Consider the following 57,671-nt stretch of genomic DNA (forward strand, 5'->3'; position numbering starts at 1 on the left):
ATGCACCGGTTTCGGCGGCAGCGAACTGGCCCTGGTGGAAGGTGCGATTGCCGGCCATGCGGCGGTCGGCGAGCGCGACGCGGCCCAGCGCCTGTGGCCGGTCCGGGCACGCTGGCAGGGTTTCGCCGACACCCTGAACAAGGCCTTTGCCCTCGACCCGCGACTCAAGGCCCTGGCCGAACCCGACACCCTGGTATGCCGTTGCGAGGATGTCACTTATGCCGCCCTGCAAGGTCATCGCGACTGGCGCGAAGCGAAACTCGCCAGCCGTTGCGGCATGGGCGCCTGCCAGGGCCGGGTATGTGGCGGCGCGGTCCGGCACCTGTTCGGCTGGCAACTTCCGGCACCGCGCCCGCCGTTCAGTCCAGCGCGGATCGACACGCTGTCGTGTCTCGACGACACCCCGCCGGCATGAATAGCGGCACGGGGGTTTCGGCGACGCCGGAGGATCTCTATGATCCCGAGAGTTGCCGCCAGACGCCCGACGCCATGCATGCCTCGCTTACCCGTTTCAAGCCCTGCGACCTGCCGATCCTGCTGGACAGCCTGAGTGCCATCGCCCCCCTGCTCGATACCTTGGCGGACGTGGTGTTTTTCATCAAGGACAGCGAGGCGCGCTACGCCTTCGTCAACCAGACCCTGGCCCGGCGCTGTGGTTTCAAGCAGCCCGGCGAGCTGCTGGGACTGACCGCCGACCGGGTCTTTCCGGAACGTTTCGGTGCCTCCTATACCGAGCAGGATCGGCGAGTGCTGAGCAGCGGGCGCGAGCTGGCCGACCAGTTGGAACTGCACCTTTATTACGGCAACCAGCCGATCTGGTGCCTGACCCACAAGGTCCCCCTGCGCGACCCGCAAGGGCGGGTCGTCGGCCTGGCGGGGATTTCCCGCGACCTGCAACTGCCGCAATCGAACCACCCGTCCTTCCAGAAGGTCGCCGCGGTGGACGCGCACATCCGCGAGCACTTCGCCCAGCCCATCAGCCTCGCCGAACTGACGCAGATCGCCGGCCTGTCGGTGGCCCAGCTGGAACGTCACTGCAAGCGGATCTTCCAGCTCACCCCACGGCAGATGATCCACAAGGCCCGCCTGGAAGAAGCCGCGCAATTGCTGTTGCACACCGACCTGCCGATCACCGAGATCGCCCTGCGCTGCGGTTACACCGACCACAGCGCCTTCAGCCGCCAGTTCCGCGCCCTCACCGGCCTGTCGCCAAGCCATTACCGCGAAACCCATCGCTGATCGACGTGTTCCTGCGCCGTGTTCCTTTAGGGGGCGCGCGCGGCGAAACGTGCTCCCTTCTGTAACACCCCACACCCCGATAAAAGCGGGCATCTACGCCCTTATCAGCCGACAAACCCTCTAACCCGTGGGCCGGTGAAGAATTCATGTTCCAACGTGGAAACAGGCACAGTCATTGCTAATATAATATCGTATACGAAATTCATAATACGAAAGCCAACACCACTTACCGATAACGAGGCATCCATGAAAAATCCCGTTTTTGCCGTAGCGCTCAGTGTGGTTCTCAGTTCGTCCTTTATCGCCACGGCCCAGGCCGACAAGCTCGATGACATCATCGGCTCCGGCAAGCTGCGCTGCGCGGTGACCCTGGACTTCCCGCCGATGGGCTCGCGCGATGCCAGCAACAAGCCGGTGGGCTTCGACGTCGACTATTGCAACGACCTGGCCAAGGTCCTCGGAGTCGATGCCGAGATCGTCGAGACGCCATTCCCTGATCGTATTCCCGCGCTGGTCTCGGGCCGTGCCGACGTGATCGTCGCCTCCACTTCCGACACCCTCGAACGGGCCAAGACCGTCGGCCTGACCATTCCCTACTTCGCCTTCCAGATGGTGGTGCTGACCCGCGAAGACACCGGTATCAGCAAATACGAAGACCTCAAGGGCCGCCCTGTCGGCAACACCAGCGGCACCTATGAAGCCATCGCCCTGGAAAAAGACCAGAAGAGCTGGGGCACCGGCAGCTTCCGCGCCTACCAGTCGCAGAACGACACCATCCTGGCCGTCGCCCAGGGCCATATCGATGCCACTGTCGTCACCAACACCGTGGCCGCGGCTACGCTTAAGTCAGGCAAGTACAAGGGCCTGAAGGTCGCCGGCAACGCCCCCTACGTGATCGACTACGTCTCGCTGGGTGCCAAGCGCAACGAGTACGGCCTGATCAACTACCTCAACCTGTTCATCAACCAGCAGGTTCGTACCGGACGTTACAACGAGCTGTTCACCAAGTGGGTCGGGACCGATATCCCACCGGCCGACCTGACCGTGCCACACGTCTACTACTGAGGAAACCCGCATGCCCAGCACGCCCACTTCCCTCACCGGACGCAGCCTGGTCGAGGGAGCCGCCCAAGGTTCCCTGCTGTTCGCCGATATCGGCCTGAGTTTCTGGGGCGGTGTCGATCCGTTCAGTGGCGAAGTGATCGACCGCCATCATCCCTTGAGCGGCGAGCACCTGGCCGGCCGCGTGCTGGCGCTGCCCAGCGGCCGCGGTTCCTGTACCGGCAGCAGCGTGATGATGGAGCTGATCAGCAATGGTCATGCCCCGGCTGCGCTGGTACTGGCCGAAGCCGATGAGATCCTGACCCTGGGCGTGCTGGTGGCCCGGGTGATTTTCGAACGTTCCCTGCCGGTGCTGTGCATCGGCCGGGAGGCCTTTGCCGCCCTGCGCGGCCAGGCCTTTGCCCGGATCGAGGGCAACAGCCTGACACTCTTCGACGCAATGCCCGCCGACGCCTGGCAGGCACCGGCCACGCCGGTGCCAGTGCGGCCGGCGACCGGTAGCGTCGAACTCAGCGAACATGACCTGGCCCTGCTCGAGGGTCAGTACGGCAAGGCGGCCCAGATAGCCATGCAGATCGTCCTGCAGATGGCCGAGCTGCAAGGTGCGCCCAGCCTGCTGGACGTGACCCAGGCGCATATCGACGGCTGCATCTACACAGGGCCGGCGAGCCTGCGCTTTGCCGAACAACTGGTGCAATGGGGGGCGCGCGTGCGCGTCCCGACCACCCTCAATTCGATTTCCGTGGACCAGCGCCGCTGGCGTGAACTGGGGGTCGATCCGGCCCTCGGCGAACCCGCCAGTGCCCTGGGCACGGCCTATATGGCGATGGGCGCGCAACTCAGCTACACCTGCGCGCCCTACCTGCTCGACAGTGCGCCGAAAGCCGGCGAACAGATCGTCTGGGCCGAATCCAACGCCGTGGTCTATGCCAACAGCGTGCTCGGTGCCTGGACCCAGAAATACCCCGACTACCTGGATATCTGCATCGCCCTGACCGGCCGCGCACCGCTGACCGGCTGCCACCTGGCCGAACAGCGCAAGGCGCGCCTGGAGATCGAAGTACCGCCCATGGGCGAACTGGACGATGCCTTCTACCCGCTGCTCGGCTATCACATCGGCGCGCTGTCAGGCAGCCGTATCCCGCTGGTGCGCGGCCTGGAGCTGGCCAACCCCAGCCTCGACGACCTGAAGGCTTTCGGCGCGGCCTTCGCCACCACTTCGGCGGCACCGCTGTTCCATATCGCCGGGGTCACCCCGGAAGCCCTCGACCCGCTGCAGGTGCTGGAGCCGGGTCAGTCGCTGCCCCTGCAACGCATCAGCCCGCAAGACCTGCTGGGCAGTTGGCGCGAACTCAACAGCGCCCGCGAACCGCGAGTGGATGTGGTTTCCCTGGGCAACCCGCACTTCTCCCTCAGCGAGTTCGCCCACCTCGCGCGCCTGTGCCGTGGCCGCCACAAGCACCCGGACGTGGTGCTGGCGATTACCTGCGGCAGGGCCGTGCTGGAACAGGCCCGTGCCGCCGGTCATATCGCCGCGATCGAAGCCTTCGGCGCGACCCTGATCACCGATACCTGCTGGTGCATGGTCGGTGAGCCGGTGATTCCGCCGGCCGCCCGGACACTGATGACCAACTCCGGCAAATACGCCCACTACGCTCCCGGCCTGGTCGGACGCACGGTGCACTTCGCCAGCCTGGCCGAGTGTGTCGACAGCGCCTGCAGCGCCCAGGCCAGCGGGAATCTGCCGGCCTGGCTGCCACAGGAGGAAGCGGTGCATGTTTGACTATACGTTCCAGTGGCATTCGGCCTTCCGTGCCCTGCCCGACATGCTCAACGGCGCCTGGGTGACCTTCGAAACCGCCGCCCTGTCGATGATCTTCGGCGTGCTGATCGCCCTGACCCTGACCGTTATGCGCGAGGCGAAACAGCCGGTGCTCAGCGGTATCGCCAACGGCTGGGTGTCCATCGCCCGCAACACGCCGTCGCTGTTCCAGATCTACATCCTCTACTTCGGCCTCGGCTCCCTGGGGCTGCATGTCAGCTCCTGGCTGGCATTGCTGGCCGGGATCACCTTCAACAACGCCGGCTACCTGGCGGAAAACTTCCGTGGCGGCCTCAAGGCCGTGCCCGACACCCAGATGCGCGCAGCACGTTCGCTGGGCATGAGCGCCTTCCAGGCCTACCGGATGATCATCGTTCCGCAATTGCTGCGGGTGGTGTTCTACCCGCTGACCAACCAGATGGTCTGGGCAGTGCTGATGACCTCGCTGGGGGTGATCGTCGGCCTCAACAACGACCTGACCGGGGTGACCCAGGACTACAACGTCAAGACGTTCCGCACCTTCGAATACTTCGCCATCGCGGCGGTGCTGTATTACCTGATCGCCAAGGCGATCGTCGCGGTAGCCCGGCTCTTGTCCTGGCGGCTGTTCCGTTACTGAGGGGTCTGCTCCATGTTTTCCACCAGTCTTACCCTGAATGACCTGCTGTTCCTGCTCAGCGGGGCCTGGGTCACGCTGCAACTGACGGTCTGGTCGATCCTGCTCGGCACCATCGCCGGCCTGGTGTTCGGCCTGCTGCGCGCCCTGCTGCCACGGCTCAGCCTGCCGCTGGCCTGGGTCCTGGACGTGTTCCGCAGCGTACCGCTGCTGATCCAGTTCGTGCTGTTCAACTCGCTCAAGAGCATCGTCGGCCTGAACATCAGTGCCTTCACCGTCGGCTGCATCGTGCTCGGGATCTACGCCGCCGCGTACTTCACCGAGATCGTCCGCGGCGGCGTGCTCTCGGTGCCGCTGAGCGTGCGCCGGGCCAGCCGCTCGCTGGGCCTGAGCTACCTGCAGGACCTGCGCTGGATCGTCCTGCCGATGGCCTCGCGGGTCGCGTTCCCCGGCTGGCTGAACCTGGTGCTCAGCGTCATGAAAGACACCGCGCTGGTGATGTGGATCGGCATCGTCGAACTGCTGCGCGCCTCGCAAACCATCGTCACCCGCATCCAGGAACCGCTGCTGGTGCTGTGCATCGCGGGCCTTATCTACTACGTCATGAGCCTGGTGGTCGCACGCCTGGGCGCTCGTCTGGAAAGAAGGTGGCAAGAAAATGATTGAGATCGACAACGTACACAAATCCTTCGGCGACCTGGAAGTGGTCAAGGGCGTCAGCCTGACGGTGAACAAGGGTGAGGTGGTGTCGATCATCGGCGGCTCCGGCTCCGGCAAATCGACCCTGCTGATGTGCATCAACGGCCTGGAATCGATCCACAAGGGCAGCATCCGCGTCGACGGTATCGAAGTCCACGACAAGGCCACCGACCTCAACCGCCTGCGGCAGAAGATCGGCATCGTGTTCCAGCAGTGGAACGCCTTCCCGCACCTGACCGTGCTGGAGAACGTCATGCTGGCGCCGCGCAAGGTACTCGGCCGGAGCAAGCAGGAGGCCGAGGAACTGGCGGTGCGCCAGCTCACCCATGTGGGCCTGGGCGACAAGCTCAAGACTTTCCCCGGCAAGCTCTCGGGCGGCCAGCAACAGCGCATGGCCATCGCCCGGGCCCTGGCCATGTCGCCGGACTACATGCTCTTCGACGAAGCCACCTCGGCCCTCGATCCGCAACTGGTGGGCGAGGTGCTGGACACCATGCGCATGCTCGCCGAAGACGGCATGACCATGGTCCTGGTCACCCATGAGATCCGCTTCGCCCGGGATGTCTCCGACCGCGTGGCGTTCTTTCGCAACGGCCTGGTGCATGAGATCGGCTCGCCCGACCAGGTCATCGGCAATCCCGTGCAACCGGAAACGGCGGCGTTCCTCAAATCCGTGAAATAACCGCTCCCCCGTAGGAGCCGGCTCCTACAGAGTGAACAGACAGGAGGTGTATCAATGCGTTCATCGAAAATCGTTCATGTGGTCAGCTGCCACGCCGAAGGTGAGGTCGGCGATGTGATTGTCGGCGGCGTCGCCCCGCCGCCGGGTGCCACGGTGTGGGAACAGTCGCGCTGGATCGCCCAGGATGAAACCCTGCGCAATTTCGTGCTCAACGAACCGCGCGGCGGGGTGTTCCGTCACGTCAACCTGCTGGTCCCGGCCAAGGACCCACGGGCGCAGATGGCCTGGATCATCATGGAACCGGCCGATACCCCGCCGATGTCCGGTTCCAACTCGCTGTGCGTGTCCACCGTGCTGCTCGACAGCGGCATCCTGCCAATGACCGAACCGCAGACCCGGCTGGTGCTGGAGGCCCCGGGCGGCCTGATCGAAGCCGTGGCCGAGTGCAAGGACGGCAAGGTCCAGCGGGTGGAAATCAAGAACGTGCCATCGTTCGCCGACCGCCTCGATGCCTGGATCGAAGTCGAGGGCCTGGGTTCGATCCAGGTCGACACCGCCTATGGCGGCGACAGTTTCGCCATCGTCGACGCACAGACCCTGGGCTTCCAGATTCGCCCCGACGAGGCCAGGGACATGGTCGAGATCGGCCTGAAGATCACCCGCGCCGCCAACGAGCAACTGGGCTTTGTCCATCCGCTGAACCCCGACTGGTCGCACATTTCCTTCTGCCAGATTGCCGCACCGGTGGTCTACGAGAACGGTGTCGCCACCGGTGCCAACGCCGTGGTGATCCGTCCCGGCAAGATCGATCGCTCGCCCTGCGGTACCGGTTGCTCGGCACGCATGTCAGTGTTGCAGGCCAAGGGCGTGCTGAAAGTCGGCGACCGTTTTATCGGCCGCTCGATCATCGGTTCGGAGTTCCACTGCCGCATCGACTCCATGACCGAACTGGCCGGTCGCACGGCGATCTATCCGTGCCTGTCCGGTCGGGCCTGGATCACCGGGACCCACCAATTGCTGCTCGACCCCGCCGATCCGTGGCCACAGGGCTACCGGCTGTCGGACACCTGGCCCGGCGCCTGAACCACAACCCATTGCCTGACGGCCGATTGCAACAACGCGGTGGCGCCAGCACGGCGTCCGGCGAAAAAACACTGGCTGAATTTTTTCACTTAAAATATCGTATACGAAATACTTTTAACCACTGGAGTTAATCATGAGCAAGCGCATCAACTGGAGCGGCGTCTTCCCCGCGGTCACCACTCAATTCAACGACGACTTCTCCATCAACCTGGAAAAGACCCATCAAGTGATCTCCAACGTGATCCGTGACGGCGTCTCGGGTCTGGTGGTGTGTGGTTCGGTGGGGGAAAACACCTCGCTGACCGCCGAGGAAAAGATCGCCGTGACCGAAGTCGCGGTGGACGCCTCCAGGGGCCGCGTGCCGGTGATCTGCGGCGTTGCCGAGTTCACCAGCGTGCAGGCGGCCAAGGTTGCCAATGCGGTGCGCAAGGTCGGTGTCGATGGTGTGATGCTGATGCCGGCGCTGGTCTACGGCTCCAAGCCGTTCGAGACCGCCGAGCACTACCGCTATGTGGCCAGGCACGCCGACGTGCCGCTGATGGTCTACAACAACCCGCCGATCTACAAAAACGACGTGACCCCGGACATCCTGATTTCCCTGGCCGACTGCGACAACGTGGTGTGCTTCAAGGATTCGTCCGGCGATACCCGGCGCTTTATCGACGTGCGCAATGAAGTCGGCGACCGTTTCGTGCTCTTCGCCGGTCTCGACGACGTGGTCCTGGAAAGCATCGCCGTCGGTGCCGAGGGCTGGGTCTCGGGCATGTCCAACGTGTTCCCCAAGGAAGGCGAAACCATCTTCCGCCTGGCCAAGGCCGGCCGTTTCGCCGAAGCCATGCCGATCTACGAATGGCTGATGCCGATCCTGCACCTCGATGCCCGCGCCGACCTGGTGCAGTGCATCAAGCTGTGCGAGGCCATTGCCGGTCGCGGCAGCGCGCTGACCCGTCCACCGCGCCTGGCCTTGCCGGAAGCGGACCGGGTATTTGTCGAGCAGATCATGGCCAAGGCCATGGCCAATCGTCCGGCGTTGCCGGATGTGGGTCTCTGAATAAAAGGTTGGGAGCAGCCCGCCAGAGTGGCGGTGACTGTCCCGACGCCTTCGCGGGCAAGCCCGGCTCCTACAGAGCTTGAGTCGAATCCGGATCTTGTCGACGACACAAAACTGTAGGAGCCGGGCTTGTCCGCGAATAGGCCCTGCCCCCACAGGAAACCCAAAGAGCTCGACACGAGCCCCTGTCAATCGGAGTTCCCCATGCCCGAGATCCCCGGTCATAACTACATCGGTGGCACTCGCAGCGCCGCCGGCAGTGTCGTCCTGCACAGCCACGACGCCAGCAGCGACGAAGCCCTGCCCTACCGCTTTATCCAGGCCACCCCGCAAGAAGTGGACGCCGCCGCCCGGGCCGCCGCCAGCGCCTACCCGACTTATCGCGCCCTGCCGGCCAGTCGCCGTGCCGAATTCCTCGAAGCCATCGCCAGCCAGCTGGATGCCCTGGGCGACGACTTCATCCATCTGGTCACCCGTGAAACCGCCCTGCCCAACGCGCGCATCCTCGGCGAGCGCGGCCGTACCAGCGGACAGATGCGCCTGTTCGCCGATGTCCTGCGTCGCGGCGACTTCCACGGTGCACGCATCGACCGCGCGCAACCCCAGCGCCAGCCGCTGCCGCGCGCCGACCTGCGTCAATATCGCATCGGCCTCGGCCCGGTGGCGGTGTTCGGCGCCAGCAACTTCCCGCTGGCCTTCTCCACCGCCGGGGGCGACACCGCTGCCGCCCTCGCCGCCGGTTGCCCGGTGGTGTTCAAGGCCCACAGCGGCCATATGGCGACGGCCGAACGGGTCGCCGATGCGATCATCCGCGCCGCCGAACAGACCGGCATGCCCCCGGGGGTGTTCAACATGATCTACGGCGGCGGGGTCGGCGAAGCGCTGGTCAAGCACCCGGCGATCCAGGCCGTCGGCTTCACCGGCTCGCTCAAGGGCGGCCGGGCCTTGTGCGACATGGCAGCGGCGCGCCCGCAACCGATCCCGGTGTTTGCCGAGATGAGCAGCATCAACCCGGTACTGGTCCTGCCCGAGGCGCTGGCCCTGCGCGGCGAGACCATCGCCCGGGAACTGGCCGCTTCGGTGGTGCTCGGTTGCGGGCAGTTCTGCACCAATCCCGGACTGGTGATCGGCTTGCGCTCGCCGGCGTTCAGCGCCTTTACCGAAAGCCTGACGGCCTTGATGGGCCAGCAACCGGCGCAGAGCATGCTCAACAGCGGCACCCTCGGCAGCTATGAAAAGGGCCTCCAGGCGCTGCAGGCGCATCCGCGGATCACCCATCTGGCCGGTCTGCCGCAACAGGGCAGGCAGGCCTTGCCGCAACTGTTCAAGGCCGATGTCAGCCTGCTGCTGGACGGCGATCCGCTGTTGCAGGAAGAAGTGTTCGGCCCGACGACCGTGCTGGTCGAGGTATCCGACCGGGCCGAGTTGCAACGCGCCCTGCAAGGACTGCACGGTCAGTTGACCGCGACGTTGATTGCCGAGCCCGGCGATCTGCAGGCGCACGCCGAGGTATTGCCGCTACTGGAACAGAAGGTTGGCCGGGTGTTGTTCAACGGTTATCCGACCGGGGTCGAGGTGTGCGAGGCGATGGTTCACGGTGGGCCTTATCCGGCGACATCCGATGCCCGTGGCACCTCGGTCGGCACCCTGGCCATCGACCGTTTCCTGCGGCCGGTGTGCTACCAGAACTGCCCGGATGCGTTGCTGCCCGATGTGCTGAAGAACGCCAACCCGCTGGGGATTTCCCGGCTGGTGGACGGTCGGAGCAGCCGCGAAAGCTGGTAGTTTCCGGACGCGAGAGCTGTGGGAGCGGGCTTGCCTTGATGCCATTCAGTCAAGGCCGGCACGCTCTCTGTAGGAGCGCCTGGCTTGCCAGCGATGAGGCCCGTGAAGCCGCCAGAAGCTTCGGGGGCAAGCCCCCTCCCACATAGTCGCCTGCCACGCCGGCCCATTCCCACAGGTACAACCCTTCAAGCCCTGCCCCAGTGCGTCGAGCCCTGTCAGGCCAACAGTGCCTTGAGGTCGTTGTACAAGGCCGTGGGAATCTCCACGCCGTCCACCCGGCTACGCGCCCGCGCCTCGTAACGTCGCTGTGACGGCAACCGGGCGCCCTGCCCCTGGATGCTCTCGAACAGGCTTTCGGCACGGGCCAGGTGCTGTTCCGTGGCGTCGCCGAGAAAGCGCCGCGGGTCAAGGGCAATGATCAGTTCGCCATGGTACGGCGACGACTTGCTGCCGCCGTCGTGGGCCAGGGATTCGGCGCTGGTCAGGTCGCCGATCAGCGGTCCGGCGATCAATTCCACCATCGCCGCCAGCGCCGAGCCCTTGTGCCCGCCAAAGGTCAGCATCGCCCCCAGGTCGAGCACCACGTTCGGATCGGTGCTGGGCTGCCCCTGGGCATCCACGCCCCATCCCTCGGGAATGGCCTTGCCGGCACGCCGGTGCAGTTCGATCTCGCCCCGGGCAATGGCGCTGGTGGCGAAGTCGAAGACAAACGGATCATGACCCGCGCGCGGCCAGCCAAAGGCAATGGGGTTGGTGCCGAACACCGGCTGGTTACCGCCGGCCGGTGCGACCCAGGCATGGCTCGGCGTGCAGGCCAGCGCCACCAGGCCGGCCTCGGTCAGTTGCTCGATCTCGACCCAGAGCGCGGAGAAATGCACACAACGGTTGATGGCCATGGCGGCAATGCCATTGGCCCGGGCCTTGTCCTTGAGCAAGGGCAAGCCGGCCTGGAAGGCCAGTTGGGAAAACCCGCCGGCCGCATCGACCCGCACGATGGACGGTGCCTGGTCGACCACCTCGGGCCGGGCATCGGCCTCGACCTTGCCGGCCTTCAGCGAAGCGACGCAACCGAGCACCCGGTACAGGCCGTGGGAGGCACAACCATCGCGCTCGCCGGCCGCCACCGTATCGGCCACGGCATCGGCATGGGCAAGGCTGAAACCATTGTGCAGCAGGATCAGTTTGGCCAGGGCATGGGCCTGGTCCAGCGTCAGTCGAGTCATAGGTCACTCCAGGAAGAAGGGTTCCAGAGTTGCCCATGGGCGAGCCCGAGGCTTGATCAGTTTGACTGCCCGGCATGACGAATTCGGCACAGCATCGCGACCGGGGATGCGGATGCAAAAACGCCACTCGGGCGAGTGGCGTTTTTGTGCAGCCTGTTGCGTTGACGCGGGTATTGCTTACAGCGCCATGTCAGCCTTCGGATTGTCCTCGGCCTTCGGCTTGTCGGCAGCGGCAGGAGCGGCCGGTGCCGCAGCGGTCTGGCCGATCACCGGAGGGGTGGTCAACTGCAGGACTTCAGCAGTGTAGTTCCACTCTTTCTGCACAGCCTCGGGGCTGTTGTTCAGCTTGGTGCCGTAGCTAGGCACGATCTGGTGCAGCTTTTCCTGCCAGGCAGGGGTTGCCACCTTGTCCTTGAAGACCTTCTCCAGGATGGTCAGCATGATCGGCGCGGCGGTGGAAGCACCTGGCGATGCACCCAGCAGGCCGGCGATGCTGTTGTCCTTGGCACTGACCACTTCGGTACCGAGCTTCAGGACGCCGCCCTTCTCTTCGTCACGCTTGATGATCTGCACGCGCTGACCGGCCTGCCACAGGCGCCAGTCTTCTTTCTTCGCCTGCGGGAAGTACTCCTTCAGGGCGTTGAAGCGATCGTCATCGGACATCATCAGCTGACCGCCCAGGTACTGGACCAGGTCGAACTGATCGATACCCACGCGGGTCATCGGCCAGACGTTGTGGGTGGTGGTGCTGGTCAGCAGGTCAAAGTACGAACCGTTCTTCAGGAACTTGGTGGAGAAGGTCGCGAATGGCCCGAACAGGATCACGCGCTTGCCATCCAGCACGCGGGTGTCCAGGTGCGGAACCGACATGGGTGGCGCGCCGGTCGAAGCGATACCGTAGGCCTTGGCCATGTGCTTGAGGGCGATATCCTGGTTATCGGTGACCAGGAACGAACCGCCGACCGGGAAGGCCGCGTAGTCGTTGGCCTCGGGGATACCGGACTTCTGCAGCAGGTGCAGCGCACCGCCACCGGCACCGATGAACACGAACTTGGCGTCGGTCTGGGTTTCAGTACCGTCTTTCAGGTTCTTGTAGACCACGCGCCAGCTGCCGTCTTCATTGCGCTTGATGTCCTGCACTTCGCTGGACAGCTTGAGCTTGAAGTTAGGCTGTTGTTGCAGATGCGCGACGTACTGGCGGGTGATCTCGCCGAAATTCACGTCGGTGCCGATCGGAGTCCAGGTGGCGGCGATCTTCTGCTTCGGATCACGCCCTTCCATCATCAGCGGGACCCACTTCTTGATCTGCTCCTGATCTTCGGTGTACTGCATGCCGCTGAACAGCGGGCTGGTCTGCAGGGCCGCGTAGCGATCCTTGAGGAACTTGACGTTGTCATCGCCCCACATGAAGCTCATGTGCGGTGTCGAGTTGATGAACGAGTGCGGGTTCTTCAGCACGCCCTGGCGAACCTGCCAGGACAGGAACTGACGGGTGATCTGGAACGACTCGTTGATCTCGATCGCCTTGGAGATGTCGATCTTGCCGTCTTTGCCGTACGGCGTGTAGTTCGACTCGGCCAGGGCCGAGTGACCGGTACCGGCGTTGTTCCAGCCATTGGAGCTTTCTTCGGCAACGCCATCGAGGCGCTCGACCATTTCCATCGACCAGTCAGGCTGCAGCTCGTTGAGCCAGATGCCCAGGGTCGAACTCATGATCCCGCCGCCGATCAGCAGCACATCGACCTTCTTGGCCTCGGCCGCGAACGAGGACGTGACCCCTATCGACAAGGCCAGGCCCAACAGCGCCTTGTTCACTTTTTTCAACATATAGTCATACCTACGATAGATCGCCATCCGCTCCTCCACCCTTGCTCACACAGGATTCCGGGCTGATACGACGCCGTGGATTCCCGCACTCGAAAGAACTGGAGAATGGGCACACAAGGCCGCCATCACTGGCATAGGCCTCACTTTTTATGTCGCTCCTGCGCTGACTTCTTATCGTTGTTGGCTTCAGCTGACTTGAGTGACATGAATTCTGTTGGTGCGTGGTCGCACACATTGTCGGCATCGCTGCCATCAGACTCCGACACCATGGGACGAACAGGCCACTTGGCGACCGCGGGGTCGCGAAATGCCCGGCCTTGGCTGCAATCTCGCGCGGGAAAAGCGAAGAGACTGGCCAGCATCAATGGTGGCGGAAATGCCATTGTCCACGGGACGCGCAAATCCGTCAAAAAAAGCGTCTCACTCCTACCTTATTTTGACTAAAGCCTGACATCGTTTTCTCTCAAATCATGGTAGCCGAGCCTGCTCATATCGATCGTTCCCACGCTCAAGCGTGGGAATGCCTCACTGGACGCTCCGCGTCCGCCCTGCAGGTGACGCGGAGCGTCACGGGCTGCATTCCCACGCAGAGCGTGGGAACGATCAAACGCTCTAGCGTGGGAACGATCAGCACATGCAGCCGACACCTGACATCAAACTGTCATCGCTCCTTTACCTGATCGCCATCTTCGATCCGTACTGTCGCTGGCCAATGAGATCGATCTCAAGGAAGCGACAATGACCGATTTGAAAGATGTGGCGCGCCTGGCCGGCGTCTCCCGGGCGACCGCCGCCCGCACCTTCGCCAGCCCCGAAGTGGTGCGTCCGACCACCCGCGAGCAGGTCTTCGCCGCCGCCCGCGAACTGGGTTTCCGTCCCAACCACCTGGGCCGCCAACTGCGCCTGCAGCAGACCAACCTGATCGGCGTGATGGTCCCCAACCTGCTCAACCCGGTGTTCGCCGAGCAGTTCCAGGCCATGGAGCGCGCGGCCCGCGCCTGGGGCTACAACCTGCTGCTGGCGACCACCGACTACGCCGCCGACCGCGAAAGCGCGGTGGTCGAAGAGTTGCTGCGCCAGCGGGTCGACGGCCTGATCCTGACCGTGACCGATGCCGAGGACAATCCGCTGCTGGAAAGCCTGGCCCAGGAGGAAACGCCCTTTGTACTGGCCTACCACCAGCCGGACAACACCGACTATTGCGCGGTATCGGTCGACAACCGCGCCGGCATGGCCCTGGCCACCCGCTACCTGCTGGATGCCGGGCACACGCGGATCGGCATGGTCGCCGGCCCGGCCCTGCAATCCGACCGCGCGCGCCTGCGTTACGCCGGCTACTGCGATGCCCTGCTGGAACGTGGCCTGACACCCCTGCCGGTGATTGAAATGCCTGCCCATACCAGCGCCGACTTCGCCGCACTCGCCCCGCTGCTGCGCGGCCCGCAACCGCCGAGCGCGCTGGTCTGTTCCAACGACTTGCTGGCCATCAGCCTGATCGCCGAACTGCGCCGCAATGGCTGGGGCGTGCCAGAACGCCTGTCGGTCATCGGTTTCGACGGCATCGCCATCGGCACCCAGATGCATCCGACGCTGTGCAGCGTGGTCCAGCCGATCACCGCCCTGGCGAACACCGCCATCGAACACCTGCTGGCGCGCATCAACGGCGCCAACCCCACTTCCCAATGCCTGCCCTGCCATATCCGGCCGGGCGAAAGCACCCGGCCCTACGAGGAAATGCGTCATGACCCAGCTCAGTAAGACCCTGGCGGCCCTGTTGCTCGGCGGCATCGCCAGCCTGGCCCACGCCGCCGAAACCGCCATCTGCTACAACTGCCCGCCGGAATGGGCGGACTGGGGTACGCAGCTCAAGGCGATTGCCGACAGCACCGGCGTCCAGGTGCCACTGGACAACAAGAACTCCGGCCAGGCCCTGGCCCAGCTGGTGGCCGAGCGGGCCGCACCGGTTGCCGACGTCGTCTACTACGGCGTGACCTTCGGCCTGCAGGCGCAGAAAGCCGGGGTCCTGGGCGACTACAAGCCCAAGCACTGGGACGAGATCCCGGCCGGCCTGAAAGACCCGGCGGGCCACTGGTTCGCGATCCACTCCGGCACCCTCGGCCTGATGGTCAATGTCGATGCCCTCGGCGGCCTGCCCGTGCCGCAAAGCTGGGCCGACCTGCTGAAACCCGAATACAAGGGCATGGTCGGCTACCTCGACCCGTCCAGCGCCTTTGTCGGCTATGTCTCGGCGGTGGCGATCAACCAGGCCATGGGCGGCACCCTCGACAACTTCGCCCCGGCCATCGACTACTTCCGCAAACTGGCGAAAAACGCTCCTATCGTGCCCAAGCAGACCGCCTATGCGCGGGTGCTCTCCGGTGAGCTGCCGATCCTGGTGGACTACGACTTCAACGCCTACCGCGCCCGCTACAAGGACCAGGCCAACGTGGCCTTCGTGATTCCCAGGGAGGGCAGCCTCAGCGTGCCGTACGTGATGAGCCCGGTCGGCAATGCCCCGCATCGGGCCAATGCCGAGAAGGTCCTCGACTTCGTCCTTTCCGACCAGGGTCAGGCCTTGTGGGCCAACGCCTACCTGCGTCCGGTGCGGCAGATGAAAATGCCCGCCGAGGTCGCCGCCCGCTTCCTGCCGGACAGCGATTACGCCCGTGCCGGCGTGGTCGACTACGAGCACATGGCCGCCGTCCAGGAAGCCTTTGCCGCTCGCTACCTGAACGAGGTGAAGTAAGTGGCGACATCGGTCGACAAGGCCCTGGCCGTGCCCGCCGGCAGTTGGCCGCGGCTGCGCCTGCCGCCGGCGGTGACCTGGGCACTGGCCCCAGCCATGGCGATGCTGCTGGCGTTCTGGCTGCTGCCGCTGGCCCATCTGATCCTGCTCGGCGCAGAAAGCCGTGACGCCGCCGGCAGCGGTTACTGGCAGGTGCTGGGCAGTGCGCAGTACCTGGGCAGCCTGGCGCAGACCGGCCTGCTGGCGGCGCTGACCACCCTGGTGGCGCTGCTGATCGGCGGTATCAGCGGCGTGTTCCTGGCCCGCCAGCAGTTCTTCGGCCGCTCGACGCTGGTGGCGCTGCTGACCTTTCCCCTGGCCTTTCCCGGCGTGGTGGTGGGTTTCCTGGTGATTCTCCTGGCCGGACGCCAGGGCCTGTTCGCCCAGCTCGGCCTGCAACTGGCCGGCGAGCGCTGGATCTTCGCCTACTCGTTGACCGGATTGTTCATCGGCTACCTGTATTTCTCCATTCCCCGGGTGATCCTGACGGTGATGGCGGCCTGCGAGAGCCTCGACCGCAGCCTGGAAGAAGCCGCGCACTCCCTCGGCGCCGGGCACTGGCGGGTGGTCTGCGACGTGATCGTACCGGGCCTGGCCCCGGCACTGGTGTCCTGCGGGGCGATCTGCTTCGCCACCTCGATGGGCGCGTTCGGCACCGCCTTCACCCTCGGTACCCGCCTCAATGTCACTCCGGTAGCGATCTACAACGTATTCACCAACTACGCCAACTTCGCCGTCGCCGCGGCGCTGTCCGTGGTACTGGGTGGCGTGACCTGGGCGGTGTTGCTGCTGGCGCGGCGCCTGGTCAAACAGTCGAGGACCGTCCTTTGAAACGCTCAGGCCTGTTTTTCGGGCAACTGTTGTTCAGCCTGCTGGTCTGCGCCTTCATGCTGGTGCCGGTGCTGCTGTCCCTGCTCGCCGGAGTGACCCGCAACTACTTCCAGGGACCTTCCAGCGGCCTGACCCTCGACTGGCTGCTGCAGGTCTGGCAGGCCTATTCCGGCACCGTCTGGCTGTCCCTGCAACTGGCCCTGGCCTGTGCCCTCTGCGTGTGCATCATCGGCGTACCGGCGGCCTATGCCCTGGTGCGCATGAACAACCGCTTCAGTCGTGCCTTCGAGGAGTTGATGGTGCTGCCGGTGGCCATGCCGGGCCTGGCCAGTGCCCTGGCGCTGCTGCTGACCTACGGCCAGTTCGGGACCTTTCGTGGCAGCTGGCTGTTTATCCTGGTGGGCCACGTGCTGTTCACCCTGCCCTTCCTGGTGCGGCCGGTGATGGCGGTGATGCAGCGCCAGCATCTGCCGGTACTCGAGGAGGCGGCGGCCAGCCTGGGCGCCGGTCCGTTGCGACGCTTCTTTACCGTGGTGGTGCCCAACAGCCGCGCCGGCATTCTTGCCGGGGTGTTGATGGTAGTCACCCTGTCCCTGGGTGAATTCAACCTGACCTGGATGCTGCACACCCCGATGACCAAGACCCTGCCGGTGGGCCTGGCGGACAGCTACGCCTCGGCGCGGCTGGAAGTCGCCAGTGCCTACACCCTGATTTTCCTTCTGCTGATCGTGCCACTGCTGATAGCACTGCAGGCCATCAGCGCCCGTCTGTCCCGTGGAGAACGTCGATGACCGGCACCACCATTCGCCTGCAAGGCTGCCGCAAGGCCTTTTCCGACGGCACCGTCGCCGTGCATGACCTGAACCTGACCATCGAACCGGGGGAAACCCTGGCGATCCTCGGTCCGTCCGGCTGCGGCAAGACCACCACCCTGCGCCTGATTGCCGGACTGGAGCGCCCCGACAGCGGGCAGATCTGGTTTGGCGACGAGGACGTCACCCGTGTCCCCATCGAGCGGCGTGACGTCGGCATGGTGTTCCAGAACTATGCGCTGTTTCCCAATCTCAACGTCGCCGAGAACGTGGCCTACGGGCTCAAGGTCCGTGGCATGCCCGCGGCCGAACGCCACAAGCGCTGCGCCGAGTTGCTGGAACTGGTCGGCCTGGGCGATCACGGCCGGCGGGGCATTCACGAACTGTCCGGCGGCCAGCGCCAGCGGGTCGCCCTCGCCCGCGCCCTGGCGCCACGTCCCAGGGTCCTGCTGCTGGACGAACCACTGGCGGCCCTGGACGCACAACTGCGCGAACGCCTGCGCAGCGAACTGGACCAGTTGCTGCGCAGCCTCGGCATCACCTCGGTGTTTGTCACCCACGACCAGGGCGAAGCCATGGCCCTGGGCGACCGCATCCTGGTCATGGAACAGGGCCGCATCGCGCAACTGGGCAGTCCACGGGAGATCTACCAGAAACCGGCCAATCCGTTTGTCGCCGGCTTCGTCGGCAATCTCAATGCCTTCGCGGTGCTCGAACGTACCCGCGATGGCCTGAAAGTCAGCGGCGGCGAATTGCCCTGGAGCGGCTCGCACCTGCCCGCCACGGTCTATTGCCGCCCGGAACACCTGCGGGTGATGGAAGGCGACGGTCATTTGCGCGGCCGCTTGCTGGGGCAGTTTTTCCAGGGTGCCCAGAGCCGTCTGCTGGTGGACATCGGCGGCGCGCAACCCTTGCTGGTGGACAGCGCCGACCCGCAGGTCCACGCCACCGGGGCAGCCATCGCCCTGGCCATCGAACCGCAGGCGCTGTTCACCCTGCACTCGTGATGATTTCTCCGTACCAGAGGCTTTTGTGAATTCTTCGTTTCTTATTGCCCACATCAGCGACCTGCACCTCAAGGCCGGCCAGCGCCTGACCTACGGCGTGGTCGATACCCTCGGCGCCCTGCGCCGCGCCGTTGACCAGTTGAACGCCAGCATCCCGCGGGCGGACATCGTGGTGATCAGCGGCGACCTGGTGGACTTCGGGCGACCGGATGAATACGCCGTGCTGCGCCCCGAACTCGCCCGCTTGCAGATGCCCTGCTACGTGGTACCTGGCAACCACGACGAGCGTGAACACCTGCTGGCGGGCCTGCCGGAGCACACCTACCTGCCCCGCTCGGCGCAGGGCCCGTTGGACTGGGTAGTGGACCAGCATCCGATCAGGTTGATCGGCCTCGACTCGACCACGCCAGGCGCCCATGGCGGGTGTGTGCGCGACAGCCAGCTCGAGTGGCTCGATCAGCAGTTGGCGTGCCGTCCCGATGTGCCGACGCTGGTGATCCTCCATCACCCGCCGTTTGTCACCGGCATCGGCCATATGGACCGCGAGTCATTTCAAAACGCCCCGGCGCTGGAGGCCTTGATCGCCCGGCATCCCCAGGTCGAACGACTGCTGTGCGGGCATATGCATCGGCCCATGCAGCGGCGGTTCGGAGGAAGTATCAGCTGTGTCTGCCCGGGCACATCCCATCAGATCGTGCTGGACCTGCAAGACACCGCGCCGGCGCATTTCAATCTGGAACCGGCGGGGTATCTGCTGCATGCCTGGCATCCGCAACACGGGTTGGTGACCCATAACGGCGTGTTCGGGGAGTATGCGGGGCCGTATCCGTTTTATGACGGGAACGGGTTGATCGATTGAGTCCCCTGGGCAAACGCAGAGGGAGGGTGAATCAAACGGCCGTCAACACAGGGCACGTTTCCGGTACTTTTTGGCAAGTTTGCGATGATACGAAATCGCTACAGGGTTGATGATCCAACGCCAATACCTCCCATTGTCACCATCAAGGACGAGATGGATCGGGAAGCTGTCCCGGCCCTGACTGAGGGCGGAGTACTGACGCCATCAGAAGAAGAAACGATATGCACAACGAAAATGCGGCATTGAGCTCGTTAGCAAATCACCCGACGCAACAAAGTATGCCTTTTGCCGGCCATGCTTCTGCGATATGGGAGGAACTTGAACAGATCTCACTGGCTGGGCACGTTCCTGCCCACGGTTACCAGGGACATGACGCCAACGCCAGGGCATTCACTGCATTGCGGCATTATCACGGCCGACTCATCGTTGTCTCCTCGGGGTTGATGAACATCGCCATGAGAGGAAGGAGGTTTGCCATCTCTCCCGGATCGGCCATCTGGGTTCCCCCGCTGATTCGCCATCGCGTCGACACCCGTCAGGGCACGATTTTCAACTCCATATTTATCAACTTTCACTTGATGAGATATCTGCCCGCAACCCCTTTGTTGTTCAGCAACTCATCCCTCCTTGAACACCTGAGCCACGCTATCGTGGCAATACCCGAAGACTCTGCAATAACAAAACGCAGCAAGCTCCTGGCCGCCATCCTGATCGATGAAATAGCCGGGGCAAGACCACTCGATCATTTCTGACGAGCGCTCCCGTCAACCCGAATCAACACGCAAGCACAACCCTCATCGGCGGCGTCGGTTGCAGCTGTCCGCGGATTCATCTCATCTCCTCCGGAGACAAGGTATGAAAATATCCTGATTATTGGCGGCGGCTTCGCCGGCCTGTGAAGCGCGGCCACCGCCGCATATACACTTGACCTGTTAGGGGCACTCGCGACCATCACGCTGATCAACCCCGATCCCTATCACTATATTCGTGTGCGCAATTATGAAGATGACCTCGAGGAGGCCAGGTTGACGCTCGAATCAGTACTGTCCCCTATCGGCGTCAAGATAGTTTCAGGGCGGGCCACGGGTATTGACACCACTCTCAAGTCAGTCACGGTAAGTGACTGCACAGTGGCCCGTCACCTTTCATATGACAAGTTGATCGTGGCCAGTGGTAGTCATCTCATCCGCCCCGATACCCCGGGTGTCGCCGACCACACTCAGGATATCGACACCTACGCCTCGGCCATTCGCCTGCAAGAACATAATCAAGCAGGCCTGCAAGGCGCTTGGCATTGAAGTATTACCCGGATTTTCTCTCGCGGCGGTAGACGCCGACGGCCTGACATTGACCGACGGATCCTGTATCGAAGCATCGACCATAGTCTGGTACACCAACTTCATCGACCTCGGGCCCTGGGGGGCCGTTTACAGCCAGGGTTGGGAGCGTGTGGTGGTGGCCCATGGCGAACAGGCGAAGCAGACCAAAAGCGTTATCAATCGCCAGCGGATCTACCCGCCCCGTCCCGGTGATCGGACTCGGATCCTAGATGCGGCGGCCCTGGCTTTCCCCGCGCAAGCCAGGAGCCCAGTCGTCGTTTACACCTCTATGCTTTGGCGTGATACTCCGATATCAATTGAAAATAGCGGATTTACGCCATGTCGGTTTTTGCCCAACCCACCTTTGGTGACGCGCCCGTGCAAGGCCTGGAGCGCGAGTACGCACCCGGATTCGAAGCGGAACATACCCATGAACAGCATGCCCAGGTGATGTATGCGGTGACTGGTTCGATGACGGTCTCCACCAGTGAGGGAATCTGGGTTCTGCCCCCGCAGCGAGCGTTATGGATACCCGCCGGGGTGCTCCACACCTTCAAACATTCGCGCCCGATCTCGCTGCGTGCGGTCTATGTTCGCCAGGATACGGTCGGGATTCCCCCGTGGAAAAGCTGCTCGGTCCTGAACGTCTCGACTCTGGTTCGGGAACTGATACTCGCCTGTGCGCAACTCCCCGAAAGCTATGCGCTCGAGAGCCGGGAAGCACGCCTTGGCATCGTGCTGCTGGACCACCTGGCACTGTTGCAACAGGATGCTTTCTACCTGCCGGAGCCAAACGACAAGCGTGCAGTGAAAGCCGCCAATCTGATCAAGGCGAATCCCGACGACGCCCGTGCGCTCAAAGACATCGCGCATCACGTCGGCGCCAGCCCACGTACCCTGGAACGCCTTTTTTCAGCGCAGACAGGCATGGGCTTCGGCGCCTGGCGTCAGCGTCTGCGCATGATGGTTGCCCTGGAAAACCTCGCGGCGGGTGAATCGGTGAGCAGTACCGCCGCCGCGATTGGTTATGAAAGCTCGAGCAGCTTTATCGCCGTGTTCCGCTCGGTATTCGGCTGCAGTCCAGCCAAGTACTTTGCCAAGTCCTGAGCGGCACAAGGAATGCTCGCGGACACCACCTTTCTTGCACCACCCTCCATTGGCCGGTCTACAAGAGCGGGATGCTGTAACTGAGTATCAGGCGGGTCTCATCCTTGTCAGCGCTGTCGTTACCCCGGAGCACCGCACCCCGCCAGGTCAACCCCAGCCCCTTGAACGAGCCAGAAGGCACAATGTACTCGACCCGGATATCACGCTCCCATTCAGAGCTGTCCTGCCGGGCCGTCTTGATATTGCGGCCATTGATGTACGTCACGCTTGATTTCAGACCTTCCAGCCCTATCGTGGAAAAATCGTAGGCATAGCTGGCTACCGTCGAGTCTTCCCCGGCATTGACAAACTTCAGTGATTGCGAGTTGGTAATCAGATAGACCGAGCGACCTTGCCCCTGGTTGATATGCGGAAAATCACTTTTACCGTCAGTTTGCTGGTATCCCAAACTCAGAGAGTGCCCCTTCACACTGTAGGTGAACAGAGCACTCCATAAACGGTTGTCCACCTTCCCGGCATTGACACCATTGCCATAATACCCGGAACTGACATAGCCTTCGGCACGCCCCGAATGACTGGAGTTCTTGCCATCCGAGGTGCTATAGAAATAGCGCAGATCTGTCTTGAACTGACCGACAGGTAGTTTCCAGTCATGCACCAGCCCGAAAAAATGCTGTTGGTAGAAGTCCTCGAGACTACCATAATAATATTGCAACTTTAGTTGCCGGGTAGGCGAGTAGTCGACGCCACCGTAATAGAATTGATTACTGAACTTCCCTTTTTCAGGGTCATTGGCGCCGGCAATGGACATGCCCTGGCCATTGGTTGAGTTTCGATCCAGTACCTGTTCGATTCGGCCCGTCAGGAAATTGAAATTATCCAGCTCCTTGGACTCGACCTGCCATCCCCGGAACGTTTCCGGGAGTAACCTGCCATCCTCGTAAACCAGCACCGGAATTTTTGGCAACAGCGTGCCCACTTTCAACTCTGTTTTGGAGAGGCGCATTTTCGCCGTGGCGCCTGGCTTGCTGAAATCATTGGCGGCTTTTCCATCCGACAACGGAAATACACTGCCTGGCGTATTGCTTTCGTCTGCTTTCCCGGCGCGTCCCGAGGCATCCAACCTCACGCCATACAGCATCTGCAGATCCAGACCGAAACCTACCAGCCCTTCCGTGAACCCCGATTGATAGTTCAACATGAACGCCTGTCCCCATTCTCGGTCAGACGCAGCTTGTTGATTGCGGGTATCCTGATTGAAGTAAAAGTTTCGCAGATCCAGTGTGGCTTTTCCGTCCTCGATAAAGCCAGACGCGTAAGTTTGTTGCACGAAGCCCAGCGTAAACGCCAGCGTCATGCGTGATGAGTTATTCATAGGTGCTCCGAAAGACAGGCGAAAAGATCTACGCCAGAGGAAATGCTCCAGGCCGTTCAATTTTTATTTAAATGAGGCGACCACTATTCAAGCCAAACACCAGACATAGGGACTGCAGGTCTGGTACTTGCTCGCCAAGATAGCGAACCCTGCAAATTGAACACAGTAACCGACATGTAAATGACCATGTCGGATTCAGCAACAATAGTGCTCTGGCCCCTGACACCCACAAGGCAACAGGCTCCCGATGTCTGTATGAAACTTCCCTCTTGGCATGGGGCGATGCCTCAATGACACCTTGCAAGCCGACAACACCTTCCCGCACGCCTCGAGACAGGGCGACAGCAGGGAGGATTGTCGGCTGATGGCAAAGTTTGTCTTTCTATTTACGGTGCGTGATACCTGCGCCAACGCCGCCAACAGACTCAGTTCATCAAGGCTGATGAAGGGCGATGTGGGGGCCAGGAGATCAAAATCCGGTCGATCATGGGACAGTTGCGCCATCAACTGGGCAAAGATATCGACGGACGTCCGTTCAATGCCCATTTTATCGAGAAGCGAAACGGCATGTTCCATTCCACCCGTTGGAGAGCCGAGGGCCCTGAGGGTTTTCAACAGGCACTGTTCAACAGGCGAACAATGCCTGGCGCTGCGCATCACTCGAGGCATATCCGTTCCAGCAATCTAATGGTCCTGGTAATCAAAAGCTCGAACAGAACCATTGCCGGACAACAGCGTGATCTTTTCCAGCAGCGGCACGAACAAGGCCTGAACCGCACGCACCGCTGCGACTTCATCACCATAGGTAATCGCCTCGATGACCTTGGCGTGAGCGGTCAGCCCTGGCTCGCGCAGTTCATCGTCGGCAAAAATCGACAGGTAGGGGCGATGGAAAGAGCGACTCAACCAACGATATACCGACCAGAGTTCCTCGTTGTGCGACGCGGCAGCCACGGCTTCATGCACGGCCTGGTCACGGTCGACAAAACTGACCAGGTCTTCGTCGTGGCGATACTCGCCTCTTCTGGCCAACGCGAACCACAACCCGCGGATGTCAGCCAGCGTGCGTCGACTCGCGGCCAGGCGCGCGGCCTGAATCTCCAGCGAAAAACGCACTTCAAGGTAATCCCGCAGCACTCTTCGATCGCGCGCGCGCAAACACTCGACACGCTTCTGCAGGGAGCGGACGAACCGATGCTTCCCGCCTGCCGCTTCCAACAGAGTCCATCCGACTCGAGTATCCATCTCAGGCCACCCTCCCGTACCACTGCGTCACGAACGCAAGTGGCCGGTGGGAACGGCGACTCATCAGCAGATTAAGCCGTTCGTTATTGGCCAGGTTATAGGTGAAAGCATTCATTGAATGGCTCCTGAAACTGAAGCGTTGCCCCATCGCGGATGAACGCTGAGTACGTCATGCCGCGCCAACAGTATGGAGACTCATTCTCAGGTAGACTCTTTGAAACGAGTCAGATACTAGTCCAAACCCGCCATATTCCCGTTGGCTGGTCGGGCTTGACGATCACCGTGCAGGTCAGGCCCGCCGCCAGTATCAGCCCCTGCGGCACAACGTCCAGGTGAATACGCACCGGGACGCGCTGGGCCAGTCGGACCCAGTTGAACGTCGGATTGACGTCTGCAACGAGCTCGCGACTCTGGGGGTTGTCACGATCATAGATGCCTCTGGCAATACCCTCGATATGCCCTTTCAACAACTCGCCGCTCATCAACTGCACGTCGGCCGGATCCCCTGGCTTGATCCGTGGCAGCTTGGTCTCTTCAAAGAAGCCGTAGACCCAGAACGAATTCAGATCGACCAGCGCCATCTTCGCTTCACCGACTTTCGCATAGTCGCCACGGTGCACATTGAGGTTGGTGACGTATCCCTCCACCGCGGCAAACACTTGCGTGCGACTCAGATTCAACTGCGCCGCTTCCAACTGAGCCTGGGCTCTCTGGTATTCGGCCCGGGCAACGCTGGCGATGCTGTTGGCATCGTCGCTGCTCTCGCGGGAAATCACCAGATTGTCCATGGTGTCACGTCGCCTGGCATTCAGGCTGCGCATCTCCCAGGCGGCCTTGCGCGATATCACCAGGGCTTGTGCCTGCTTGACCGCCAACTGGTAATGCTCGGGATCGATCTGCATCAGCAGGTCGCCTTTTCGCACCCGTTGGTTATCGCCTACCGGTACCTCCACGACAACACCGGACACATCGGCAGCCACACCGATGATATCGGCACGGACACGACCGTCCCGGGTCCAGGGTGTGTCCATGTAGTAGACCCAGACAATACGCGCCAGGCAAAAGGCCACGGCAACCACCAGCAGGGTTGCGGTGAAACTGAACAGTTTTTTCATGCCGGGACTCTCAACGATAAATGCCCAGCGCCAGCGCGCCGAAGATACAGGTGAAGGCACTCACGCGAACGAGCGCCGGATGCCAGAAGAGTCGGTAGACATTGCTTGTCGCGGCCAGCGCGCCTATGCCCCATGCCAGCCCGGCGGCGACAAAAAAGATAAGGGTCATGAGCGGTACGTAGACACCGCCCAGCACAAATTCACGAAACATGAGTCGCTCCTGGCAACAGGTCGGTTGGAACATAGATCGCCAGCGGTGACCCGGACGCCAGCAATGAGGTGCGAATGAAGTGCAGGTAGCTCTCGACACGGCGCAGGACCGAGGTGTCGAAATGCGCAGCAAAGGGCTCTTGAGTTTCCTGCACACATCGGATGGCCTGCTCCACCCTCGCGAGTGCGCGAGCGAGATTGCCGGCGCCAGGCTTGACGAACAGTCGGATCAACGAACGCGCCATGGCCCGTAGCGCCTGACGCCAGGGCTGTGTCGCGTGATAACAGGGATCGGCAGGCAACGCCGATTCTTCCCGGCGCAGCTCGATGATGGCGTGCCCCACATCCAGCACGACAAGCGCCCATCGCAACAATGTGCGCTGTACCTGGGGATCGCCTGCGGCCACCCCATGCGCCTGGTGCAAAAGATCGCGGGTGCCGCTCTCGAAACCCGACGCCAGTCCCTGGAGCGGCGCGTGGATCGCAAACACCACCTGGCGCCGCAGGTCGTATTCCAGCCGCCGCCACAACCAGGGACCGTTGGGAGGCAGGATAACGGCACCTGCGGCGGCACAGACCAGCATGCCGAACACCATCGCCAGATAGTCGTTGATCAACCCATAGGGGTTATAGATCGTCAGGTTCGCCGGCACGGCGTTGGTGCCGAAGAACACCAGCATTCCGAGCCCATAGCCGGCCCACTGCGGCCTGACCAGGAGATAGGACCCCAACAGGATCACGGGCGCCATGACCAGGCATAGCAAGGCAAAACCGTCGATCAGCGGATAGACGAAGAACATCTCGAAAATCCCGATCGCTGCCGCGACCATCGTGCCGCATGCGATCTGGAACGACATCCGCTTGGGGTTGGGGGAGAACGCCGACAAGCCGACCGTCAGCGCGGAAACCAGGGTCATGGCCGCACCGCTGGGCCAGTTCGTGAAGATCCAGAGCCAACAGAGCACCAATAGCACCGAGGCCGAGCGCAGGCCTGCGGCGATGGCTGCCCACCCGTTCGTCTGCGCCACGAATGGCTCATCCCATTGCTCACGCACATGGTGAGGGTCGGCCAGCGATGCATGCGTCAGTGCATACTCCTGAAGCTCCTCCACAAAGCGATAGAGCAATTCGTAGGCGGTATGGAAATCGAGCAGGTCAGCCTCGCGGGGATGACGCTGCAGCAAGGCCGAGCGCTTGACTCGCACACTAGCAGGCAGAGCCCTCTTGTAGGCCTCGAGTTGCGATGCCAGTTGCGTTGCATCCGCCTCGGTCAAGGCATGCCCTGCCAGTGGTTCGAGAAGATCGGCCAGGGCCTTCAGGTCCTGGTCGATGGCCAGGAGAAACGAGTGCTCGTCGCTGCGGCGTCTGCGTTCCAGCAACTGATGCAAGGCATTGAAACGCGTGGTGACTGCCATGAACTCACTGTTCAAGCGGTTGAGACGCCCGTTGCGGCGACGCATGTCGGGATCTTCGAACGTCGTGATGCTGCGCAGGACTTCCAGCCCAACCGCTTCAGAAATAAAACGCAGGTTGGTGCTTTCAAAATCTCTGTCATCACGGCCATCGCGCATGTTCGTCATGACGAAACCGGCAAATCGGCCGAAGCGCTGCTCCACCGAATGACGCAGGGCCGAGCTGGTGGTCAGGGGGAACAACATGGCACTGACCAATGAAGCGCAGACAATACCCAACGAGATCTCCAGCACCCGCCAGATCGCCGTCATGAATACACGGTCCGGGTGATCGACCACAGGCAACGTCACCATTACCGCGGTGTACCCGGCCAGAACAAACCCATAGGCGCGGAAATTGCGTTGGCGGGCCGCCCCCGTCGAACAGAGAAAGACCCACAAGGCCAATCCGCCAATCAGCAATTCGGGGCTCTGGGCGAACAGCGCCATCAGCATCACACTGAAGGTCGATCCGGCCAATGTGCCGATAAAGCGATAGATGCTTTTCGCGAGGACATGGCCGCTTTGCGGCTGCATCACGATAAAGACGGTGGTCATCGCGGTACCGGGCTGCGGTAATTCCAGGCGCATGGCCAACCACAGGGTCAGGCAGGAAGCGATCAGCGCCTTGAAAAGGTAGATCCAGGTCACCGCGTCAGTACGGGACCAATCGGACAATCCTCTCTTCCACGGCAACGAGCCCAGGCGCCGCAATATTTGCGCGACGCCGCTCATCGTGGGTTCACCAGGCTATCCAGTGCCTTGAAGAGTGCAGGCGGTTGTGCCGGCAGCGTTTGGTCCTCGGCGGGCACATCCGCCTGTACCGCCCCGCCGCCCAGTGCGATCATCAGCGAAGCGTGGGCATCCAGGCTCGCGGCCTGGTTGCGTCGCTCAATCCGGTACTGATCGAGCAATTGTGTTTGTGCATCCAGCACACTCAGGTAGTCGGTCAGTCCTCGTTGGTAGGCTGTAAGCGCCAGCTCGAAGGTTCGCCGGGCGGAATCGACGGACTCGACAATGAGCTGCCGCTGCCTGTCTACGGCGCTACGACGAATAAGTTGGTCACTGATCTCCCTGAGGGCAAGGATCAGGGTCTGGTTGTACCTGGCGACAGCCTCGTCATAGCCCGCCGTGGCCTGGCCCAGCGCTGAACGCAGGCGCCCGCCATCGAAAACAGGCAGCGACAGTGCCGGCCCCACGCTGTAGTTCAGCTTGTTTGCACCAAGGAAGGCCAGGACGTTGCCACCGCTGGCGGTATAGCCCAGGCTACCGGCCAGATTGACGTTGGGATAGAAGTCTGCGTGAGCAACATCGACGCCTCTTGCCTGGGCGGCGACGTTCCAGCGACTGGCGACGACATCCGGACGGTGGCCCAGGAGCTGGGCTGGCAGTGTCGATGGAAGCGCCAACGCCTGGTGCAACGCCAGGTCCGGACGACGGAGCCCCGTGCTGGCCCCCGGTCCGTTACCGGCCAAGGCGGCCAGTTGATTGCCATCCAGGGCAATGGCCTCATCCAGTAGGTCGATTCTGCGCCGAGTATCGGCGATGGGCGTCTGGGTCCGGATGGTCTCAAGGTCCGTTCCGATACCACCATCGCGACGACGCACGGCCAGTTCATGGATTTGCCTTTGTTGGCTCAACGTCGCCTGCAGCACATCTCGTTCGCCATAGTGCAGGGCCAGTTGGATATAGACATGGACAACAGCCCCCTGCAGGTCCAACTGGGCCATGCGCTGCCGCGCCGCGGTCATATGGGCCAGATCGAGGAATTGCTCGCTGACGTTCTTTTCCCGCCCCCACAGGTCGAGCGGGTAGCTGCCGCTCAGCAACAGGTTGTTGTCCCAGGTCTGCGAGCCGGACAATGCACCCGGGCCATAAAACGGATCATCAGGCCACTGGCGCCGCCTCACACCGGCATCACCGTTGACCTGCAAGGACTCGGCCGACTCGGCAATGCCTGCCAGCGCCTTTGCCTGACGCAGGCGGGCGGCGGCGATTGCCAGGCTGGGACTGGCCTGGGTGGCCATATCGATCCAACGGTCGAGTTGTTCATCACCATACACCCGCCACCACCGGGCCTGGGGCCAGGCCGCTTCTTTCGCCGCCAAGGCGATGGCTTCGCCGCGAGCCAGGTCGTCGCCGTCCAGCATGTGTCCAAGAGGATCTATCCCGCGGGCGGTACTGCATCCCTGCAGCGCAATCGATAGACACAATGCGCAATGGAGTGCGGTTTTTTGGAGGGTAAATCGCAACACAATGAAAACTCCCGGCGTCTCTTGAACTGGAGACGGGGCACTCTAGGCGGCCACTAACTTGATAGTAAGTCGTCGCGCGCGTGAATATCTGTCACGCGAAATGTGATAATAAATATCATTTACCACCATCGTAACTTTGTGTCACACTTTAAATAGACCTTGTGGAGCTTATTGATGGACATTTTGCAGTACATGCGAACTTTCAAATGCGTGGCTGAAACAGGCAGTTTTACCCGTGCCGCCATCCGACTGGATACAACCACCACCAGCATATCGCGTGCGATTTCACATCTGGAAAGCCATTTACGGGCTCGTTTGTTCAATCGAACCACTCGACATACCTCCCTCACCGATGCAGGCAAACGCTACCTGCATCGATGTGAAGAAATACTGCGATCCGTGGAGGAAGCCGAACTGGAAGTGGTCGATGCCCATACTCATCCGACCGGCCAGTTGAAAGTTCACTCAATGACCGGAATCGGCCAGCATTACATCATTGATGCCATTGCCCGATATCGCAAGAACTACCCGGACGTTTCGTTCAACTTGAGCATGACCAATCGAATACCCAATCTGGTGAATGAAGGATTTGATGTTTCCATTGTTCTGGCCATTGATCTTCCGGACTCCAGCCTTATTTCACAGAAGCTTGGCGTGACCTACAGCATCGTTTGTGCCTCTCCTTCCTATGTCAAGACATTCGGCGCCCCGCAAAAACCGGCAGATCTGCTCGATCATGCCTGTCTGCGCCTTGTCAGTTCCGTGATTCCCCTCGAGGAATGGGCTTTCGAAGGCCCCGATGGCTGTGAGGAAGTCACGGTCAAGACTTCTTCCTTCGTGGTGGATTCTGTCGACGCGATGAAGGCGGCAATCAGCAATGACATGGGAGTTGGCATATTACCGATTCATGCGGCGATCAAGGGACTACGCAACGGCAGCCTGGTTCGAGTCATGCCTCAATACCGCCTGGAAGAGTTGGGGTTGTATGCCATTTATCCTTCAAGACATTATCTCGATGCAAAAATAAGAACATGGATTGAATACCTTCGCACCTCACTGCCAGAGATACTGGCCGGTCATAAGGAAGTGCTCAAGATCCAGGAACTTGTCCGCGCCGGCTAAGACTTCACCAAGACACTACGCCAGAGGAATATCGTCATCCCAAAAATTGACTTTCCTTATGTTTAGCGCAACCCCATCAACATCTCTTGTAGTCCACCCACTCATTGGCTTTTCGGCGAGCCATTGAATCTGCTTCCAACACACCCTGCAGATCTTTTATCGCCACACCGGGCAACTGATTGAGCACACTATCGATCAGCTCGGCTATCTGGGTAAAGCCGATATGCCCGGACAAGAATGCTTGTACGGCAACTTCATTGGCGGCATTCAATATCGCCGGCGCCGAGCCGCCTTCATGTGCAACCTGCCGCGCCAACTTCAGGCATGGAAAACGCACTTCGTCGGGCGGTTCGAAATCAAGCCGGGCAAGTTTGAAAAGATCCAGCATACCCACGCCGGACTCCATCCTGTGCGGCCAGGCCAGGGCATGGCTGATCGGCACCCGCATATCCGGATTTCCCAGGTGCGCCAGCATCGACCCGTCGACGTAGTCGACCAGGGAGTGAACGATGCTCTGCGGATGGATCACCACCTCGACCTGCTGTGGAGCGGCATTGAACAACCAGCAGGCTTCGATCAACTCCAACCCCTTGTTCATCAGGGTTGCGGAGTCGACCGAGATTTTACGCCCCATGGACCAAGTCGGGTGGGCACACGCCTGCTCCGGCGTGACACCGCGTAATTGCGCCATGGGGGTTTCCCGAAACGGTCCCCCCGAGGCCGTCAGCAGGATCCGACGCACCCCGACCTCTCCCAGACCTCTGCCAGACATAGGTGGCAGGCACTGGAAGATCGCGTTATGTTCGCTGTCGATCGGCATGATGATCGCACCACTGGCCTGCACGGCCTGCATAAACAGCGCACCGGACATGACCAGGGCTTCCTTGTTGGCCAGCAGGATCTTTTTACGGGCCTGTACGGCGGCCAGGGTCGCCGCCAGACCTGCCGCCCCCACGATCGCGGCCACAACGGTATCCACGTCGGTGTGGCTGGCAATCAACCGCAGGCTATCGCGACCGCAGAGCACCTCCGTCCGGGAGCCCGCCTCGACCAGTTTCTTCTGCAGGGACGCCTGGTCCTGTGCGCTGGGCACCACGGCATAACTCGGTGCATGGACCAGGCATTGTTTCTCCAGCAGCTCGATGCGACTGAAGCCGCTGAGGGCAAAAACCTGATAACGCTCGGGATGCCGGGCGATGACATCCAGCGTGCTGGCACCCACCGATCCGGTCGCCCCGAGGATGCATATCCGCTGTCGCCTGCTGACGTGGGCATGGGCGGATCGTCCGATGTGCACTCTTTGCCGTGATGGATCGGCATTATGACTACTGGCCAGTAACTGCCGGCTCACCCGGACTTGACTATTCGACTCATTGCTCGTCGTACGCGACATGTTGCGCAACCCACCCTTGGCTGTAAGAAATAAAAAGCCACCGGGACCATCAGGTCGCGCGGACAATTCCCCTTATTAACTACGCAATAACTCCCGAGCATTATCGCAATACCGACAAAAACTGTAGCGAAAAGGCCAAGCGGACCAGGCACCGCCCCCAAAAAGCCCTGGCCAGAGCCATTTACACTCGACTGAAAGCATTCGGGCAAAAGGCCTGTTCCCGATAATCAAGCTATCAAACTGCAACTTTCACAAGTCGCAAGCCTTGCGTCCTAATGACTACATCAGGTCATTATGACCAGGACATCAGCCGGTCTTAATGACTATATAAACCTGAAACCACCTGTTTCAGGCCTGCAACTACCTGGCCTGCTTTTTGAATAGCCCACTCACCCTCGCAATTAAAACCGTGGGCGCAGCGGTACTACTTCTTGAAAGACCAGACAGGATAAAACAGTTATGACCCATGAATTCGAAGGACGCTTGGCCGTGGTCACCGGGGCCAGTTCCGGGATAGGCCTGGCCGTCGCCACACGCCTGCTGTCGCAAGGCGCTCGAGTCCTCGTGATGTCACGCCGGATGGGTGAACTGGAGGAGCTGGCTGAGCGGTTTGAACAACAGCTGACATGGATAGCTGGCGACGTCGCTCAGGCAAACGATCTTGGCCGACTGGCGGAGCAGGCTGCGGTCCTGGGTCCGGTGCACTATCTGTTGCCCAATGCCGGCATCGCGGAACTGGCAGACGGACTCGACGCTTCGGCGTTCGAGCGCCAATGGGCTGTCAACGGTGCAGGAGCGCTCAATACTCTCAGCCATCTACATCAGCACTTGGCCAAACCGGCAGCGGTCGTATTCATAGGCACGTTTCTGACCGAGATCACCTTTCCCGGGCTTGCGGCCTACATCGCGTCAAAATCAGCACTCAAGGCCCATGCGCGCACGCTGGCGGTGGAGCTGGCGCCCCAGGGAATACGGGTGAACATGGTTTCTCCCGGCCCTACGGCGACGCCGATCTGGTCCACCCTGGGTCTTGCACAGGCAGACCTGGCCACTGTCGCAAACCAGGTGAACCAACGACTGCTGGGCGGCCAATTCCTGGACCCCGGAGCGGTTGCCGACGTCATCCTGTTCCTGCTGAGCCAGGGTGCCCGAAGTGTCTATGGCCAGGACTGGGTCGTGGACAACGGCTACACCGTTCGATAACACGGGCCTTGTTACCCCGCATCGGCCGATGCGCCTTGCTGATGCGGGCATCACCAGCCTCACAACCGACAGACCCAACGCAGCGCCCAACGTAGGGATGAGGTCGCCCCAGGCCACGTCCAGTCCGGCGGATGTGCTACCCCCATCGGGTCGCCCTCAATCCCGCTGATCGTCACTGGCACAGGAACGGCCGATAGTCGATGTCCAGCGGCACGGGCTTGTCCTGCACCAGGCTGGCGATGATACGGGCGACGATGGGCCCGGCGGTGAAGCCCATCCAGGGAAAGAAGCCCATGAAGAACCCCGGGACGCCGGGGGCTTCACCGAGAATCGGGCGCCAGTCGTCGGTACCGTTGACCACGGCGGCCCATGTGCGGATGACCCGCAACGGCCCCAGCGCCGGAACGGTCTGCAGGGCCAGGGCCATGTTCTGCGCCAGCGAGTCGGGATCGGTCACCGGGTGCCCGCGACCGTGCCAGCGCGCCGGCCAGCCACCACCGATCAGCACCGAACCGATGGCGTTCTGTTTCAGCGTGAGCTTTTCCCCCGCCGAGTACACCAGATGCGGAATCAACGGTCCGGTCTGCTCGGTCACCGCGACCTGAATCGCAAAGCCCTGCACGTCCGTATGGATGCCCAGCATCGCGGCGATTCGTCCGGCATCGGCGCCCGCCGCGTTGACCACGCGCCGGGCCACCAGGTCCTCGCCGGCCAGCCGCACCCGGAAGTTCTGCTGGCCCTGCTCGATGCCGATGACTTCGCTGTGACGACGGAACTTCACCCCCAGGCGCTTCGCCGCATCGGCATACGCCAACGTTGCAATCAACGGACTGGCCTTGCCCTCGATCGGACAGAATGCACCGCCGAGGACCCGATCCGAGAGATACGGCGCCAGTTCGCGCACCGCACTCTGGTCGAGCAGGTCGACCTCCAGCCCATGCTCGCGTTCGAGCGTCGCCTTGGCCTCGATCTCACGCAATTGCTGCTCGCTGGTGGCCACCAGCAGACCGCCCTTGGTCGAGACTTCGAGATCGACACCAAGCTCCTTGGGCAATTCGTGCCACATGGCGATGGAGCGCGCCATCAACGCGATGCTCGGGGCAAACCGCCGCGCCCACTCCGGGCCCTTGTTGACGAACGGGTCGTGGGGAATCTGCGCATGCAGGCTGCCGGCATTCGAACCCGATGCCTGGGTATTGAGTTCGGTACGCTCCAGCAGCAACACATCGACGCCGTCCCTGGCCAGGTAATAGGCCGTGGCACAGCCGACCAGGCCGCCGCCGATGACAATCACATCGGCCATGGAAACAACTCCGCTTCATCACTCATGTGGCTTTCACCTGCGTGTGTACCTGACGGCGGGCGAGAAAAAAACCGTGGGATCTCGGCAACAGATCATGGGCGTCGGGGACCTGCAGTTCCAGCGCCGCGTGATAGGCGAAGCTCGGATCATCCAGCAATGCCCGACCCAATGCCACCAGGTCGGCGGCACCATCGACAATCACCTGATTGGCCTGTCGCGCCCCGGTGATCAGTCCCACCGCCATGGTCGCCACCCCGGCTTCGGCACGGATGCGCGCGGCGTACGGCACCTGGTGCCCCGGCAAGGCCACCGTGGCGGAACGTGCGACCGGGCCAAGGATCCCGCCCGCCGAACAATCCACCAGGTCAACGCCTTCGGCCGCCAGCAACGCGGCCAGGCGCACGCTGTCATCCAGGCTGATCCCGCCTTCACCGTCGTCCACGCAAGACGCCCGGTACCACACCGGCATGCTCGCCGGCACCACTGCGCGCACGGCTCGCACGACCTCCAGCGCAAGCCGTGCACGGTTGGAAAAGTCGCCGCCGTAGGCATCGTCGCGACGGTTGGCCAACGGCGAAAAGAACTCATGAATCAGATAGCCGTGCGCCCCGTGGATCTCGACAAAATCCATCCCCGCTTCAACCGCCCGGCGGGCCCCGTCGGCGAATGCCTGGACGACCTGCCGGATATCTTCGAGACTGGCCGCCTGCGGCGTCGGCCAATCAGCGGCATGGGCCAGCGCCGAAGGCGCCAGCGTCGGCCAGGCCGGGGTTGCCGAGCCTGCCGTCAGCGGACCACTGCCGAGCCACGGCACCGCCGAACTGGCCTTGCGTCCGGCATGGGCCAGTTGCACACCCAGCGGCACGTCATGCTGATGATAGAGTTCGGCGAGGCGCCGCAGGCCAGGGATCTGCTGGTCGCTCCAGATCCCCAGGCAACCGGGGCTGATGCGACCGTCGCGCGTCACCGCGGTGGCTTCGAGCAACGCACCGCCGATCCCGCCCAGGGCGAACCGGGCGTGATGGGCGTAATGCCAATCGTTGACCAGGCCTTCGACAGCCTGGTACTGACACATCGGCGACACCACCAGGCGATTGCGAAAACGTACGCCGCGGGAGTCGAAAGGCGTGAACAATGGCGGACGGCTCATCCCTGCTCCCTGATCACTTCGCCGCTTGGGCGGCAACGTAGCTATTGATGTCGTCGATGATGCTGACGATCCGCGCGCGGCGATCCAGGCCTTCCTGTCCAAGCTCGGCGAACTGCGTCAACGGTGCGCGGACATCACCGACCGGATACCCCTGCGACGCCGCCAGGGCTTTCGAATAGCACTGATGGCCGTAGGTGGGGTGACCTTCGGCAATGATGTGATCGAAGCTGCTGATCATCGCCTGGATCTTGCCCGCCTCTTGCAGCTTGCCTTCGACCAGCGCTTCCCAGAGCCGGGTCGACGCCCGCGGAATGTAGTTGGCATACGGGTTCACGTACCCCACCGCACCGAGCAGAAAGCTTTCGACCGGACGCTCGCCGGCAAACACGTTCATCACCCCCTCGGTGCCTTCGACGATGTCGTAGATACGCCCGACATCCATGCTCGCCTCCTTGATGTAGCGCACGTTGTCGAAGGCCTTGGTCATGCGCGCGACGAGCGCGGCGGACATGTCGACGTTGGTGGTCACCGGGTTGTTGTAGAGCATGATCGGCAGCGAGGTCGACTCGGAAATCGCCCGGTAGTACTTGAAGATTTCGTCTTCGGTCGGGGTGTAGTAGTACGGCGGCGCGATCATGAAACCGTCGGCGCCCAGTGCTTCGGCTTCACGGGTGTAACGCACGGCGTTGGGGGTGTAGGCGTCCATGGTGCCCACCAGCACGTCGATACGGCCGTTGACCAGTTTCACCGTGGTTTCGATGTACTGGGTGCGCTCATCGTCCGAGATGGTCAGGAACTCGCCGGTGGTACCGAGAATGATGATGCCCGGCGAACCCGAGGCGATTTGCCATTCGATAAACGCGGCCAGGGCCTTGTAATCGATCTGGCTGCCATCGGCGGTAAAAGGCGTCACTGTCACGCCATAGCTGCCGCGAAATTCTTTGCTCATGCTTGACTCCGATTTTCGTACGTTTGTGCGCGGAAAAGATCAATGTTCGCGCATTTATGTCAGTTAATGACGTTTTTACTGCAAAACTCACTCGAAAAGCCTTATTCGAAGCGACAGAATCCTGTACATCCTGAAACGAATGTTACCATGGCGAACATTAGTTCGCGTTATTCGGTTTAATTTTTTTCCAGCGAACCGGCCAATTCGGCAATGGTCACCGGTTTGACCGGCAGGCGTGGAGCGAAGCCGGACAGCTCCGAGCGTTGCGATCCATTGAGTTCACAGACTTTCTCGTCGAGAGTGGCCGCGCAGTAACGACCCTGGCAGCGGCCCATGCCAATCCGTGTATGCCGCTTGATGGCGCCGGTCGTACTGATGCCATCGTCCAGCGCCTGTTGCAGCGTGGCAAAACTGACTTCCTCGCAGCGACAAACCAGGCATCCGCCCTGCGCCGTCGCAGTCACCGCCGGCGGTTTTGCCTCGGCCTTGTACAACGTCCACAATGCCTTCTGGAATGCACGTTGCCGATTGAGTTCGGCTTCGGCTCCGCGGCTGCTTTCGTGCAGCTCGCCGGACAGTTTGAAACCACTGGAGACGGCGGCTTCCAGGCCGACCATGCGTCCTTCGGCCAATGCGGCCCGGGCACCGCCCAGCCCCGTGCAGTCGCCCAGGGCAAACACGCCGTCGATGTCGGTCTGGCCGCGGGCATCGCGGCGGGTCACCAGTTGCCGGCGCCGGGCATCGTAATCGTGACCGCAACCCAGTGCCCGCAGCAGTTCATTGGCCGGTTCGAAGCCATAGCCGAGGCACACGCAGTCGACCTCAAAAGTATCCGGCAGCGGCAGGCCGTCGATATCGCACAGGCTGACCATCAGTTGCTCACCCTGCGCCTGGATACCGGAGACCAGTGCCTGGTGAATCATCCGGCCTTTACCCCGCAGCAATGCCAGGCGATACGCCAGGCCCTCCAGCATCAATCCCGGCGCGGCGATGGCCATGCGCGCCAGGCTGGCCAATGTCGCCAGACCCGGTGCGGCGGCCGCCTCGACCACCGCCACCACCGTCGCCCCGCCCGCTCGCAGCTCGGCCGCCAGTTGCAGGTTCAACGGACCATTGCCGGCGATCAATACCCGCCGCCCCGGCAAACGTCGGGCGGTGCGCCATAACGTCTGCGCCGCGCCGGTGGTCATCACGCCCGGCAAGGTCCAGCCCGGCACTTGCCAGCCACGCTCATAGGCACCGGTGGCGACCACCGTGCTGCGCGGTTTCCAGCGCTGGGTATGACCGTTGATCACGACACCGTATTCGCCGGGTTCGAATGCCCCCCAGACCAGCGCGTCGCCGATCAATTCGACACCCGCTGCCCGTACCTCCGCGATCAACCGGGCGCCTTGTCGATGCTGGCGGTCGGGCGGCGCAATGTCCGGCCCCTCGACGCTGACCTGCTTGTAATACTGCCCCCCGGCAATGCTCCGCTCGTCCACCACGACCACGCTGGCCCCCGCCTGCCGTGCCGCCAACGCCGCCGACAGGCCGCCCGGCCCGGCACCGATCACCAGGACATCCGGCGTGCGCACCGGGATCGGCTCGATCACCACGTTTTGCGCCACATCCAGCGGCAACGGCGTGTTGGCGATGCTGCGCCTGACGTTGATCGGCGCCACGACCTTGGTCATGCACGCGCGCTGATTCGGCCGACCGTCGATGTCGACCAGACACTCCTGGCACACGCCCATCCCGCAGAAAATACCGCGACAGGCACCGCTGCGGGTTTCCCGGAAATGCCGCACACCGCCAGCGATCAGGGCCGCCGCCAACGACTCGCCGGGGCGAGCCGTGTACACGGTGCCTTCGAAAGTGATAGCAATGCCTTTCATCAAGCGTCTCCAACAGCTGTCGGTCCGCACGCCCCGCAACCGGCAGGGCGAGCAACACGGGGATGAGTCGGTTCGAGCCTCAGTGACGCAGGATCTTGCCGACGAATTCGCGAGTGCGCGCCTCGACAGGCGCCTCGAAAATCTGCTGCGGTGTGCCGATCTCGACGACCTGGCCCTTGTCCATCATCACGATGCGCGTCGAGACCTCACGCACGAAGGACATCTCGTGGGAGACCAGCAACATGGTGATCCCTTCCTTCGCCAGGGCGCGGACCGTGTCGAGCACCTCGTTGACCAGCTCCGGGTCGAGCGCCGCCGTGACTTCGTCGAGCAGCAGGATCTGCGGACGCAATGCCAGCGCCCGGGCAATCGCCACGCGCTGTTGCTGACCACCGGACAACTCGTCCGGATAGGCGTGATATTTCTCCCCGAGCCCGACCTTCTTCAGCAACGCCTTGGCCTCGAGTTCGACTTCGGCACGCGGGCGTTTCTTGATCTTGGTCGGCGCGATCGTGACATTGCGCAGCACGTCCATGTTCTGGAACAGGTTGTACTGCTGAAAGACGATGGCCATCTTGTCCCGCGCGGCACGCAGGCTGCTTTTCGACACGTAGTCGAGCGGCTCGTCATCGATCAGCACCCGTCCGGCCGTTGGCGGCAACAACCCCATCAGCACACGCAACAAGGTGCTTTTGCCCGACCCGGACGGCCCGATCAGGCTGATCACTTCACCGCGATCGACCGACAAACTCACGTTTTGCAGGACCGGAATTTGCGCGTACGCGCTGGACAGATTTACGACGTTGAGGTGAGGCAAGACGATTCTCCAGGTAAGCGCCCAATCGGCTGAGTGGGTAAGACAGGACGAAATAAGCAGCAAGTACGACGCCGTACACCAGGAACGGCGAATAACCTCGGTTCATCAGCACCTTGCCGGTGAACGTCAGCTCGACGACGCCCATCTGCGACGCCAGCGAGGTGTCCTTGATGAACATCACCATGAAGGCGAAGGCCGGCGGCAGGATGACTTTCCATGACTGCGGCAGGAGCACCATGAACAGCGTGCGGCTGAAGCCGAAGTTCATCACCTGGGCCGCTTCAAGCTGCTGCCGCGGCACCGACTCGAGCCCGGCGCGGATGATCTCCGACAGAAACGCGGTGGCAACCAGGCAGATCGAGACCGTCGCAATCGCCGACAGCGAAATGTTCGAGCCAAGCCCCTGCGAGGCGTACATCACGATGAACAGGATCACCAGGAACGGGATACGCCGGAACACCTCGACATAGACCGTCACCGCCAGCCGGAACAACATCATCCAGTTGCTGGTGGTACTGCGGATGACGGTAATGGCGAAGCCGGCCACGGCCCCGACCGAACAACCGATCACCGTCATCATCAACGTGCGGCCCATGGCTTCGAGAACGAAGACCAGCGTGTACCAGGTGAAGAATCGCGGAGCCTGGGAAATGATCAGATCAAACATCAGAACACCTTGATTTTTGCGCGGAACAGGTGACGGCCTACCAGCCCCAAGGCAATCGACGCAACAAAGGTCAATGCCACGTATATCGCTGCCACCACCGAGAAGGTTTCAATCGTTCGCAGGTTGGCGGTCGAAATGTTGATGGCCCGGCCGGTCAGTTCCTCGACACCGAAAATGGCCCCGATGGAGCTGCCCAGCACCAGCCAGACAAAGAAGTTGCACAGCGGCGCGTAAATGGTCTTGGCGATGTGCGGCAAGATCACGTAGCGCACGGTCTGCAGCCCGGACATGCCCAGGGTCACGGCGGTTTCGATCTCGGCCTTGCGCACCGACTCGACACCCGAACGCAGGATGTCGGTGAGGTAGGCACCGGAGTTGAGTGTCAGGCCGATCAGCACGGCGGTCATCGGCTCCAGCACGATGCCGACATCCGGCAAGGCGTAGAACAGGAAGAAGATCTGCACCAGCGCCGGGGTGTTGGTGAACAGCGTGATGTAGACACTGACCAGACCCCGCAACAGGCGCCCGCCATGCAACTTGGCCATGGCGCCCGCCAGACCGATGGCGGACCCGAGCCAGAACGAAACAAACGCGATTTCCAGTGTCAGCCCTGCCCCTTTCAACAGATAAGGGAGGTTCTGGATGACGTTGGAGAACTGAAAGGTGTAGTCCACGAGGCTATCCGTCCTTTTCGCCGACCCGTACCGGGGTACGGGTCGGCGCGGGGGTTAGAAGTACGGGTTTGCATCCACGGGCTTGAGCATCGGCGCGCCGTATGCCTTCTGCCAGGTGGTATTGATGAAGCCGCTGCTGTGCATCTCGAACAGCACGACGTTCAGGTAGTCGCGCAGGCCGGTGCTGTTCTTCGCCACGCCGATGCAGTCGTATCCGACGGAAATCGGGTCCTTGAGCACGCGCCACTTCACGTCAGGATAGTTCTTGGTGAAGCTCATGAAGAAGTCGATGTTCTCGACAATCGCGTCGCCCCGCCCCTGGGCCACGGCACGCACGGTATCGGCGATGGTTTCCACCAGCAGGACGTTGGACTTGGGCAGCTCTTTTTTCAGGTAGTCGACCGACCAGTTGCCGCGCATGTTGACCAGCTTGATATCCGGACTGTTGAGATCCTTCCAGTTATCGACCTTGAGCTTGTCGGTGGTCAGCACCGCCATGGACTCGGTGTGCAGCGGCACGGTGAAATCGATCAGCTTGGCGCGTTCGGAGTTGCGCGTCAGGGCGCCGAGGGAGATGTCGATCCGATCCGATTGCAGGAACGGCACACGCTGGGCACTCTCGGTTGGCACGAACTCTGCCTTGACGTTGAGGTTGCGGGCGATTTCGTTGGCCGCGTCGATGTCGAAGCCCACCAGTTCGTTCTTGTCGTTGTAGGAACTCATCGGTGGAAAGTTCGGGTTGACGCCGACCCGCAGGGTGCCGCTCTGGATGATCGAGTCGAGGCTGCGTGCTTGCACGACGCCAGACACGGCCGCGGCAACAACGGCCAGCGAGAGAATGACAGCTTTGAATTTAAGCATGTGAAACTCCTGATTGGGGTTACAGGCGACGCCAGCGCTGACTGGAATCTCAATGTCTGACTTCGCCGCATCTATGTCAATAATTTAATGCGCAATACGAACAAAAGATGTCAATGCGCACTTTTGATTGCAGTCAATCGGCTCAACGAACGTAGCTGGCACCGTTCACATCGAGCGTGGCACCACTGAGGTGACGCGAACGCCCGCTGGCCAGAAACGCCACCAGCGCCGCGATGTCGCTCGGCGGCACCCACTCACCCATTGCCAGTTGCGCGGTGACCCCCTCCTCGCCGCCCTGGGTACGGGCAAACGACTCGGACATCTGCGTGCGCACCACGCCCGGCGCAACGATGTAGGCGAGGATTCCGTCCTTGGCATAAGCCCGGGCGACGGTCTGGGTCATCGACCGTACCGCGGCTTTCGACGCGGCGTAGGCGATGGTGTCCGGATTGGTCACCCCGCGCTGCGCCGCCCAACTGGAAATGGTGATCAGGATGCCGCCGCCATTGGCGTGAAAATGCTTCACCGCGCGGCGGATCAGGCGCGCCGGAGCCAGCACATTCACGTCCAGGGTTTCAGCCCAGACGCTGTCCCAGGTTTCATCGTCCGCGGCCATTCCGCCGTGCCAGCGCATGATCGCCGCGTTGTTGACGAAGCCATCGATACGGCCCTGCCAGGCCTGCGCCTGGTCCCACAAGGTTTCCACGCAGGCCAGGTCATGCAGGTCGGCCTGCAGGAACAGCTTGTCCGCGGCCGGCACATTGGCGAGCGCCTGTTCCGCCCCCGCCCGATCACCGCCGTAATGCGCGATCACCCGTGCGCCGGCCTCGCCCAGCGCCGTCGCGATAGCCGCGCCGATGCCTTTGGATGCGCCGGTGACAAGCAATGTCTTGCCCTTCAGGTCAAACATTGGAGACTCCATGCAATGGCCCGGGCATCGACAGTTCCTATGCACGGGCAAACAGGTTGTCTGGTCGGGTTACCGACCGCCGATGTAAAGGTGAAATAACGCGCAGCCGGTGTTGGCGGACTGGCGTCGAGACAGGGCCCAGGGGGCTGGAGGAAGCGCGGGCACAAAGCCTCGCGCGGGTGTCAGGTGCATAAGAATCACTCCATCGCTTAATGTTTTTGTTGTCGATGTGAGCGTTAACTTATCGCACAATTGTGCGCATTGCAAACTAGTGTTCGCAAAATTCCCAAAGGGATTTGTAACAGCCGCGCCAGGCAAATCCCGGGCAAAAAAAACGCGCTCGATCAAGGATCAGAGCGCGCTGTCGAGCAGTGACCAGGGGCTTATCCCTGGAGGGCCTGCGTGATGTTTTTCGAAGCTTCCAGCAGTTCGGTGAGTATCCGCGTGCTCATGTCCTGCAAGGTCACGCGTTCGGTCGGACACGGCACGTTGAGGGCCGCGACCACCTTGCCATCACGGTCGCGAATCGGCACCGATATCGAGCGCAGGCTGATTTCCAGCTCCTGATCGACAATCGACCAGCCGCGCAAGCGGGTTTCGTTGACCAGCTCACGCAGCTTCACCTTGGAGGTCACCGTGTGCTCGGTGAATCTGGTCAGCGTGGTCTTGTCCAGGTATTCCTGGAACTCCGCCTCGGGCAACGCCGCCAGCAGCACCCGCCCGGTCGAAACGCTGTGCGCCGGTGAACGACTGCCGATCGATATGCTGATGTTGACCACGCGCGTCGAGTTGGCCCGTGCCACGTAGATCACCGAATCGCCATCCAGCACGGCGGCGAAACAGGATTCCTGCAAACGGTCGGACAACGCACTCATGATCGGCTGCGCCACGTCCCAGATATTCATCGAGGACAAGGCCGAAAAGCCGATCTCGAGGATCTTCGGCTTGAGGCTGAAGTACTTGCCGTCACTGTCGGCATAACCTTCGCGCACCAGGGTCAGCAGGAACCGGCGCGCGGTGGCCCGGCTCATGCCGCTGGCCTCGGCGACCTCGCTGAGGGTCCGCCGCGGCGTATGCCGGGTGAACGTCTTGATGACTTCGAGGCCACGAGCGAAAGAACCGACATAATCGCGATCACGGTTCTCAAGGTCGTCGATCGATGATTCTGATTCGAGCATTTTTGACACCATTTCCTATTAAAAGCCTGTGCGACGTGCGCACAGAAGTTTAGACCGGAATATATCAGCTCACCTGGGCAACGCATACATATTTGAGCTCGGTGAACTCCTCGATGGCGTGGTGCGAACCTTCGCGACCGATACCTGAAGACTTCACCCCGCCAAAGGGGGCGCCTTCATAGGAAGTCGCACCGGTATTGACCCCGACAATGCCGACTTCGAGCGCTTCGCTGACGCGCCAGACCCGTCCGTTGTCACGCGTGAAGAAGTACGCCGCCAGGCCGAACTCGGTGTCGTTCGCCGCCGCGATCACCTCGGCTTCGGTCTCGAAGCGGAACACCGGCGCCACCGGGCCGAAGGTCTCTTCCACGGCAATGCGCATGCTGGCGGTCACATCGGCGAGCACGGTGGGCTCGAAGAAGGTCTGTCCCAGGGCATGCCGATGACCGCCCGTGACAATCCGCGCGCCCTGCGCCAGGGCGTCATCTATATGCTCCTGAACCTTGCGGACCGCTGCCTCGTCGATCAATGGTCCCTGCTGCACGCCTTCCGCCTGCCCATCGCCAACCCGCAGCGCCGCCACGGCCTCGGCGAAACGCGCGACGAAACGATCATGGATACCGCTCTGTACATAGATGCGGTTGGCGCAGACACAGGTCTGGCCCATGTTGCGGAATTTCGAGGCGATGGCACCCGTGACGGCCACGTCGATATCGGCGTCGTCAAAGATGATCAACGGTGCGTTGCCGCCCAGTTCCAGCGCGACTTTCTTGATGGTGCCGGCCGCCTTGGCCATCAGCGAACGACCGACCTCGGTCGAACCGGTGAAGGTCACTTTGCGCACCAGGGGATGTGTCGACAGCTCGTCGCCCACTTCACCGGCAGCCCCGGTCACCACGCTGAATACGCCCTCTGGCAGCCCGGCACGACGGCCGAGCTCGGCCAGCGCCAGGGCTGAAAATGGCGTCGCGCTGGCCGGCTTGAGCACCATGCTGCAGCCGGCGGCAATCGCCGGTCCGGCCTTGCGCGGGATCATCGCCATGGGAAAGTTCCACGGCGTGATCGCCGCGCACACACCGATCGGCTGGCGCAGGACCAGCATGCGCTGGCCCTGCTGCGGCGCGGGGAGGATTTCGCCGTAGACACGCTTGGCCTCCTCGGCGAACCACTCGAAAAAGGCCGCGCCGTAGAGGATCTCGCCCCGGGCCTCGGCCAACGGCTTGCCCTGCTCGGCCGTCAGGATCAACGCCAGGTCGTCGACATGCTCGACAATCAGGTCATACCAGCGCTTGACCACCTTTGCCCGCTCGCCCGCCGGACGTGCCGCCCAGGGACGGAAGGCCCGTTCCGCCCCTTCGATGGCCTCGACTGTCTCGGCGCGCCCCGCCTTGGGCACCCGCCCGACCCGCTCACCGGTACTCGGATTGGTCACCTCAATCCAGCCGCATCCCTCGGGAACCGACCACGCGCCATTGACGAAGATCGCTTGCTTGAGCAGTGAAGGGTCTTTCAAGTTCAGCATGATTTGTTTCCTCGTTGCAGGATTAAGGTGCTACATTTATGTTCGCACAACGCCCACAACACCGCAATGCGCACAAATAATCATCCGAAAACTTGGTTAGCAACTGGAGAGATCATGGATCCACGTACCCCATCGACCGATCTGCATGACTTGGATCGGCGTTATTTCCTGCACCCTTTCACCGCACTGGCCGAGCACGAACGCAACGGCCCACTGGTGATGGTCAAGGGTGAAGGTGTCTGGCTGGAAGACACCAACGGTCGCCGTTACATCGACTCGATGGCGGGGCTCTGGTGCGTCAACGTCGGTTACGGGCGCAAGGAAATCGCCGACACCCTGCATGCCCAGGCGATGCGCCTGCCCTACTACCATTCGTTCTCGTCGATGGCCACCGATACGCCGATCCTGCTCGCCGAGAAGCTGATCCAGCTGTCGCCGGTGCCGATGTCCAAGGTGTTCTTCGGCAACTCCGGCTCCGATGCCAACGACACCCAGGTCAAGCTGGTCTGGTACTACAACAACGCTCGCGGCTTGCCGCAGAAAAAGAAGATCATCGCGCGCAATCGCGGCTATCACGGGGTGACGGTGGTCGCGGCGGGCCTGACAGGGTTGCCCGGCATGCACGCAGGCTTCGACCTGCCACTGCCGTTCATCCGGCACACCACGGCGCCGCACCGCCTGTGGCAGGCCGAGCCCGGCCAGAGCGATGCCGCCTTCGTCGCACGCCTGGCGGCCGACCTGGAGAACCTGATCCTCGCGGAAGGCCCGGACACCGTGGCAGCGATGATCATGGAGCCGGTGATGGGCGCCGGCGGCGTGATCGTCCCGCCCGCCGGCTATTACGCCGCGATGCAGGCCGTGCTCGATAAATACGATGTATTGCTGATCGCCGACGAGGTGATCTGCGGCTTCGGGCGCCTCGGCACCCAGTTCGGCAGTGAAAAAATGGGCATGCGTCCCGACCTGATGACCGTCGCCAAGGGCATCACCTCGGCCTACGTGCCGTTGTCGGCCTGCATCGTTTCCGAAAAGATCTGGCAAGGCCTGCTGCTCGGCGGCGAAAAATACGGGGCCTTCGCCCACGGCTATACCTACAGCGCCCACCCCCTGGCCGCGGCGGTCGCCCTGACCAACCTGCAGATCATCGAGGAAGAAGGCCTGGTGGCCCAGGCCGGTGCGCGAGGCGAACTGATGCATCGCCTGTTGCGCGAAACCTTTGCCGATCATCCGGCCGTGGGTGAAATACGTGGCGTGGGCCTGATGGGTGCCGTCGAGTTTGTCGCCCGTCGGGATCCGGCCACCGCCTTTGACCCGGCACTGAAGGTCGCCCCGCGCATCGCCCGCGCGGCACTGGAAGAAGGCCTGATCACCCGCGCCCTGCCCCAGGGCGACTCGATTTCGTTCTCGCCGCCGTTCGTGATCAGCGAAGACGAAGTGGTTGAAATGGTCGCCCGTGCGCGTCGTGCAGTGGACAAGGTGTTCAGCCAACTGCACGCCGAAGGTCACTGGAAAGGCTGAGACAACCTCCAGCCGCTGGCGCAGGTCGCGCCAGCGGCTATCGACCGCGCGTCACAGGTTACTGTGCGCCGGGATGCTTGCGCTGATAGGCGCGCCAGGTCGTCGCCCAGCGGGCCGGGTCTTCGAGGGGGCCGGTATCAAGGCGACCGATGGGATGATTATGCGGCGCCGTGCGCACCAGGTCCGGGTTGTCATAGGCTTCCCGACACACCTGCGCCAGCACCGCGATCCAGTAATCGATATCTTCCTTGGACCACATCTCGCCGGCCTCGGGGGTAAACGGCTGCGCAATCACCCAGGGTTCATGGGCCAGCCAGAACGCATCGACACCGTAGTCGACCATGCGGTTCTGCACGTCGTAGGCACTGATGCCGGTCTCGCGCTCCAGGGTTTCCAGACTGTAGCGCGTCATTTCCAGGCGCCACGTCTTGATATGCGGGTGCGAACAGGTCACCCCGCGGATTTCGGCGAGCCTCTTGCCCATGTAGTTGTTGGCCAGAACCGACAGATCCGAGGCCTCGGCAATCCCCTCGATACCCATGGCCCGCACCCAGGCATATGCCTTGATGATCTGCGGCAGATTGCCAAGGAACTCGCGCACCCGGCCAATGCCCAGCTCATCACCCGCCTCCAGGCGAAACCTGCCCTGTTCCTCGACCAGTAACGGGCCCGGCAAATAGGGGATCAGTTCCTCGCTGCAACCATAGGCACCGACCGCCGGCCCGCCACCGCCCTTCGGTGCGCCGAAGGTCTTGTGCAACATGAACATGCAGGCATCGAAGCCCAGGTCCCGTGCCCGTACCTTGCTCATCACACCATTGAAGTTGGCATGGTCGTAGAAGCACAGGCCACCCGCCTCCTTGACCACCCGCACCCACTCGGCGATATCCGGATTGTAGATCCCCATGTCGTCGGGGTTATTGATCATCAGGGCCGCCGTACGCGACGACACCGCCGCCTTGAGCGCTTCCAGCGATGGATAACCGTTCTCTTCCAGCGGCAAGGTGATGATCTTGAATCCCGCCGTCGCCGCCGTCGCCGGATTGCACGGGTGCGACTGGATCGAGGTGATGATCTCATCGCGGGTTTCCAGCTCGCCGCGGGCGGCGTGATACGCGCGGGTCACGCAGACATGCAGAAACGCCGCATCGGCACCGCCCGCCGCCTGAAACACAAAGCGGTCCATGCCGGACAACGCCCGCAGATTGAGATCCAGGTTATGCATGACCTGCAGCGAGCCCTGCAAGGTCGAGTCGGGCTGGCGTGGATGCAACTGCGCGACATCATCGCGCGCGGTGATCGCTTCGTTGACCCGCGCGTTGTACTTCATCGTGCAGGTGCCAAACAGCGAGATCCCCATCATTCCCAAGGTTTGCTGCGACAGGTGCAAATAATGTCGCAACACATCGGGCTCGGACATTTCCGGCAGCTTGGGCAAGGTCTTGCGACGCATCGCCGCCGGGATCACGCTCAGATCGCAAGGCACCGCCGCCGTGGGAAACACCACGCCACGCCGGCCGGGACGCGACAAGGTCATCACCACCGGCTCATCCCACACGGCGGCCTGGTATCGGCGTAACTTGACGGATTCACTCATGGTTCAGTACCTCGCGAAGGGCGTCGATCAACTGGTCGATGTCCGCGTCCTGATGCAATTCGGTCACGCAGTACAGCGCGCTTTGCCCGAGCTCCGGGAACTCCCGGCTCAGGTCATGCCCGCCGAAGATGCCCCGTGCCAGCAAGCCCTGGTTGATGGCCGCCACCGACTGGCCGCTGGCGTTGAAATCCACCACGAACTCCTTGAAAAAACCGTCGCCATAGCGGATCGAAACACCTGGCAGCTCATTCAGGCGTCGCGCCGCCTGATGGGCCTGGGCAACGATCAGCTCACCGACGTCGACAAATCCCTGCGGCCCCATCAGCGACATGTACACCGCGTTGGCAATGGCCCACAGGTACACCGAGTTACCGGTCCAGTCCTTGCCGTTTTCGCGCAAGCCATAAGACGACTGCTCGGCCAGGGACAGGCCGAAACCGACTTCCCCCGGATGCGCGGTGGTGGTGATGCTGATCAGCAGCGTGGGGTATTCACGGGCGTAACGCTCTTCGTCGCGCGTGGCGATAAAGCCGCCCAGGCCGCCGCCGCCGTACATCGGAATGCCCAGCGTCTGGATGGTGCCCACCACGATATCGGCACCGTAATCCGGCGGGGCCGCCAGTACGCCAAGAGAGATCGGGTCGACGCCGACCACGAACTCCGCGCCCTGGGCGTGGGTCAACTCGGCAATGGTCGCGGCGGCGCCATCGATCAGGCCGAAGTAGTTGGGCGCCTCCAGGTACACCGCCGCCACATGGCTGCCAAGTTTGCCCTTGAGGTCCTCCAGGTCCATCACGCCGGTCACCGGATCCGCGGCGACAAACTCCAGCTGCAACTCATTGGCCATGTTCGGTTCGCAGTAGTTGCGGATCACCGCCAGCCGCTCCGGATCAATGATTCTCGGCAACAGCAGGGTGTGACGCCCGTTCAGGCGCGAGGCCATGCGCAAGGCATGCCCGGCGGCACAGCCCCAGCTGTAGACCGGCAGGCCGACATACTCGCATCCCACCAGTTCACCCAACTGGCTGCTGAACTCGAACCATGCCTGGCAACGTCCCTGGTCGGATGAAGGCGTGCCCCACACCGACGTCAGAAACTCACTGCGACCGGCAATCTCATTGCAGATGGCGGGCACATGATGCTGCCAGCAACCGCCACCGAGAAAGCTCAGGGTTTCGGCGCAATTGCGGTTGCGAGCGAGGATCTCGCGCAAATGACGGCTCAGGGTCGCCTCTGAGCGCATAGCGCCCATAAGTTCGGGCTTTTCCTGCAATCGGTGAGCCTCAGGAATCTGTTCGAAAAGCTCTTCAACAGATTCGATACCAAGGATATTCAACATCTCCTGCTTGATATCTGGCAGGGCGTTGGCCATAAACGGATGGGCTGATCTGGGTTGACTCATCTTACCTCCGGACGCAATATGAGGACGAATGCGAACTTAAGTTTGTATTGCGCACAATCTACGTGGCAATGCTGACACTCGCAACTGCTCAATCACCCGAAGGCGAGTATCGATGGCGTTCAAGATCGGCCTGCTCATCAATCCCTTCGCCGGACTCGGCGGAACCACTGGCCTGAAGGGCAGCGACGGCGCCGACATGGTGGCCCTGGCGCTGGAACTGGGCGCCCGCCCCAAGGCCCATGAGCGTTGCGTGCGCGCACTGCGACGACTGGTCGGTGGTGATGCGCAGGTCGTGACGGTGACCGGCGAAATGGGCGAACGCGCCTGTCATGAGGCCGGTTTGCCCGCGCAAGTCATCGCCACCCCACCCACCGAGCGCTCGGCGCGCGATACTGTGGAGGCCTGTCATGCATTGCTCGCCGAGACCGTCGACCTGCTGCTGTTCGCCGGTGGCGATGGCACCGCCCGCGATGTGGCGGCAGCCACTGCGACCACGCCGACGCTGCTGCTCGGTATTCCCTGCGGGGTGAAAATGTATTCCGGCGTGTTTGCCCGCTCGCCTGAGCATGCCGGTGAAGTCGCCCGCCAGTGTGCCGGTGGCGGGGTCGGCAGCCGCGAGGCCGAGCTGCTGGATATCGACGAAAACGCTTCCCGTAACGACCGTGTCAGCACCCGCCTCTACGGCTACGCGCGCGTGCCCGCCGACCCGCGGCACATGCAGGGTGCCAAGTCCGGCAGCGCCAATCCGGACCACGCCGTGGAGGCCGAGGCAGCTTTGTTCGCCGCCCGGATGCATCCGGAACATGTCTATTTCCTGGGTCCCGGCCGCACGATCCAGTCGCTGGCCAGGCACCTGAGTGGAGAAGCAACGCTACTCGGCGTCGACGCCTACCTCGGTCGGACATTGATTTGTCGCGACGCCAATGAAAGCGATCTGCTCGCACTCGCCACACGCCATCCCGCACATGTGGTCGTCAGCCTCACGGGCGGCCAGGGTTGCCTGTTCGGCCGCGGCAACCAGCAGATCAGCGCCGCCGTTCTCGCCCTGATCGCCCCGGCACATCTGCACGTATTGGCGAGCAGCGCGAAAATCGCCGCCCTGCCCCAGGGACAGTTGTTCGTCGACAGCGGCGATCCGGCACTCGACGCCCGTCTCAGCGGTTTTATCCGGGTACACACAGCACCGGGACGCAGCGCCATGGTGCGCGTCGTTCACTGATTTGTTCATCCTAAAAAAACAACAGGAGAGCCCATGAACCCATCCTCCCACGTGGTCGCCGTTATCGGCGCCGGCAGTATCGGCGTGGCATTCGCCATCGTCTTTGCCCGCGCCGGCTGGAGCGTGCGCCTGCAGGACCCGGACAGCCAACGCCTGAAACTGGCCAGCCAGGAAATCGCCAGTCGCTGCGCGGAGCTGGTTCACTACGGCCTGCTGCAGGAAACGCCCGACGTACTGGTGTCCCGGGTCAGCCTGTGCAGCGATCTGGAAAGCGCGGTGGCCGGCGCCGACCTGATTCAGGAATGCGCCCCGGAGCGGCTCGACCTGAAGATCGAACTGTTCCGTCAACTCGACAGCCTGGCCCCTCCCGACGCGATCCTGGCCAGTTCGTCCTCGGCCCTGACGGCTTCCAGTTTCGCCGACACCCTGCCCGGACGCAGTCGTTGCCTGGTCGCGCATCCGGGCAACCCGCCGTACCTGCTGCCGGTGATCGAGATCGTCCCTGCCCCGTTCACCGCCGTGCAGCCTGTCGAGCGGGCTCTGGCGTTGTACGCGCAAGCGGGCCTGACGCCCGTGCGCCTGCAAAAGGAAATAGAAGGCTTTGTGTTCAATCGCCTGCAAGGCGCGTTACTGCGTGAAGCCTATTGCCTGGTGCGCGACGGCATCACCTCGGTCGCCGACATCGATAAGGTCGTCAGCCAGGGCCTGGGCCTGCGCTGGGCATTCATGGGGCCCTTCGAGACCGTCGATCTCAACACCCGTGGCGGCATCGGTTCGCATGCCCTGAAGATGGGCCCGGCCTATGCCCGCATGGGCGCCGAACGCGGACAGCACGATCCCTGGACCGCCGACCTGGTGGCCATGGTCGAAGGACAGCGTCGGGCATTGGTGCCGCTGGAAAACTGGGAAGAACGGGTCGCATGGCGAGACCGCGCATTGATGGAGCGGGCCAGCGACCGGTTGAAGCGGGAAAGGCAACAGGGCCACGTCATCGATCAGCACGGTGCAGGTCACGTAGAAACAGAAGCATAGGGAGCCTCCGTCAGGGGGTCATCTGGCCTACTTATCGGTCCCTCCTCCACGGCATGATAAACGTGGAGTCTCCTGATATTCTCACTGAATCAGGGACCATGGATGACCACTCTGATTGAACTCAATTCAATACTCGCGGCAGCAGAAAAGATAAAGGGGGGAGTTGCCCGAACTGCGGCCACGCTGAGAGTCGTGCTGCCGCCGGCGGCGAAGTTTTTCCGCGATGAACAGATAAAATGAACCATTCTGAAAACAGTTCGACTATATCTTCTTCAGACAAGTCGATTTGTATCAGAACTGAAACCCGTTAAATGGAGTAAAGAGTCCCTTTTTATTAGCCTGTCGAGATATCATCAAGAACTTGTAGGAAAAGGACTTCGGGCAATAATACGAAACTCGCCGGCCAGAATGCGAAACTTTCGCATCATACTAATTAAAACAGCCATCCGGAGGCGACCAATGATTGTGACAAGGACGTCGGGCGGAATTTTTTCCAGCCCGTGGCAGCACCGGGAACTGCTGCTGTCAATGATCAAACGGGAGATACTGGGACGCTATAGAGGCTCGATGATCGGGCTCCTGTGGTCATTCCTCAATCCGTTGTTGATGCTGGCGGTCTATACGCTGGTATTCAGTGTGATGTTCAAGCAGAAATGGCAGGGAGGCAGCGAATCGCGGAGCGAATTCGCCCTGCTGGTATTTGCCGGCCTGCTGGTGTTCAACATCTTCTCGGAGTGCGTGCAGCGCGCTCCGACGCTGATAGCTGCCAACGCGAACTACGTCAGGAAGGTCATTTTCCCGCTGGAGATACTTCCCTGGGTGACCCTTGGCTCGGTGCTGTTGCATGCCATGGCAAGCTTGTCGATCTGGCTGGTTTTCCACCTGCTGTTCATCGGCCTCCCCCCCCTCACGGCCCTGCTGCTGCCCTTGGTACTACTGCCCCTGGTGCTCTTTTGCATGGGCATCTCCTGGCTGCTGGCCGCCGTGGGCGTTTATCTGCGCGACATCGGCCAGGTGACCGGCGCCTTCACCACCGCGCTGTTGTTTGTGTCGGCGGTTTTCTATCCGATCAGCGCCTTGCCCGAAGCGTATCGGCCATTGCTGCTGCTCAATCCGCTGGCACTGATCATCGAACAGGTTCGCGATGTGCTGTTCTGGGGAGTGGCGATCAATCCACTGGACTGGGCGACCGGCCTGGTACTGGCGTTCGCGATAGCCTGGCTGGGCTTCCAGTGTTTCCAGCGAATGCGCAAGGGATTTGCCGATGTCCTCTGATTTCGCGGTGCAAGTGACAGGACTGGGCAAGTGTTTTCATATCTACGACAGCCCCCAGGACAGGCTGTGGCAAATGCTGTCTCCCCGAAAGAAGCCGCGTTACCGCGAACTGTGGGCGGTCAAGGACGTCTCGCTCACCATCGAGAAGGGCGAGGCGATCGGCATCATCGGTCGCAACGGCAGCGGCAAGTCGACACTCTTGCAGTTGATCTGCGGCACGCTCGATGCCAGCCGTGGCACGGTTGTCAGCCATGGCCGCATCGCAGCGTTGCTGGAGTTGGGTTCGGGCTTCAACCCCGACTTCACCGGCCGTGAAAACGTGTTTCTCAACGGTGCCATACTGGGGCTGAGTCGCACCGAGATCTCCCAGCGATTCGATGATATCGCCGCCTTCGCCGGCATCGGTGACTTCATCGACCAGCCGACCAGGACCTACTCCAGCGGCATGCTCATGCGCCTGGCCTTCGCCGTTTCCGTCTGGGTGGAGCCCGATATCCTGATCGTCGATGAAGCACTCGCGGTTGGCGATGCTTCCTTCCAGTTCAAGTGTCTCCAGCGCCTTGAGGCGCTTACCCAGCGCGGCACCACACTGCTGTTCGTCTCCCATGACATGAGCATGGTCAAGCGCTTCTGCAAACGAGCGCTCTACCTTCGCGATGGCCAGGTCCGGGCCAACGGTCCGCCAGACGACGTCGCCGAACGCTACCTGCTGGACATGCGCGACGAGCAACGCCGCTGGGCCAGCGGGGACACGGTGTTGGTGTTGCCCAAGGAGCATCTGGCAAACACGGGCGGCATTGCCTTCGGCACCGACGAAGGGCGCATTCTTTCGGCCTGCTTCACCAATACCGGAGGGATGCACTCGACCTTTGTCCACGGCGAGATGATCGAAGTGCGCATTGAGGTGCTGATTCGTGAATCCATCGCCTTGCCAAGCATCAGCCTGACCATCCAGGAGCCACGCCTGCTGGTGATCGGCGGCGCCAACCTGGCACTCGAACCGCAAGCCGCCCATGCAGGCTGGCGCAAGGCGTCCGTCACGGCCCGCTTCCCCTCGCGCTTCGCCGCCGGCCGATACCACATCACGCTGAAGCTGATGAATGGCCATACCGAGGAAAGTGCCCACCTGATCGAAAAACAGGTCGCGCTGATGACGTTCGATACCCTGGTGGAGAGCAACGCCTTCCTCGGCATTGTCGATCTTGGAATCGAGCCGCTGTACCCCGCAACCAGCAGTGCACCGCTGCCAGAACCCGAAGCAGAAAGGAGATGAGCCCCAGCGTGGAAAAGGTCATGAGCAGAGTCTGGCAGATAGCGATTCACGGCACCTTCGACGTAGAGAACTACGGCGATCTGCTGTTTCCTGTCATTGCCGAAGAAGAATTGTCCCGCCGCCTGGGTGCGGTGCAGATGCACCGGTTCTCCTATCACGCGAAGAGCGCCGCGCAATGGCCCTACGCCGTGACCTCGCTGACCGAGCTGCCGAAGATTGCCCATCGCCTGGATGCGACCCTGATCGGTGGTGGCTTTATCATTCGCTTCGACAAGTTCGTTGCCGAGAACTACCTGCCCCCTTCCCCCTCCATTCATCACCCGACCGGTTACTGGCTCACCCCCGCCCTGATGGCCGTGCAACATGGCGTGCCGCTGATCTGGAACGCCCCCGGCATGCACTGCAACGATGTGCCGGAGTGGGCCAGGCCGCTGTTGAAACTCGTCATCGAACAGAGTCCCCACGTCAAGGTTCGCGATGCGCTGTCGCAAGCCACCCTGCAGCAATTGACCGAGCACGGCCGGGTCGAGGTGCTGCCCGATACGGCGTTCGGCCTGCCACGGCTGCTGGATCTGCAAGCCCCGTCCGCAGAGTTGAACAATCTTCGCAGCCAATATGGCCTGGACGGGCCCTATCTGGTGGTGCACGCCATCGGGGGCCTGGAGAGTTTCCTCGATCTCTGGCGCCGTCACAGTGCTGAATTCACCGATCTGCGCCTTCTGGTCGTGCCCATCGGGCCGGTTCTCGGTGACCACGCGTCAGCGCTGGGAGAGCCGCTGGATCGCTCGGTGACATTGCCATTCTGGCCCTCGCCGCTGCTGCTGGCCGAACTGATCGCTCACTCTGTCGGCGTGGTCGGGCACAGCTATCACCTGGCAATCAGCGCAATCGCCTTTGGCCTGCCGGTGTTCTGCTCGGCGGATCTGAAAAACGGCAAATACACGGCGTTGCCGGCCTACGGGCGCGTCTTCCAGGTGAGCCACGACCAGGAGCTGGACCCTCACTGGTTTGCCCGACAGCTCGGCAGGCGTCCCCTCCCCGCCGCCACCCGGCAAGCCGCAGCGCAGTTGGACGAGCACTGGGACCGGGTCGCAGAGCTTGTTGTCGCCGGCCGCGTCGCCGAGCCGGAGGGGCTGAGCCGCTTCTGGCAATCCCTGCCAATGCAGCTCGAAAGCTTGCAGGCACGACAGACCGAGAGCCTGCAGGCACAGCGGATTGAGCTGGAGGCCAGCAGACGGCAGTTGGCACAGTTGCCGATGTCGGACCTGCGACGTCTCTACCATCTGTTCAAGAGGTTTTTTGCAAGGAGCACGCAATGATCAACCTGGAAAAGATCGCCCGGCAACAGTTGCAACACCATCCGTATCGCTGGGCAGAAATCGGTGGCCTCTACAGTGCCGAAGATGCTGCTGCACTGGCCGAAACCTATCCCCACGATCACTTCAAGGTGGTCCAGGGCTACGGCGGCGAGAAAAACTACGAGTACGAAGCCAGGCAACTGATCGCCATGACCGACGGCGAGGTGGTCAACCCACAGGCTTTGAGCCCGCAGTGGCGGCAACTCGCCCGGGATCTGCGCTCAGCGGCCTACCGGCAGGCACTGGGAGCATTGACCGGGGTGGACCTGAGCCAGGCGCCCATGGAGGTCAACCTGTTTCATTACGGTCCCGGCGCGAACCTGGGGCCCCATCCCGACCTGTCCGACAAGGTGGTCACCCATATCCTCTATTTCAACGAAACCTGGGACCCCCGGTACGGTGGCTGTCTGCAGATCCTGAACTCGCGAGATCCCGACAGCGTTGCCAGGGAGATATCTCCCCTCGTCGGCAACTCGGCGGTGCTGGTCCGCTCCGACACCTCGTGGCATGCCGTGTCACGGGTGATCGACCATTGCAGCGTCTCCCGTCGCAGCGTCACCGTGACGTTCTATCGCCCTGGCTCGACCAGCTCCATGTGGCCCGAGGGCGACGACACGCCACTGCATGACTACCCTCGGCAAAAATCTGCGTCCTCCGAAAACAGGGCCGGCGCATATGGCTGAAAACGATGTCCAGCCCAAGCCAACGATGAGTGTGGCCATGCGCCTGCTCGCACGCTATCGCCAACTGCCGCTACCCCGGCCGTTGCGCAGGTACCTGTCGGCAATCTACCGGGGCGCGTTGCTCAGGCCCCTGCATCGATTGCGTCATCGGTTGCAGCAACGCGACACACTCGCGGAGATCAACCTCGAGGCCCTGCTGGGGGAGCCCCGATATCCCGACTACATCATCTGGGGTGTCATCGACTGGCATTTCCGCCATCAGCGGCCGCAACAACTGGCCAGAATGCTGAGTGCCAGCGGACGCCGGGTGTTTTACGTCTCGAGCACACTGAAGGAGTCGAAACACCCCGGATTCTCCATCTCCCCCCTGAACCAGCAGGGGAGTCTGTTCGAAATCCAGTTGCACGTCAGCCAGGCACCGTCCATCTATTCGACCGTGCCCAGCGGCGACCAGGTCGCCCAATTGCGAAAAGGGCTCGGCGAGCTGCTGCTTTGCATCCGCCCCCGCGCCGTTGTCGCACTGGTCCATCATCCGTTCTGGCTGGAAGTGGCGAAGGCGACGCCCAATAGCCGCCTGGTCTACGACTGCATCGATCACCACGAGGGTTTCAGCAACACCGACCCCGGGATTCTGCAGCTCGAACAGCAACTGGTCCGCGAGGCGCAACTGACCGTCTACACCTCCGACTGGCTCGCCCGGCAATGGGCTCACACCCCGTCCAGGCACAGCGTGGTGGTCAGAAATGCCGCCGACTACGGGTTCTTTTCCCTCCGCCCGGCCTCGGTCTACCAGGACCCGGCAGGCCGCCGGATCATCGGCTACTACGGGGCGATTGCCGACTGGTTCGATACCCGGCTGGTCGCGGCGGTCGCCAGGGCCTTTCCACAGCACCTGATATTGCTGATCGGCACCGATACCGCCAATGCCCGGCATGAGCTGCGCCAGTACCCCAACGTCAAGTTTACCGGCGAGGTGGCCTACAGCGCGCTTCCCGGCTACCTGCATGCCATGGACGTCTGCCTTTTGCCCTTCCAGGTCACGCCGCTGACGCTCGCCACCAACCCGGTCAAAGTCTACGAATACCTCAGTGCCGGCAAACCGGTGGTCGCCGTCGACCTACCCGAGATCGAGCAGTTCGGAACCCTGGTTCATCGTGCCCGCGACGAGGATGAGTTCATCGCCGGCATCGCCCTGGGCCTGGCGGAGCAACCCGGCAGCCAGGACAGC

At 62.2% G+C, this 57,671-nt stretch carries 52 protein-coding genes (2 of these 52 cut by a window edge); 30 read left to right on the top strand and 22 right to left on the bottom strand.

Annotation, left to right across the window (positions count from 1 at the left end):
* From HX881_RS19740 to HX881_RS19785, 10 genes are all read left to right on the top strand, one after another.
* Positions 1–415: the final stretch of an NAD(P)/FAD-dependent oxidoreductase gene (locus HX881_RS19740; protein ID WP_177086104.1), read on the top strand. 842 nt of this gene lie to the left of the window's left edge; 415 of the gene's 1,257 nt are visible here — the last part of the coding sequence; its start codon lies beyond the left edge, outside the window; the stop codon is at positions 413–415.
* 74 nt (positions 416–489) lie between these two features.
* The gene (locus tag HX881_RS19745; protein ID WP_177086434.1) at positions 490–1,239 is read left to right on the top strand and encodes an AraC family transcriptional regulator; all 750 of its coding nucleotides are present in this window, start codon (positions 490–492) and stop codon (positions 1,237–1,239) included.
* 246 nt (positions 1,240–1,485) lie between these two features.
* On the top strand, positions 1,486–2,304 hold the full coding sequence (locus tag HX881_RS19750) for an ABC transporter substrate-binding protein (RefSeq protein WP_017129062.1): 819 nt from the start codon (positions 1,486–1,488) through the stop codon (positions 2,302–2,304).
* Positions 2,305–2,314: 10 nt separating this feature from the next.
* Positions 2,315–4,084, top strand: a complete 1,770-nt coding sequence (gene lhpI / locus HX881_RS19755) for a cis-3-hydroxy-L-proline dehydratase (protein WP_177086106.1) — start codon at positions 2,315–2,317, stop codon at positions 4,082–4,084.
* Complete coding sequence (locus HX881_RS19760; RefSeq protein WP_017129060.1) at positions 4,077–4,742, top strand: amino acid ABC transporter permease; 666 nt, start codon at positions 4,077–4,079, stop codon at positions 4,740–4,742. Before lhpI ends, HX881_RS19760 begins: the two co-directional genes overlap by 8 nt.
* 12 nt (positions 4,743–4,754) lie before the next feature.
* Complete coding sequence (locus HX881_RS19765) at positions 4,755–5,405, top strand: amino acid ABC transporter permease (protein WP_177086108.1); 651 nt, start codon at positions 4,755–4,757, stop codon at positions 5,403–5,405.
* On the top strand, positions 5,398–6,120 hold the full coding sequence (locus HX881_RS19770; protein WP_017129058.1) for an amino acid ABC transporter ATP-binding protein: 723 nt from the start codon (positions 5,398–5,400) through the stop codon (positions 6,118–6,120). The genes HX881_RS19765 and HX881_RS19770 overlap by 8 nt, the downstream gene beginning before the upstream one ends.
* Positions 6,121–6,174: 54 nt before the next feature.
* Positions 6,175–7,203: a trans-3-hydroxy-L-proline dehydratase gene (locus HX881_RS19775; RefSeq protein WP_177086109.1), complete on the top strand. Its 1,029-nt coding sequence runs from the start codon at positions 6,175–6,177 to the stop codon at positions 7,201–7,203.
* Between the two features lie 133 nt (positions 7,204–7,336).
* The gene (locus tag HX881_RS19780) at positions 7,337–8,254 is read left to right on the top strand and encodes a dihydrodipicolinate synthase family protein (protein ID WP_017129056.1); all 918 of its coding nucleotides are present in this window, start codon (positions 7,337–7,339) and stop codon (positions 8,252–8,254) included.
* A 204-nt stretch (positions 8,255–8,458) separates the two neighbouring features.
* Positions 8,459–10,039 (top strand): aldehyde dehydrogenase (NADP(+)), encoded by a 1,581-nt coding sequence (locus tag HX881_RS19785; RefSeq protein ID WP_177086111.1) that lies wholly within the window; start codon positions 8,459–8,461, stop codon positions 10,037–10,039.
* A 215-nt stretch (positions 10,040–10,254) separates the two neighbouring features.
* Here HX881_RS19785 and HX881_RS19790 read toward each other — a convergent pair whose 3' ends face one another.
* Entirely contained in the window at positions 10,255–11,262 is a 1,008-nt protein-coding gene (locus tag HX881_RS19790) for an Ldh family oxidoreductase (RefSeq protein WP_103033120.1), read from the bottom strand.
* Positions 11,263–11,439: 177 nt separating this feature from the next.
* Positions 11,440–13,089 (bottom strand): malate dehydrogenase (quinone), encoded by a 1,650-nt coding sequence (gene mqo, locus HX881_RS19795; RefSeq protein WP_042936924.1) that lies wholly within the window; start codon positions 13,087–13,089, stop codon positions 11,440–11,442.
* Positions 13,090–13,827: 738 nt separating this feature from the next.
* Here mqo and HX881_RS19800 point away from each other — a divergent pair.
* From HX881_RS19800 to HX881_RS19840, 9 genes are all read left to right on the top strand, one after another.
* Positions 13,828–14,847: a LacI family DNA-binding transcriptional regulator gene (locus HX881_RS19800; RefSeq protein ID WP_017129051.1), complete on the top strand. Its 1,020-nt coding sequence runs from the start codon at positions 13,828–13,830 to the stop codon at positions 14,845–14,847.
* Entirely contained in the window at positions 14,831–15,835 is a 1,005-nt protein-coding gene (locus tag HX881_RS19805; protein WP_017129050.1) for an ABC transporter substrate-binding protein, read from the top strand. Before HX881_RS19800 ends, HX881_RS19805 begins: the two co-directional genes overlap by 17 nt.
* Positions 15,836–15,931: 96 nt before the next feature.
* On the top strand, positions 15,932–16,705 hold the full coding sequence (locus HX881_RS19810) for an ABC transporter permease (protein WP_246356544.1): 774 nt from the start codon (positions 15,932–15,934) through the stop codon (positions 16,703–16,705).
* Positions 16,702–17,496, top strand: a complete 795-nt coding sequence (locus tag HX881_RS19815; protein ID WP_177086115.1) for an ABC transporter permease — start codon at positions 16,702–16,704, stop codon at positions 17,494–17,496. The genes HX881_RS19810 and HX881_RS19815 overlap by 4 nt, the downstream gene beginning before the upstream one ends.
* Positions 17,493–18,524: an ABC transporter ATP-binding protein gene (locus HX881_RS19820; RefSeq protein WP_103033118.1), complete on the top strand. Its 1,032-nt coding sequence runs from the start codon at positions 17,493–17,495 to the stop codon at positions 18,522–18,524. Before HX881_RS19815 ends, HX881_RS19820 begins: the two co-directional genes overlap by 4 nt.
* 25 nt (positions 18,525–18,549) lie before the next feature.
* Positions 18,550–19,383, top strand: coding sequence for a metallophosphoesterase (locus tag HX881_RS19825; RefSeq protein WP_177086117.1), 834 nt, complete (start codon positions 18,550–18,552; stop codon positions 19,381–19,383).
* A 221-nt stretch (positions 19,384–19,604) separates the two neighbouring features.
* On the top strand, positions 19,605–20,135 hold the full coding sequence (locus HX881_RS19830; RefSeq protein ID WP_177086119.1) for a cupin domain-containing protein: 531 nt from the start codon (positions 19,605–19,607) through the stop codon (positions 20,133–20,135).
* 207 nt (positions 20,136–20,342) lie between these two features.
* Positions 20,343–20,681, top strand: coding sequence for an FAD-dependent oxidoreductase (locus HX881_RS19835; RefSeq protein ID WP_343054797.1), 339 nt, complete (start codon positions 20,343–20,345; stop codon positions 20,679–20,681).
* A gap of 360 nt (positions 20,682–21,041) precedes the next feature.
* Positions 21,042–21,809: an AraC family transcriptional regulator gene (locus tag HX881_RS19840; protein ID WP_177086123.1), complete on the top strand. Its 768-nt coding sequence runs from the start codon at positions 21,042–21,044 to the stop codon at positions 21,807–21,809.
* Positions 21,810–21,867: 58 nt separating this feature from the next.
* On the opposite strand, the gene HX881_RS19845 is transcribed toward HX881_RS19840, so the two are convergent.
* From HX881_RS19845 to HX881_RS19870, 6 genes are all read right to left on the bottom strand, one after another.
* Complete coding sequence (locus HX881_RS19845; RefSeq protein WP_177086125.1) at positions 21,868–23,184, bottom strand: OprD family outer membrane porin; 1,317 nt, start codon at positions 23,182–23,184, stop codon at positions 21,868–21,870.
* A 684-nt stretch (positions 23,185–23,868) separates the two neighbouring features.
* Positions 23,869–24,429 carry a FadR/GntR family transcriptional regulator gene (locus HX881_RS19850; RefSeq protein ID WP_177086127.1) on the bottom strand — a complete coding sequence of 187 codons (561 nt, stop codon included), beginning with the start codon at positions 24,427–24,429 and terminating at the stop codon, positions 23,869–23,871.
* Positions 24,430–24,653: 224 nt separating this feature from the next.
* Positions 24,654–25,544 carry an efflux RND transporter periplasmic adaptor subunit gene (locus tag HX881_RS19855; RefSeq protein ID WP_177086129.1) on the bottom strand — a complete coding sequence of 297 codons (891 nt, stop codon included), beginning with the start codon at positions 25,542–25,544 and terminating at the stop codon, positions 24,654–24,656.
* A 10-nt stretch (positions 25,545–25,554) separates the two neighbouring features.
* On the bottom strand, positions 25,555–25,755 hold the full coding sequence (locus HX881_RS19860) for a DUF1656 domain-containing protein (protein WP_177086131.1): 201 nt from the start codon (positions 25,753–25,755) through the stop codon (positions 25,555–25,557).
* On the bottom strand, positions 25,745–27,940 hold the full coding sequence (locus HX881_RS19865; RefSeq protein WP_177086133.1) for an FUSC family protein: 2,196 nt from the start codon (positions 27,938–27,940) through the stop codon (positions 25,745–25,747). Before HX881_RS19865 ends, HX881_RS19860 begins: the two co-directional genes overlap by 11 nt.
* Complete coding sequence (locus HX881_RS19870) at positions 27,937–29,460, bottom strand: efflux transporter outer membrane subunit (RefSeq protein WP_343054789.1); 1,524 nt, start codon at positions 29,458–29,460, stop codon at positions 27,937–27,939. Before HX881_RS19870 ends, HX881_RS19865 begins: the two co-directional genes overlap by 4 nt.
* Positions 29,461–29,634: 174 nt before the next feature.
* Here HX881_RS19870 and HX881_RS19875 point away from each other — a divergent pair, with 174 nt between their 5' ends.
* Positions 29,635–30,582: a LysR family transcriptional regulator gene (locus HX881_RS19875; RefSeq protein WP_177086135.1), complete on the top strand. Its 948-nt coding sequence runs from the start codon at positions 29,635–29,637 to the stop codon at positions 30,580–30,582.
* A gap of 76 nt (positions 30,583–30,658) precedes the next feature.
* Here the strand turns inward: HX881_RS19875 and ispC are convergent, their stop codons facing one another.
* A complete protein-coding gene (ispC, locus tag HX881_RS19880; RefSeq protein ID WP_343054798.1) occupies positions 30,659–31,873 on the bottom strand; it encodes a 1-deoxy-D-xylulose-5-phosphate reductoisomerase in 1,215 nt (404 codons plus the stop codon).
* Between the two features lie 561 nt (positions 31,874–32,434).
* Between ispC and HX881_RS19885 the strand changes: the two genes are divergently transcribed.
* Positions 32,435–33,178, top strand: a complete 744-nt coding sequence (locus HX881_RS19885) for an SDR family NAD(P)-dependent oxidoreductase (protein ID WP_177086139.1) — start codon at positions 32,435–32,437, stop codon at positions 33,176–33,178.
* A gap of 172 nt (positions 33,179–33,350) precedes the next feature.
* On the opposite strand, the gene HX881_RS19890 is transcribed toward HX881_RS19885, so the two are convergent.
* From HX881_RS19890 to HX881_RS19940, 11 genes are all read right to left on the bottom strand, one after another.
* Positions 33,351–34,481 (bottom strand): NAD(P)/FAD-dependent oxidoreductase, encoded by a 1,131-nt coding sequence (locus HX881_RS19890; RefSeq protein ID WP_177086141.1) that lies wholly within the window; start codon positions 34,479–34,481, stop codon positions 33,351–33,353.
* Positions 34,482–34,503: 22 nt separating this feature from the next.
* Positions 34,504–35,631 carry an NADH:flavin oxidoreductase/NADH oxidase gene (locus HX881_RS19895; RefSeq protein WP_177086142.1) on the bottom strand — a complete coding sequence of 376 codons (1,128 nt, stop codon included), beginning with the start codon at positions 35,629–35,631 and terminating at the stop codon, positions 34,504–34,506.
* Between the two features lie 13 nt (positions 35,632–35,644).
* Positions 35,645–36,580 carry a dihydrodipicolinate synthase family protein gene (locus HX881_RS19900; RefSeq protein ID WP_017129043.1) on the bottom strand — a complete coding sequence of 312 codons (936 nt, stop codon included), beginning with the start codon at positions 36,578–36,580 and terminating at the stop codon, positions 35,645–35,647.
* A gap of 176 nt (positions 36,581–36,756) precedes the next feature.
* Entirely contained in the window at positions 36,757–38,457 is a 1,701-nt protein-coding gene (locus HX881_RS19905; protein WP_177086144.1) for an FAD-dependent oxidoreductase, read from the bottom strand.
* A gap of 79 nt (positions 38,458–38,536) precedes the next feature.
* A complete protein-coding gene (locus tag HX881_RS19910; RefSeq protein ID WP_042936805.1) occupies positions 38,537–39,274 on the bottom strand; it encodes an amino acid ABC transporter ATP-binding protein in 738 nt (245 codons plus the stop codon).
* Positions 39,186–39,941, bottom strand: coding sequence for an amino acid ABC transporter permease (locus HX881_RS19915; protein WP_017129041.1), 756 nt, complete (start codon positions 39,939–39,941; stop codon positions 39,186–39,188). Before HX881_RS19915 ends, HX881_RS19910 begins: the two co-directional genes overlap by 89 nt.
* Positions 39,941–40,615, bottom strand: coding sequence for an amino acid ABC transporter permease (locus HX881_RS19920; protein ID WP_103032806.1), 675 nt, complete (start codon positions 40,613–40,615; stop codon positions 39,941–39,943). The genes HX881_RS19915 and HX881_RS19920 overlap by 1 nt, the downstream gene beginning before the upstream one ends.
* Before the next feature lie 54 nt (positions 40,616–40,669).
* Positions 40,670–41,476, bottom strand: a complete 807-nt coding sequence (locus HX881_RS19925; protein ID WP_017129039.1) for a transporter substrate-binding domain-containing protein — start codon at positions 41,474–41,476, stop codon at positions 40,670–40,672.
* 142 nt (positions 41,477–41,618) lie between these two features.
* Entirely contained in the window at positions 41,619–42,386 is a 768-nt protein-coding gene (locus HX881_RS19930; protein ID WP_017129038.1) for an SDR family NAD(P)-dependent oxidoreductase, read from the bottom strand.
* Between the two features lie 383 nt (positions 42,387–42,769).
* Entirely contained in the window at positions 42,770–43,564 is a 795-nt protein-coding gene (locus HX881_RS19935; protein WP_177086146.1) for an IclR family transcriptional regulator domain-containing protein, read from the bottom strand.
* 64 nt (positions 43,565–43,628) lie between these two features.
* A complete protein-coding gene (locus HX881_RS19940) occupies positions 43,629–45,083 on the bottom strand; it encodes an NAD-dependent succinate-semialdehyde dehydrogenase (protein ID WP_275936907.1) in 1,455 nt (484 codons plus the stop codon).
* A 117-nt stretch (positions 45,084–45,200) separates the two neighbouring features.
* Here HX881_RS19940 and HX881_RS19945 point away from each other — a divergent pair, with 117 nt between their 5' ends.
* A complete protein-coding gene (locus HX881_RS19945) occupies positions 45,201–46,604 on the top strand; it encodes an aminotransferase (protein WP_017129035.1) in 1,404 nt (467 codons plus the stop codon).
* A 58-nt stretch (positions 46,605–46,662) separates the two neighbouring features.
* Here the strand turns inward: HX881_RS19945 and gcvPB are convergent, their stop codons facing one another.
* Positions 46,663–48,201, bottom strand: coding sequence for an aminomethyl-transferring glycine dehydrogenase subunit GcvPB (gene gcvPB / locus HX881_RS19950; protein ID WP_177086147.1), 1,539 nt, complete (start codon positions 48,199–48,201; stop codon positions 46,663–46,665).
* A complete protein-coding gene (gene gcvPA / locus HX881_RS19955) occupies positions 48,194–49,603 on the bottom strand; it encodes an aminomethyl-transferring glycine dehydrogenase subunit GcvPA (RefSeq protein WP_042936803.1) in 1,410 nt (469 codons plus the stop codon). Before gcvPA ends, gcvPB begins: the two co-directional genes overlap by 8 nt.
* A gap of 112 nt (positions 49,604–49,715) precedes the next feature.
* Here gcvPA and HX881_RS19960 point away from each other — a divergent pair, with 112 nt between their 5' ends.
* The 8 genes from HX881_RS19960 to HX881_RS19995 form a co-directional block, all read left to right on the top strand.
* Positions 49,716–50,822, top strand: coding sequence for an ATP-NAD kinase family protein (locus tag HX881_RS19960; RefSeq protein WP_177086149.1), 1,107 nt, complete (start codon positions 49,716–49,718; stop codon positions 50,820–50,822).
* A gap of 33 nt (positions 50,823–50,855) precedes the next feature.
* Positions 50,856–51,854 carry a 3-hydroxyacyl-CoA dehydrogenase gene (locus tag HX881_RS19965; RefSeq protein ID WP_177086150.1) on the top strand — a complete coding sequence of 333 codons (999 nt, stop codon included), beginning with the start codon at positions 50,856–50,858 and terminating at the stop codon, positions 51,852–51,854.
* A 102-nt stretch (positions 51,855–51,956) separates the two neighbouring features.
* Entirely contained in the window at positions 51,957–52,094 is a 138-nt protein-coding gene (locus HX881_RS19970) for a hypothetical protein (RefSeq protein ID WP_177086152.1), read from the top strand.
* 219 nt (positions 52,095–52,313) lie between these two features.
* Positions 52,314–53,129, top strand: coding sequence for an ABC transporter permease (locus tag HX881_RS19975; protein ID WP_042936798.1), 816 nt, complete (start codon positions 52,314–52,316; stop codon positions 53,127–53,129).
* A 73-nt stretch (positions 53,130–53,202) separates the two neighbouring features.
* A complete protein-coding gene (locus tag HX881_RS19980) occupies positions 53,203–54,402 on the top strand; it encodes an ABC transporter ATP-binding protein (RefSeq protein WP_425503519.1) in 1,200 nt (399 codons plus the stop codon).
* A gap of 8 nt (positions 54,403–54,410) precedes the next feature.
* Positions 54,411–55,721 (top strand): polysaccharide pyruvyl transferase family protein, encoded by a 1,311-nt coding sequence (locus tag HX881_RS19985; protein ID WP_218171735.1) that lies wholly within the window; start codon positions 54,411–54,413, stop codon positions 55,719–55,721.
* On the top strand, positions 55,718–56,443 hold the full coding sequence (locus HX881_RS19990; protein ID WP_177086156.1) for a 2OG-Fe(II) oxygenase: 726 nt from the start codon (positions 55,718–55,720) through the stop codon (positions 56,441–56,443). The genes HX881_RS19985 and HX881_RS19990 overlap by 4 nt, the downstream gene beginning before the upstream one ends.
* Positions 56,444–56,480: 37 nt before the next feature.
* Positions 56,481–57,671, top strand: partial view of a glycosyltransferase gene (locus HX881_RS19995; protein WP_246356533.1) — the 5' portion only. The gene runs 834 nt beyond the window's last position; 1,191 of the gene's 2,025 nt are visible here — the first part of the coding sequence; its start codon is at positions 56,481–56,483; its stop codon lies beyond the right edge, outside the window.

The sequence above is a fragment of the Pseudomonas gingeri genome (assembly GCF_013386115.1).
GTDB classification, from domain to species: domain Bacteria; phylum Pseudomonadota; class Gammaproteobacteria; order Pseudomonadales; family Pseudomonadaceae; genus Aquipseudomonas; species Aquipseudomonas gingeri.

Coding starts and splice junctions, on each gene's coding strand:
- HX881_RS19745 (WP_177086434.1), top strand. CDS start 490: ATGCATGCCTCGCTTACCCGTTTCAAGCCCTGCGACCTGCCGATCCTG.
- HX881_RS19750 (WP_017129062.1), top strand. CDS start 1,486: ATGAAAAATCCCGTTTTTGCCGTAGCGCTCAGTGTGGTTCTCAGTTCG.
- lhpI (WP_177086106.1), top strand. CDS start 2,315: ATGCCCAGCACGCCCACTTCCCTCACCGGACGCAGCCTGGTCGAGGGA.
- HX881_RS19760 (WP_017129060.1), top strand. CDS start 4,077: ATGTTTGACTATACGTTCCAGTGGCATTCGGCCTTCCGTGCCCTGCCC.
- HX881_RS19765 (WP_177086108.1), top strand. CDS start 4,755: ATGTTTTCCACCAGTCTTACCCTGAATGACCTGCTGTTCCTGCTCAGC.
- HX881_RS19770 (WP_017129058.1), top strand. CDS start 5,398: ATGATTGAGATCGACAACGTACACAAATCCTTCGGCGACCTGGAAGTG.
- HX881_RS19775 (WP_177086109.1), top strand. CDS start 6,175: ATGCGTTCATCGAAAATCGTTCATGTGGTCAGCTGCCACGCCGAAGGT.
- HX881_RS19780 (WP_017129056.1), top strand. CDS start 7,337: ATGAGCAAGCGCATCAACTGGAGCGGCGTCTTCCCCGCGGTCACCACT.
- HX881_RS19785 (WP_177086111.1), top strand. CDS start 8,459: ATGCCCGAGATCCCCGGTCATAACTACATCGGTGGCACTCGCAGCGCC.
- HX881_RS19790 (WP_103033120.1), bottom strand. CDS start 11,262: ATGACTCGACTGACGCTGGACCAGGCCCATGCCCTGGCCAAACTGATC.
- mqo (WP_042936924.1), bottom strand. CDS start 13,089: ATGTTGAAAAAAGTGAACAAGGCGCTGTTGGGCCTGGCCTTGTCGATA.
- HX881_RS19800 (WP_017129051.1), top strand. CDS start 13,828: ATGACCGATTTGAAAGATGTGGCGCGCCTGGCCGGCGTCTCCCGGGCG.
- HX881_RS19805 (WP_017129050.1), top strand. CDS start 14,831: ATGACCCAGCTCAGTAAGACCCTGGCGGCCCTGTTGCTCGGCGGCATC.
- HX881_RS19810 (WP_246356544.1), top strand. CDS start 15,932: ATGGCGATGCTGCTGGCGTTCTGGCTGCTGCCGCTGGCCCATCTGATC.
- HX881_RS19820 (WP_103033118.1), top strand. CDS start 17,493: ATGACCGGCACCACCATTCGCCTGCAAGGCTGCCGCAAGGCCTTTTCC.
- HX881_RS19830 (WP_177086119.1), top strand. CDS start 19,605: ATGCACAACGAAAATGCGGCATTGAGCTCGTTAGCAAATCACCCGACG.
- HX881_RS19840 (WP_177086123.1), top strand. CDS start 21,042: ATGTCGGTTTTTGCCCAACCCACCTTTGGTGACGCGCCCGTGCAAGGC.
- HX881_RS19845 (WP_177086125.1), bottom strand. CDS start 23,184: ATGAATAACTCATCACGCATGACGCTGGCGTTTACGCTGGGCTTCGTG.
- HX881_RS19850 (WP_177086127.1), bottom strand. CDS start 24,429: ATGGATACTCGAGTCGGATGGACTCTGTTGGAAGCGGCAGGCGGGAAG.
- HX881_RS19855 (WP_177086129.1), bottom strand. CDS start 25,544: ATGAAAAAACTGTTCAGTTTCACCGCAACCCTGCTGGTGGTTGCCGTG.
- HX881_RS19860 (WP_177086131.1), bottom strand. CDS start 25,755: ATGTTTCGTGAATTTGTGCTGGGCGGTGTCTACGTACCGCTCATGACC.
- HX881_RS19865 (WP_177086133.1), bottom strand. CDS start 27,940: ATGAGCGGCGTCGCGCAAATATTGCGGCGCCTGGGCTCGTTGCCGTGG.
- HX881_RS19875 (WP_177086135.1), top strand. CDS start 29,635: ATGGACATTTTGCAGTACATGCGAACTTTCAAATGCGTGGCTGAAACA.
- HX881_RS19885 (WP_177086139.1), top strand. CDS start 32,435: ATGACCCATGAATTCGAAGGACGCTTGGCCGTGGTCACCGGGGCCAGT.
- HX881_RS19890 (WP_177086141.1), bottom strand. CDS start 34,481: ATGGCCGATGTGATTGTCATCGGCGGCGGCCTGGTCGGCTGTGCCACG.
- HX881_RS19895 (WP_177086142.1), bottom strand. CDS start 35,631: ATGAGCCGTCCGCCATTGTTCACGCCTTTCGACTCCCGCGGCGTACGT.
- HX881_RS19900 (WP_017129043.1), bottom strand. CDS start 36,580: ATGAGCAAAGAATTTCGCGGCAGCTATGGCGTGACAGTGACGCCTTTT.
- HX881_RS19905 (WP_177086144.1), bottom strand. CDS start 38,457: ATGAAAGGCATTGCTATCACTTTCGAAGGCACCGTGTACACGGCTCGC.
- HX881_RS19915 (WP_017129041.1), bottom strand. CDS start 39,941: ATGTTTGATCTGATCATTTCCCAGGCTCCGCGATTCTTCACCTGGTAC.
- HX881_RS19925 (WP_017129039.1), bottom strand. CDS start 41,476: ATGCTTAAATTCAAAGCTGTCATTCTCTCGCTGGCCGTTGTTGCCGCG.
- HX881_RS19930 (WP_017129038.1), bottom strand. CDS start 42,386: ATGTTTGACCTGAAGGGCAAGACATTGCTTGTCACCGGCGCATCCAAA.
- HX881_RS19935 (WP_177086146.1), bottom strand. CDS start 43,564: ATGCTCGAATCAGAATCATCGATCGACGACCTTGAGAACCGTGATCGC.
- HX881_RS19945 (WP_017129035.1), top strand. CDS start 45,201: ATGGATCCACGTACCCCATCGACCGATCTGCATGACTTGGATCGGCGT.
- gcvPB (WP_177086147.1), bottom strand. CDS start 48,201: ATGAGTGAATCCGTCAAGTTACGCCGATACCAGGCCGCCGTGTGGGAT.
- gcvPA (WP_042936803.1), bottom strand. CDS start 49,603: ATGAGTCAACCCAGATCAGCCCATCCGTTTATGGCCAACGCCCTGCCA.
- HX881_RS19960 (WP_177086149.1), top strand. CDS start 49,716: ATGGCGTTCAAGATCGGCCTGCTCATCAATCCCTTCGCCGGACTCGGC.
- HX881_RS19965 (WP_177086150.1), top strand. CDS start 50,856: ATGAACCCATCCTCCCACGTGGTCGCCGTTATCGGCGCCGGCAGTATC.
- HX881_RS19970 (WP_177086152.1), top strand. CDS start 51,957: ATGACCACTCTGATTGAACTCAATTCAATACTCGCGGCAGCAGAAAAG.
- HX881_RS19975 (WP_042936798.1), top strand. CDS start 52,314: ATGATTGTGACAAGGACGTCGGGCGGAATTTTTTCCAGCCCGTGGCAG.
- HX881_RS19980 (WP_425503519.1), top strand. CDS start 53,203: ATGCTGTCTCCCCGAAAGAAGCCGCGTTACCGCGAACTGTGGGCGGTC.
- HX881_RS19990 (WP_177086156.1), top strand. CDS start 55,718: ATGATCAACCTGGAAAAGATCGCCCGGCAACAGTTGCAACACCATCCG.